A 56276-nucleotide genomic window follows, 5' to 3' on the forward strand; every position below is an offset into this window, starting at 1 on the left:
CCATTCCTTCGGCTGGTGCCGTGGTGTACATGTCGGCGGGCGTACTTCGGCCCGCGTCGACCGCTGCCGGCCCTGGGGATCAGGCGGCGGTCATTGTGCGAGCCGAATTACTCGGCACCGCCCTGCTCTGCCTCGGCCTTCTTGGCCCGAAGTGCCTCCGCGGTGCGGACGAACTTCGACGGGAGCGCCTGGAAGAGCGCGGCAGCCTGGGACTGCTTGGCCTTCATGGCACCCGCCAGCTTGGCGAGCAGAACCTCGCGGGACTCGAGGTCCGCAAGCTTCTTGATCTCGTCGGCGGACAGCGCCTTGCCGTCAAGGACACCGCCCTTGATGACGAGATCGGGGTTGTCCTTGGCGAAGTCGCGCAGACCCTTCGCCGCCTCGACCGGGTCACCGGTCACGAAGGCGACGGCCGACGGACCCGCGAACAGGTCGTCGAGCGTGCTGATCCCGGCCTCGTTGGCCGCGATCTTGGTCAGCGTGTTCTTCACCACGGCGTACGTGGCGTTCTCACCGAGCGAACGACGCAGCGTCTTGAGCTGCGCCACGGTGAGACCGCGGTACTCGGTCAGCACGGCGGCGTTCGAGGCGCGGAACTTGTCCGTCAACTCGGCAACCGCGGCAGCCTTGTCAGGCCTCGCCATGAGTCTCGGCCTCCTTCCGGGTGATTGCGGACCGCCCGGTTGACGAAGGGGACGTGACTTGGCGGAAAAACAAACGCCCCGGGCGCAGGCGCACGGGGCGGAACTCGACGGGAGGGCGTCAGCACCCCCGGAGATCTTGATCCGGTCACCTACGCGGGCCGTCCGCACCGAGCGGAATCCTTCGGCCGTCACACCCGCTTGCGGGCACGACGACAACCTGCGGTCTTTGGCTTCGGATTGAGAGTACGGGAGCCCCCCGCCACGGAGCAAATCGCCTCCGGCGGGGCCGGCACTCCCACGACGCCCTCAGCCGGCCGGTGGCGCCGAACTCGCCGCCGCCTTGTTGCTCGTGTCGATGACGTCCGACGCCGGCGGGGTCCGGATGGTCCGGGCGCCACCGAAGCTCTGGAAGTCGGTGATGTTCCGCTGCTTCCCGTCGTCCCAGACGTAACGCACCGGATAGCCGTCCGGTCCGACCCACACGTCCGCCTGCGCGGTGACGGGCACGTCTTCCAGCGCGACGATGTCGGAGTCGGCCGCGACGGTCGCGCGGTAGTGGGTCGTCGGCTTGCCGTCCATCGTCTCCCGCCCGACCAGGGCCACCTCGCCGTCCGCCGCGGGCGCCCTCAGTGCCTCGATCGGGCTCTGCCTGCCCGCCTTGTCCATCGCACCGGTGAGGCCGCTGCCGCCGACAGCCGCCATCGAATACCGCAGCCAGCGCTTTCCCTTGAACGCTCCGCTCTTCACCGGGTCGATCGACAGGTACTCGCTGCCGTCCATGGTGCGCATCTCCATGTGGGAGGAGTGGTTCAGGTTCTGCATGCCGAGGTCAGCCGGGGAGACCGTGAAATCGAGAGCCGCACCGCTGCTCCCCCAGACCTGCCAGCCCGACATGGTCACCGTCCCGCTGGTTCGGTGCTGGATCTCGACCAGGCGGCTGGAACTCTTGGCGGCCACCCGAGCCACCATCGCGGCGACCGCCCTCGACGCCGCGGGGTCGGCGCCCTTCGTCGTGGAGGGCGTCGGGGTGGCCTTGTTCGCCGCGGGGTTCGCCGTGCGGGCGTGGTGGGTCGGGCCGCCGCAGGCCGTGGTGGCGAGCAGGGCTGCCGCCGCGAGCGCGCAGCAGGCAGCCGTGGTTGTCCTCATCGTGTTCCCCCCTGGTCGCACGCCGTGGTGCGTGCGAGCGACTCACTGTAAACGGCGAGCGCCCCGCCTCGCCCGGGGATACCGGGGGAAGCGGGGCGCTGCGGCGAGGGGGTGGACCGGCTGCCGTCAGACGGAGGCCGGGTCCTCCTCCACCAGCAGGTTGCGGGTGCGGTTGGAGTCCAGCGGGACACCCGGACCCATGGTGGTGGAGATGGCCGCCTTCTTGATGTACCGGCCCTTGGCCGCGGACGGCTTGAGACGCAGGATCTCGTCCAGCGCCGCCGCGTAGTTCTCCACCAGCTTGGTCTCGTCGAACGAGGCCTTGCCGATGATGAAGTGCAGGTTCGAGTGCTTGTCGACGCGGAACTCGATCTTGCCGCCCTTGATGTCCGTGACAGCCTTCGCCACGTCCGGGGTGACCGTGCCGGTCTTCGGGTTCGGCATCAGACCGCGCGGGCCGAGCACCCGGCCCAGCCGGCCGACCTTGCCCATCAGGTCCGGGGTGGCGACGACGGCGTCGAAGTCGAGCCGTCCCTTCGACACCTCGTCGATCAGTTCGTCGGAGCCGACGATGTCGGCTCCCGCGGCTTCCGCGGCCGCGGCACGGTCACCGGTCGCGAAGACCAGGACCCGGGCGGTCTTGCCGGTGCCGTGCGGGAGGTTCACGGTGCCACGGACCATCTGGTCGGCCTTGCGCGGGTCGACACCCAGGCGGAAGGCGACCTCGACGGTCGAGTCGAACTTGGTGGTCGCGGTCTCCTTGGCGATGCGGACGGCCTCCAGGGGCGCGTACAGGCGCTCCTGGTCGATCTTGGCGTCCGCAGCGCGGAGAGACTTGCTGCGCTTGCTCACTTGCTGCTCCTACGGTGTCTTGGAGTCGTGGTCCGGGCCGAGCAGGCCCTTCCACTCACTGCCGGGGTGGTACTGGTCAGCCCTGGACGGTGATGCCCATGGAACGCGCCGTGCCCGCGATGATCTTCTCCGCGGCGTCCAGGTCGTTCGCGTTGAGGTCGGGGAGCTTCGTCGTGGCGATCTCCCGAACCTGCTCACGGCTGAGCGAGGCGACCTTCTTGACGTGCGGCTCGCCGGAGCCCTTCTCCACGCCCGCGGCCTTCAGGATGAGCTTCGCGGCCGGCGGGGTCTTGGTGATGAAGGTGAAGGTACGGTCCTCGTAGACCGTGATCTCCACCGGGATCACCATGCCGCGCTGCGACTCGGTGGCCGCGTTGTAGGCCTTGCAGAACTCCATGATGTTCACGCCGTGCTGGCCCAGCGCGGGGCCCACCGGCGGGGCCGGGTTGGCCGCGCCAGCGTTGATCTGGAGCTTGATCAGCCCCGTGACCTTCTTCTTCTTGGGAGGCATTGCTCTCTCCGGGTCCTGTTGAGAGTGTCCATACCTGCGAGCAGGCATACCGCACCACAATAACGGGTATCGGGGTGCGCCCTGAAATCATAAGGTCAGCGCCCTCCGGACGCGGCCCCCGGCCGTCCCTCCGGGCGAGGGTCCCGTCCGCCCGCGCTCCCTTCCGGTGGCGCCCGACCGACCTGTCCCCCGCGGCGCCCGACCGACCCCTCCCGTACGAGGGCCGGCGCGACGGCCCGGCGTCCCACAGGTCGCGCCGGAACACACCCGCTTCTCGCGTACCACTGGCCGACGTTCAGGTCTACGCGCAGAGAATTCTTGGCATGAACACTTCCCAAGAGAAGCTACCGCGCGGTACCAAGGTGCAGCAGCGATCCTGCCCTTGGAGGTTTCGTGAGACTGACCAGGCCCTTAACCGCCCTTGCCGCACTGGCCTTCGCCCTGGTGGCCGCGATGTTGCTCGCAGGTCCGGCGCAGGCCGCCGGGCCCGCGTACGTCGCCTTGGGAGACTCGTACTCGGCCGGCAACGGCGCCGGAAACTACATCAGTTCCAGTGGCGACTGCCACCGAAGCAACAGCGCCTACCCCGCGTTGTGGGCGAGCGCGCACAGCCCGTCCTCGTTCACGTTCGCCGCCTGTTCCGGCGCGGTGACCACGGATGTGATCAACAATCAGCTCGGTGGCCTGAACTCCTCGACCGGGCTGGTCAGCATCACCATCGGCGGCAACGACGCCGGCTTCGCCGACTCGATCACCACCTGCGTGACCGGCTCGGACGACACCTGCGTCAGCCGGATCAACACCGCCGAGACGTACATCCGCAACACGCTTCCCGGCAAGCTGGACGCGGTCTACAACGCGATCCGCGCGAAGGCGCCCTCGGCGAAGGTCGTCGTCATGGGCTACCCCGACCTCTACACCCTCAACGTCTTCTGCATCGGCCTCAGTGACACCAAGCACAAGAAGATCGACGAGGCCGCGGACCTGCTCGACACCACCATGTCCGCCCGCGCCGCCGCGCACGGCTTCACCTTCGGCGACGTGCGGAGCACCTTCAAGGGCCACGAACTGTGCTCCGGTGACGACTACCTGCACTCCCTGGTCATCGACCCGAGCTGGGAGTCCTACCACCCCACCGCCACCGGCCACGCCAGCGGCTACCTCCCGGTCCTGACCGCGGACGCCTCCTGACACCACGGGACGGCGTACCGCACAGCGCACGCAGGCCCCGGCCGACGCAACCTGTCGGCCGGGGCCCGCTGTTCGGTCAGAAGTTCCCCCGTCAGGCGCTCGGCTCCTCGGACGCCCGCTCCCCGGCGGCCGGCTCCTCGGTAGCGGCCTCCTCCGCCTCCTGCGACGGAAGCTCCCGCCGCGGGCGGTCGACCGGTTCCGGCCGTCGTTCACCTTCAGCCACGGGTACTCGAAGCCCATCCGGCCCGGCACCTTGAGCGGCAGCGCGGGTATCGTGCCGGCGCGTCGGCGCGGATCGGTGCCGCCGACTCCGCCTGCGGATCGCGGAGTTCGCCCCTCGCACGAGAAAGGCCCCTGCCCGGCGGCGAACCGCGGGGCAGGGGCCTTTCGAAGCCGGGTGGAACTAGTTCTTCTGGATCTGGTCGAAGCTCAGCTCGACCGGAGTCTCGCGGCCGAAGATCTCGACCAGGCCCTTGACCTTCTTCGAGTCCGGGTTGATCTCGTTGATCGTCGCCTGGAGGGTGGCGAAGGGGCCGTCGGTGACGGTGACCGAGTCGCCGACCTCGAAGTCCAGCACCTGGACCTCGACCTTGCGCGGCTGGGCCGTGCCCTCGGCGATGGCGGCGGCCTCGGCCGCGGCCTCCACCTCGGGGGCGAGCATCTTGACGATCTCGTCCAGCGTCAGCGGGTAGGGGTCGTAGGCGTTCCCCACGAAGCCGGTGACGCCCGGGGTGTTGCGGACCACGCCCCACGACTCGTTGGTGAGGTCCATACGGACCAGCACGTAGCCGGGGAGCTTGTTCTGCCGGATGGTCTTCCGGTCGCCGTTCTTGATCTGGACTACTTCTTCCTGGGGCACTTCGGCCTGGTAGATGTACTCCTCGACGTTGAGCGAGACGGCGCGCTGCTCAAGGTTGGACTTCACGCGGTTCTCGTAACCCGCGTAGGTGTGGATGACGTACCACTCGCCGGGCAGCGTGCGCAGTTCCTCGCGGAACGCGGCGACCGCGTCGACCGGCTCGGCGGCGGCGTCGCCCTCGGCCTCGCCGGCATCCTGGGCCGCGTCGTCGTCCGCCGCCTCGTCCTCAGCGTCGTCGGCGGCCTCGGCGTCCTCGGAGTCCTCGGCGGCCTCAGCGTCCTCGGAATCGTCCGCGGCCTCAGTGTCCTCGGCGGCGTCGGCGTCCTCAGCTTCGTCGGCGGCCTCGGCGTCCTCGGAACCCTCGGCGTGCACGGCGTCCTGCTCGGCAGGCTCCTCCGCGTCCTGGTCCGCAGCCTCGGCCTGGATGTCGAGCGCGGAGTCCTCTTCCTCCACGGACTCGTCGGCGACGTCGGCATCGTGCACGTTCGGGTCAGACACGGTGACTGCTTCTTCCTGACTTCTCAAAGGGTGGGACAGACGGCTCGACGCCATGGAGCCGGCGCGAGCCGCGGTATCGAGGGACAACTCATCCGAAGACGGACGAGACAAGCTTCTCGAAACCGTAGTCAACCACGCTGACGAAGGCGATGACGACGACAACGAACACAATCACCACAGTGGTGTACGTCGACAGGTCATTGCGGCTCGGCCAGACCACCTTGCGCAGTTCGGCGACGATCTGGCGGTAGAAGAGAGCGAGACGGCCGAGCGGGCCCTTCTTGCCGCGCTTGCCGCGGCGGGGCTTCTTGGCGGTCTCCTTGTCGTCCTCAGCCGGGACCTCAACGGAGTCCGTGATCTCAGTCACTCGTCCTCACCTGACTCCGGGTCGTGGCCATGCCGCGCCCGTCGCGCGGTACGGCGAGTGCTCCTGCTTACTACCTGCGCCCACGCCCACCGTCGGACGTGTGGAGCAGGGCCGGAGGGACTTGAACCCCCAACCGCTGGTTTTGGAGACCAGTGCTCTACCAATTGAGCTACGACCCTACGCTGACACCCCCAACGTACCGCAAGGGGGCGTTGGGAAGGCCACCGACCGCTGAGTGTACGTGGTCCGGGCCGCGCCGTCGAACGCCTTGCACCCGAAAGAGCCGAACCGGCCCTCGGAACACGGGTGCCGGGCCCACCCGGGGTCTGGGACGATGCAGTCATGAGCGCAGCTACTCCCTCCGCACAGTCTGCAACCGATCGGCGGGTGTCGGCCCGCGTCGGGTCGATCTCCGAGTCCGCGACGCTGGCCGTGGACGCCAAGGCCAAGGCCCTCAAGGCCGCCGGGCGTCCGGTGATCGGCTTCGGCGCCGGCGAGCCCGACTTTCCCACGCCCGACTACATCGTCGAGGCGGCCGTGGAAGCCTGCCGGAACCCGAAGTACCACCGCTACACCCCGGCCGGCGGCCTGCCGGAGCTGAAGACGGCCATCGCCGCCAAGACGCTCCGCGACTCCGGCTACGAGGTGGACGCCTCGCAGGTCCTGGTCACCAACGGCGGGAAGCAGGCGATCTACGAGGCGTTCGCCGCCATCCTCGACCCGGGCGACGAGGTCATCGTGCCCGCCCCGTACTGGACCACCTACCCCGAGTCGATCCGGCTGGCCGGCGGCGTGCCGGTCGAGGTCGTCGCGGACGAGACCACCGGCTACCGGGTGTCGGTGGAGCAGTTGGAGGCGGCCCGCACCGAGCGCACCAAGGTGGTGCTCTTCGTCTCGCCGTCCAACCCCACCGGCGCGGTCTACGGCGAGGCCGAGTCCGAGGCGATCGGCCGCTGGGCCGTGGAGCACGGCCTGTGGGTGCTCACCGACGAGATCTACGAGCACCTGGTCTACGGCGACGCGAAGTTCACCTCGCTGCCCGCGATCGTCCCCGAGCTCCGCGACAAGTGCGTCGTGGTCAACGGCGTCGCGAAGACGTACGCGATGACGGGCTGGCGGGTCGGGTGGATCGTCGGCCCCAAGGACGTGGTGAAGGCCGCGGCGAACCTCCAGTCGCACGCCACCTCCAACGTGAACAACGTGGCGCAGGTCGCGGCCCTCGCCGCGGTGACCGGCGACCTGTCCGCGGTCGCCGAGATGCGCGCCGCCTTCGACCGCCGCCGGCAGACCATCGTCCGGATGCTCAACGAGATCGACGGCGTGGTCTGCCCGGTCCCCGAGGGCGCCTTCTACGCCTACCCGTCGGTGAAGGCCCTGCTCGGCAAGGAGATCCGCGGCAAGCGCCCGCAGACCTCGGTGGAACTGGCCGCCCTCATCCTCGACGAGGCCGAGGTCGCGGTGGTCCCGGGTGAGGCGTTCGGCACACCCGGCTACCTGCGGTTGAGCTACGCGCTGGGCGACGAGGACCTGGTCGAGGGCGTCTCCAGGCTGCAGAAGCTGCTCGGCGAGGCGACGGACTGACCCTCGCGCGTCCCGCTCGCGTTTTCGGGCAAGCCCCCGTTCGGAGAAAATGGTTCCGGGCGGGGGCCGACGTATAGCAGGATCTTGGAATGGCACGCGAGGTAGGAACCGAGGTGGGTACGACGGCGCGCGAGGTCCGCGAGCTGCCCAAGGCGCATCTGCATCTGCACTTCACCGGGTCCATGCGGCCCGCGACCCTGCTGGAACTGGCCGACAAGCACGGCGTGCACCTGCCCGAGGCGCTGACCTCGGGCGAACCGCCGAAGCTGCGGGCCACCGACGAGCGCGGCTGGTTCCGCTTCCAGCGGCTCTACGACATCGCCCGGTCCTGCCTGCGCACCCCGGAGGACATCCAGCGGCTGGTGCGCGAGGCCGCGGAGGAGGACGCCGCCGACGGCTCCGGCTGGCTGGAGATCCAGGTCGACCCGACGTCGTACGCGCCGCGCCTCGGTGGCCTGATCCCCACCATGGAGATCATCCTCGACGCCGTGCGCACCGCCTCCCGCGACACCGGGGTCGGCATGGCCGTCATCGTGGCCGCCAACCGCATGAAGCACCCGCTGGACGCCCGTACGCTGGCCCGCCTCGCGGTCCGCTATGCCGACCAGGGCGTGATCGGGTTCGGCCTGTCCAACGACGAACGGCGCGGCCTGGCCCGCGACTTCGACCGGGCCTTCGCCATCGCGCACGAGGGCGGCCTGCTCGCCGCGCCGCACGGCGGGGAGCTGTCCGGCCCGTCCAGCGTGCGCGACTGCCTCGACGACCTGCACGCCCAGCGGGTCGGGCACGGCGTCCGGGCCGCCGAGGATCCCTTCCTGCTGCGCCGCCTGGCCGACTCCGGGATCACCTGCGAGGTCTGCCCGACCTCCAACGTCGCCCTCGGGGTCTACGACAAACCTGAGGACGTGCCGCTGCGCACCCTCTGGGACGCCGGCGTCCCGATGGCCCTCGGCGCGGACGACCCCCTGCTGTTCGGCTCCCGCCTCGCCGCGCAGTACGAGCTCGCCCGCGACGCCCACGGCTTCTCCGACCCCGAACTCGCGGAGCTGGCCCGCCAGTCCGTCCGCGCCTCCAGGGCCCCCCAGGACGTCCGCGACCGCCTCCTCACCGCCATCACCGCGTGGGCGGCACCCTGACCCCCCAGGCTGCCCCTGTCCGCCGGTTGAGGGACCACCTGCCGGTGGTGGGTTGGGGGTACCTCCCAGGCGGAGCTCTGGGGGGACCCCCACACCACCGCCGGACCGCAAGGTCCCGTAGCAACAGAACGGGGCACCCCGGAGGGTCAGGGCACCCTCTAGAGCCTCGCTCCGACGAACACCGGCTCGTTGACCAGGGTGACCCCGAACGCCTCGTGGACCCCCGCCCGCACCTCCCGGGCCAGCGCCAGCAGGTCCGCGGTGGTGGCCGCCCCCCGGTTCGTGAGCGCGAGCGCATGCTTCGTGGAGATCCGGGCCGGCCCGTCACCGTACCCCTTGGTGAACCCCGCCTTGTCGATCAGCCAGGCCGCGGACGTCTTCACGTGGTCCGCGGCGGCCGGGTACGCGGGCGGGATGACCTCCGCGCCGAGCCGCTCCTTCACCCGGACCAGGAACTCCGCGTGCTCGGCCGACGTCAGCACCGGGTTGGTGAAGAACGACCCGGCGGACCAGGTGTCGTGGTCGGCCGGATCGAGCACCATCCCCTTGCCCGCCCGGAGCCCCAGCACGGCCTCGCGGGCCCGTTCCAGCGGTACGCGGTCCCCCGGCCCGACACCGAGCGCCTTCGCCGTCTCCGCGTACTTCAGCGGCGCCGACAGCCCCTCCGCGTCCTCCAGTTCGAAGCGGACCCGCAGCACCACGAACCGTGCCGGGTCCTCCTTGAAGCGGCTGTGGCGGTAGGCGAAGGCGCACGCGGCGTTCGGCAGGGTGACGGTCTCGTCGCGCTGCCGGTCGTACGCCACCACCTCGCTGATCGCGGCCGAGACCTCCTGGCCGTACGCCCCGACGTTCTGGATCGGGGTCGCGCCGGCCGAGCCCGGGATACCAGCCAGGCACTCCACGCCGGCGAGGCCCGCCTCGACGGTGCGGGCCACGGCGTCCGTCCACACCTCACCCGCCGCCAGCTCCATCGCGGTGCCCCGGAGGGTCACCCCGCGGGTGGCGATCCGGACGGCGGTGCCCTCGAAGCCCTCGTCCGCGATCACCAGGTTGCTGCCGCCGCCGATCAGCAGCACCGGCTCGCGCCGCGCGTCCGCCTCGCGCACCGCCGCGACCACGTCCTCGTCGGTCCGCGCGGTGACCAGCCGCCGGGCCGGGCCCCCCAACCGGAAGGTGGTCAGCGGGGCGAGCTCGGCGTTCTCCGTTACGTCCACGCGGAAAGCCTACGTTCCCCGCGTGGAAGGCAGCTTCCACGCGGGGAACGCAGGCTCCGTGTCCCCGCGGCCCGTCCCGGCGGGCGCTAGTGTGCGCTCAGTTCCAGCCCGGCCGCGTCCTGCGGGTCCGCCAGGTCCTTCGGCGCCCCCTGGGCGGCCAGCGCGCGCCGGGTCGGGTTGAACAGCGCCGCGACCATGCCGAGCGCCAGCACCGACGCACCCACCCACAGGGCCGGGGTGAGCCCGTCCACGAAGGCCGACGGGGACTGGTAGCCGCCCTGCGCGGCGAAGATCGTGCTGAGCATCGCGATCCCGAGCGCGCCGCCGACCTCGCGCAGCGCGTTGTTCGTCCCGGAGGCGATCCCCTGCTCCGAGGCCCGGACCGAGCCCATCAGCAGGTTCGTCGCGGGGGCGAAGAACAGCGCCATCCCGACGCCGCTGATGATCAGCGCGGGCAGCTGCGCGGCGTACGTCGTGTCCGTCGCGACCACCGAGGCGAACCAGCCGAGGCCGACGGCCTGGAGCCCCAGCCCCGCGGCGACGACCACCCGGCCGCCGATCCGGTCCGAGAGGTAGCCGGCGAACGGCGAGACGATCATCGGCATCCCGGTCCACGGCAGCATCCGCAACCCCGCCTCGGTGGGGCCGTACCCGGCGACGGTCTGCAGGAACTGGCTGAGCAGGAAGATCGATCCGAACATCCCGACGTACATCAGCATGCTGGTCGCGTTGGTCGCCGCGAAGCCGCGGTTGGCGAACATCCGCATCGGCACCATCGGCCGCTTCGCGGTGAAGCCGTGCCGGATGAACGCCGCCACCAGCACGCCGCCGCCTATCAGGCCGGACAGCACCCGGGCGCTGGTCCAGCCGTGGTCGGTCGCGCTGACCAGGGCGTAGACGATGCCGAAGAGGCCGAGGCTGATCAGCGCGGTGCCGCGGAAGTCCAGCCGGGCGTCGGGGGCGAAGGACTCGCGCAGCTTCAGCCGGGCCAGCGGCAGCAGTGCCAGGCCGATCGGGACGTTCAGCCAGAAGATCCAGTGCCAGGAGATGTGCTGGGTGAGGCTGCCGCCGATCAGCGGGCCGCAGGCGACCGCGAGGCCGTTGGCCGCGCCCCAGATCCCGTAGGCCATACCGCGCTTGTCCTTCGGCACGGCCGCGGTCAGCAGGGTCAGGGTGAGCGGCATCATGATCGCGCCGCCCACGCCCTGCACCGCCCGCGCGGCGATCAGGGCGCCGATCCCGGAGGAGAGGGCGGCGGCGGCCGAGGCCCCGGTGAAGATGGTGATGCCGATCAGGAAGAGCCGGCGCCGCCCGAAGCGGTCGCCCAGCGCGGCGCCGAACATCAGCAGCACCGCGAAGGTCAGCGTGTAGGCGCTCACCGTCCACTCCAGGTCGGACAGCGCCCCGCCCAGGCTCTTGCGGATGGACGGCAGCGCGGTCGTGACGACCAGGTTGTCCAGCGCCGCCATGAAGCCCGCGACGCTCGTGATGACCAGGGCCCAGCCCATTCCGGGCCCCTTCTTCCCGTCCTCGTCGAGCGGCGCTCCCGGCTTGGCGAGCGAGGTGCCCGGTGCCTGCGCCCGTGCCCGCCCCTGCGGTTCCTGCTGTTCGCTACTCACGTTCCTGCCCCCTGCTGGATTCGGAATGACCGTGTCCACTTATTAGTTATTGATCACTAAGTTTCGACCCCAAAAAAGGGGCCCCACCCGCCCGGCCCGGGCCGGGCCGGTCACTCGGGTCGCGCCGACTGGTAGAAGCCCTCCCAGTTGCGGTGCCCGGGCGGAAAGCCCAGCGAGACCAGGGTGTTGACCAGCATCCCGTAGGCGAAGAACGTCGTCGTCTCCTCGACCTCGGCACCCAGGTCCAGGTGGACCGAGTCCCACATCTGCTGCCACCCGTCCCGCAGGGTCGCGCCGAACTCGTGGTCGCCGCCCGCCTCCGCCGCCGCGACCGCGGCGTACGTCTGCATCTGCATCAGCAGCTTGTCGGGGTCGTCCCTGATCAGCTGCTGGTAGGCGGCGGCCATCGCCTCGAGCTTCTCCTCGGCAGGCACCCCCTGGGCGGCCTTCGAGAAGACCTCCCGGGTCGCCGCGAGGCAGTACTCCGCCGCCGCGATGAACATGGCCTGCTTGTTCGGGAAGAGCCGGAACAGGTACGGCTGCGAGACGCCGACGCGGCGGGCGATCGCCTCGGTGGAGGTGCCCTTGTAGCCGCCTTGGGCGAACTCGCTCATCGCCGCGTGGACGACGCTGATGCGCCGCTCCTCTGCGCTCATCCTGACCATGGCCACAAAGTTAGTGGCCAATCACTTACCTGTCAACCCGGGGGGCGGAGTGCCCCGTACGGCGCGGGGCACTCCGGCGGGTCCGGCGAGAACGCGGGCGAGGCCACACAGTGGCGACTCGGGCGCGAACTCGGACGAGCTCGGGCGAGGACTCAGGCGAGGACCACCGTGGCCCGGGACATGCCCAGGACCTTCTGGTCGTCCGCGGTGGCGGTGAGGTCGACCCGGACGCGGTTGTCGTCGAGCTTGGCCGCGACCTTGGCGGTGACGTGGACGGTCGCGCCGCGCTCGTCGTTGGGCACGACGACCGGCCGGGTGAAGCGGACGCCGTACTCCTCGACCGCGCCGGGGTCGACGGTCCAGTCGGTGACGACCCGGATCGCGACGGCCATGGTGAACATGCCGTGCGCGATGACGTCGGGCAGACCCACCTCGCGGGCGAACTTCTCGTTCCAGTGAATGGGGTTGAAGTCGCCGGAGGCGCCGGCGTACTGGACGAGGGTGGCCCGGCTGATCGGGAAGTCCCGGGCCGGCAGTTCGGTGCCGACCTCGACGTCGTCGTAGGAGATTGCCGCTGCCATCACGCGTCCCCGTTCGTGTCGTTGCCGCTCTCGGCGGTGTCGGCCGCGCGGGACACCAGCTTCGTCCAGGCGGTCACCACGTGCTCGCCGGACGCGTCGTGGACCTCGCCGCGGATCTGGACGATGTCGTTTCCCGCGAGGGACTTGACCGACTCGATCGTGGAGGTGACCGCGAGCCGGTCGCCGGCCCGGACCGGGCGGCTGTAGGCGAACTTCTGGTCACCATGCACCACCCGGCTGTAGTCGAGGCCGAGTTCGGGATCGCTGATCACCAGGCTCGCCGCCTTGTAGCTGATCGCGAAGGCGAAGGTGGGCGGTGCGATCACGTCGGAGTGGCCCAGCGCCTTGGCCGCGTCCGGGTCGACGTACGCCGGGTTCGGGTCGCCGATCGCCTCGGCGAACTCGCGGATCTTCTCCCGGCCGACCTCGTAGACGGCGCCGGGCGGATAGCTCCGCCCCACGAAGGACGGGTCGAGGGCCATCATTACCTCCGGTACGGATGGGTCGAGACATGCCATGAGGCCGTCCCCGGATACGGGAACGGCCTCACGGTAGGACTTTGCCGGTCTGGACCGGCGGTCAGCCGATGCTGAGCCTGAAACGCGGACTGCTGGAGCGGACCGCACCTCGGCGACCCGCGACGGGCGGCTTCGGTTCGGCGGCGCCTGAACGGTCGCCGCCTCGCGTCGCCGCCTGCCTCAGCGGGTCTCGCGGTGAGCGGTGTGAGCGTTGCAGCGAGGGCAGTGCTTCTTCATCTCAAGACGGTCCGGGTCGTTGCGCCGGTTCTTCTTGGTGATGTAGTTCCGCTCCTTGCACTCCACGCAGGCCAGCGTGATCTTCGGGCGGACGTCGGTGGCGGCCACGTGAGTGCTCCTTGACGAACGAGTGTGATGAACACAGGAAGAGTAGCCGATCGAGGGACCGAACCCGCAATCGGCTACGGAGAGTAGCGGCGACCGGACTTGAACCGGTGACACAGCGATTATGAGCCGCTTGCTCTACCGACTGAGCTACGCCGCTTCGACGAACTGGCCCCCGCCGTGACGGCGGGGAACCGATCCATCAGAGCCCCAATACGGAATCGAACCGTAGACCTTCTCCTTACCATGGAGACGCTCTACCGACTGAGCTATTGGGGCGAGCGAGGAAGACATTACACGCTCCGCAGCGATACGTGAAATCCGTATCCGGCAGGGCACATCGGACCTGGCGGACACCTCAACCACGCCTCCCCCGGGCCTGGTCGGCGCCCTTTTGCGGCCCCGCCGGCCCGCCCGCACGCCCCGTTCCGCGCGACCCCGACCGGTACGACTAATGCGCTCCTGCCGGGACCGCGCCATCGGGCGCCCTACGCTCGGAGGGCGTGATCATGCCGTACTCCGTTTCGTGATCCCCTGAGATCGTCGGTGATCCCCGCCGATCCCCACCGATCTCCGGTGATCTCGGTATTCCTGTCCCGTGATCCTGCCTCCCACCGCCAGCCAGGCCCGCACCGGAGGAGCGCGATGACCGACAGCCCCCGCAGCACCACCGCGGAGACCGCCACCCTGCTGCTGTGCGGTGCCCGGCTGACCGACGGCCGGACCGTCGACGTCCGGCTGAGCGGACCGCGGATCGAGGCCGTGGGCACCGCGGGCAGCCTCGCCGTGTCCGCCGACCGCCCCGACCGCAGCGGTGAGCGGGCCGCGGACCGACCCGAGCGCGGCGACCGCACCGACCGCATCGACCGGCCGGACCGCACCGACCGCGGCGCCCGGATCGACCTGCGCGGCTACCTGCTGCTGCCCGCGCCCGCCGAACCGCACGCCCACCTCGACTTCGCGCTCACCGCGGGCGGCCCGCCGTCCGGCGACACCGAGGACGTCCAGCGCCGCGCCACCGAGGCCGCGCTGCTCCAGCTCGGCCACGGCGCCACGGCGGTGCGCAGCCATGTGGGCATCGGCGATGTCCGCGGCCTGCGCTCGCTGGAGGCGGTCCTCCAGGCACGGCAGTCGCTGCGCGGGCTGCTGGACGTGCAGGTGGTGGCCGTGCCGCGGCTGCTGACCGGCGCGGCGGGCGCGGACGGCCTGGCGATGCTGCGGGACGCGCTGAAGATGGGTGCGGCGGCGGTGGGCGGTTGCCCCGACCTCGACCCGGACCCCAGCGGCTACACGGAGGCGGTGCTCTCGCTGGCCGCGGAGTTCGGGCTGCCGGTCGATCTGCACACCTCCGCCGAGGACCCGGCCCGGATGGCCCGGCTGGCCGCGATGGCCGGCGGGCTGCGGCCCGGCGTCACCCTCGGCCCCTGCCACGGGCTGCCCGCGCTCGGCCCCGACGCGGTGGCGCGCACCGCCGACCGGCTCGCCGCCGCGGGCGTCTCGGTGGTCGCCCTTCCGCAGGGCGGCTGCGGCGCCCTGGACCACTGCGCGCCCGCGCCCGGCACCGCCGCCGCCCGCGCCGCCGCGTCCCTGCGCCCGCTCGTCCCGCTCACCGCGGTCCGCACGCTGCGCTCGGCGGGTGTGCGGGTCACCGCGGGCAGCGGCGCGCTGTGCGACCTCGCCAACCCGGTCGGCCGCGGCGACCCGCTGGAGGCGGCCTACCTGCTCGCTTCCCACGGCGAGTGCGCTCCCCCGCAGGCGTACGGCCTGATCAGCGCGGAGGCCCGGGCCGTCCTCGGTCTGCCGGAAGTACGCGTGGAGGCCGGTTTCCCGGCCGAGTTGCTCGCGGTGCGCGGGGAGAGCCTGGCCGGTGTCCTCTCGCTGGCCTACAGCCGGATCGTGATCCACCGCGGCCGGGTGGTCTCCCGGACCAGCGCGGTGCGCGAGTACTGCGACTCGGCCGGCGACGCAGCCCTGGATCTCCCACGGCAGGCGCACCGTCAGGCGTAGCGTCGGGGCATGCGTACGGTGATCGCTGGTGGACACGGACAGATCGCGCTGCGGCTCGAACGGCTGCTGGCCCAACGCGGCGACAGCGCGGCGGGGTTGATCCGCAATGCCGCCCAGGCCGACGACCTGCGGGCGGTGGGTGCCGAACCGGTCGTGCTCGACCTGGAGTCGGCGACGGTGGAGCAGGTGGCGGCGACGCTGGAGGGCGCCGACGCGGCGGTTTTCGCGGCCGGCGCGGGTGCCGGTTCGGGCGCCGAGCGCAAGCAGACCGTCGACCTGGGCGCGGCCGTGCTGCTCGCGGACGCTGCCGTCCGGGCCGGCGTGCGGCGCTTCCTGGTGGTCTCGTCGATGGGCGCGGATCCGGCGGCCAGGGGCATGGACCCCGTCTTCAGCGCCTACTTGCGGGCGAAGGGCGTGGCGGACGACGAGGTGCGGGCGCGAGCGGGCCTGGACTGGACGATCGTGCGCCCGGGTGCCCTGACGAACGACAGCGGGACCGGCCGGGTCCGGCTGGCGGAATCCACCGGCCGGGGCGAGATCGCGCGGGACGACGTGGCCGCGGTGCTGGCGGAGATGCTCGTGGTGCCGCAGACCGCCGGGAAGACGCTGGAGCTGATCGCGGGCTCCGACCCGGTGGCCGACGCGGTGCGCGCGGCGGGGTCGTTCGGGTCCTGAGGGACCGGTGCCGCGCGGCCGACGGGCGGCGGTCGGGCCGCGGCTGCCGGGCTGCGCGTCCGACGGACGCGGGACCTCGGCCGGCCGGTGCCGGCACCCTCAGAGGCCGCGCAACCCGACGAGCACCCGCTCCAGCAGCGTGACGTCCGGCCGTCCTCCGGCGTGACCCGGCTGCTGGACGTTGACGAACCCGCTCTCGGCCAGGTCACCGACCAGGACGCGGGTCACGCCGAGCGGGATGTTCAGCAGCGCGGAGATCTCGGCCACCGAGGTGAGGTTCATGCACAGCCGGCAGATCGCCTGTTGCTCGGGAAAGAGGCGTACGCCGCTCTCCCAGGCGCGCGCGCTGGTACTCACCAGTGCTTCGAGCGCGAAGTCGGTCCGCGCTGTGGTGCGCCCCCGCGTGACGGCGTAGGGGCGTACGAACGGCGACGAGTTGCGCCTGCGGTCTCCACTCACGAACGCACATCCTTCCGGGTGTGACTCGGACAGCCGATCGCACCGGGACTCAGCCCGCGGCCGCGTTCTGCAGCTCCCGGCGCACGGCGGGGGTGAGCACGTCGCCGGTCCGCTCGACCAGCAGGGTCATCTCGTAACCGACGACCTTCATGTCGCAGGTGGGTGCGGCCAGCACCACGAGGACGGAGCCGTCGCTGATCGACGTCAGGAAGAGGAAACCATTCAGCATGTCCACCACGGTCTGGGTGACCGCCCCGGCCTCGAACAGGGTGGCCGCCCCCTGCGTCAGGCTCACCAGGCCCGAGGCCATCGCGGCGAGTTGGTCGCCGCGGTCCTTGGGCAGGGACGCCGAGGCCAGCAGCTGGACGCCGTCCGAGGAGACGACCACCGCGTGTGCGACTCCGGGCACCTGCTTCACGAAGTTGGCGATGAGCCAGTTCAGGTTCTGCGCTTCGTTGCTCAAGTCGCTCATGGCTGTGGCTGCTTCCTATGCTGCTGAGGACGTCGTCCGACAGCGCTGCGGTCTGGGGCGCGGTGGACAAAGGGAACGACAACCCGCTCATCGCGGACCCGATCCGTCCGGGGACGGACCGCGCCCGTCACGCTCGGTCCCGTCCTTCCCCCGCCTGACGCCCTGGTGGAAGCTGGACAGCCGCTCCCTCATGAGGTTCGCCTGACGCGGTGTGGACGGCGCCGCGTTGGGCTGGGGCACGGCTCCGCTGCGCGGCGCCAGTCCGGCTGCGAGGTTGTCGAACGGCACCCGCCGGGGCAGGCCCTGCGCGGTGGAGCCGCCGGTGAGCGGGCCACCCGTCCCGCCGGCTGCCGGGCCGTTCGCCGGTCCGGCCCCGATGGCGCGTGGATCACCGTCCGGCCGGGCCCAGGAGGGCGACGGATGAGCGGCGTCCCTGCCGTCCCTCGTGTCCCGGGTGTCCCGGGCGTCCCTGGTGGGAAGTTGGGGCTGCTGCTGGGGCCGCGCGGGCAGTTGCGGGGACTGGCCGCCCGCCACGGGCCGTCCGGTGTCCGGGTGTCCCCGGTCCGGCTGGGCGCGCTCCGGCAGCCCTCGTCCGCCCTCGGGCTCCGGCCAACCCGACCTGGTCGACTCGAAGATCGGCAACCGGTCGGACCCGCGCCCGTCCGGCGCCTGGCCGGGGTACGAGTGCCGGCCGGACTGCGGGGGGTCGGGGACGTGGGAGCCGGCCGCCGGCAGGCCGGCCGCGTGGGACCCCTGCGGGGCCGCGCGATCCGGGCCGGCGCCGTTGAGCGGGTGCTCCTCGAGCGGTTGGGCGAACCACGAGAATCCGTGGCCGTCCGGGCCGCCCGCCTCGTCCTCCTCGTGGAACCAGGGGAAGCCGCCGTCGGGCGGGCCCGAGTGGCGCCCGGCCGGCGCCTCCTCGTACCGCCGCCCGCCGCCGGGCGGCTGGCCCGGCGCGCCGTAGGCACCGTCGAACCGCGGGTCGCCGACCGGCGGTCCCGACGGGACCCCGGAGCGCAGCACCCCGGCGAGTTCGGGGGTGTCGTACGGGCCGGGCCGCAGCGCGTTCTGGTCGAGGGGGTCGCCCGCGCCCGGGTCGACGTCGCCCACCGGGGTGAGCAGCGTCAGCGGGATCCGGATCAGCGCGTTCAGGCCGGTGCGGCCCGAACTGGTCAGCCGCACCTGGATGCCGTACTTGGCGGCCAGCCGGCCGACCACGAACAGCCCCATCCGGCGGGAGATCGCCACGTCGAGCACCGGCGGCTCGGCGAGCCGGCGGTTGATCCGCTCCAGCTCCTCCGGGCGGATGCCGATCCCCGCGTCCGCGATGTCCAGCACCACGTCGCCGGCGGTGAGCATCTTGGCGCCCACCAGTACCTGGGTCTCCGGGCCGGAGAACGCCGTGGCGTTCTCGATGAGTTCGGCCACGAGGTGGACGACGTCGGTCGCGGCGTGACCGGTGACGGCCACGTCGGGCAGCTCGTAGAGCACGACCCGCTCGTACTGCTCGACCTCGGCGGTGGCGGCGCGGACCAGGTCGAAGAGCGACACCGGCTGGTTCCAGCGGCGGCCCTGCTCCTCGCCCGCGAGCACCAGCAGGTTCTCGTTGTTGCGGCGCATGCGCGTCGCGAGGTGGTCGAGCTGGAACAGGCTGGACAGCTGGCTCGGGTTCTGCTCGCTGTTCTCCAGGTCGTCGATCAGCTGCAGCTGGCGCAGCACGAGGCTCTCACTGCGCCGCGAGAGGTTGGTGAAGATCGCGTTGACGTTGCTGCGCATCCGCGCCTGCTCGGTGGCGAGCCGGACCGCCTCGACGTGCACGCGGTCGAACGCGCGCGCCACCTGGCCGACCTCGTCCTGCGTGCTGAGCTCGATCGGCGCGACCCGCACCGGCTCGTCGGTCTCCGTCGGCTCCACGTCGCGCAACCGGCGGACCGCCTCCGGCAGCCGGTTGTCCGCGACATCGAGTGCGGAGACGCGCAGCGTGCGCAGCGGCCGCACCACGGACCGGGCCAGCACCAGGGCGCCGAGGAAGGACAGTGCGACGACCGCGATGATGATCGCGATGTTCTCGTACAGCTGGGTGCGGTCGGCCGACACCAGGTGCGAGGCGCGGTGGTTCATGTCCGACACGGCCTGCTGCCGGACGATCCGGACCGCGGCGAGCTTGTCGGTCAGCTGGTCGAACGCGGTGGTCTTGCTGATGCCGAGGCTGTCGAGCGGGATGTCCTCCTGCGCGGCGGTGGAGACCGCCTGCACGGTGCCGTCGGCCGCGCCGACCTTGTCGCCGCTGACCGTCGACTGGTACAGGTTGAGCAGCGAGGTCGGCGCGTTGTTGGCGAGCGCGTCGCTGGCCGTCTCGAACTGCGCCTGCTCGATGTTCTCCTTCAGCTCCAGCGTGAAGTCGCCCCGGTCCAGCACGTCGACGAGGTAGCCGCGCTCGCTGGAGGTCTGCTGCTCGATCTGCTCGATCGAGGACAGTGTGGCGACCAGGCTGCCGAGCGTGTGGTCGGAGTTGACACCGGCGAGCTGGTCGCTGAAGTCCAGCAGGTCGTCGATGATCGTGGTGTACGCGCTGAAGGTCGGCGTACCGGCGCCGGCGGCCAGGCCCTTCGCCGAGGCGCGCAGCGGATCGAGGTCGCCGAGCCGGGCCTCGCCGCGTGCCCCGAGCTGCCGTACGGCGGCGGGCAGGGCGTCGATGCTGTCCCGGTGCTGCTGCAGGCTCTCGTCGAACTGCTTGATGTCCGCGCTGGTGGTCGTCTCGGCCGCGGCGAGCTGCTTGTCCTTCGCGGTGCCCGAGCCGTTGAGCGCGACCTCGGTGAGGTCGCGCTCGTCGTCGAGCGCGCCGACCAGCATGGAGATCTGTCCCGCGATCTGTGCCTGGTCCTGGATGTGCCGGGCGTTCTGGAGGCTGCCGACCTCCGACACCACGCGCACGCCGACCAGCGGGATGATCGCGATCAGCGGGACCAGGACCAGGACCAGCATGCGACTGCGCAGCCGCCAGTCGCCCAGGCGGGGCTTGATGTGCAACCGGGTGAGCAGACTTCCGACCAGGGCATTCCGCTTCGGAGCGGATGCGTCACCGGATCTGCGCGCGCCCGTCACGGTATCGCCACATTGTGATGCGCCACGCGGTCCCCCCGCCTTAACGGATACCCGGCTCCGCGAGACCGCTGGTCTTCCATTCACTAACCCTTAACACTCATAACGTCGCAGCATGACGCGGCGACGCTTGGTCATTCGGTTCACCACAACGAGCGCTCGACTCCGGTGCGCACCAAGCCGCGAGCGCTTTGCCGCCGCGTGCTTCCGCGCCCTCGTCGGGGACCCTCATTGCAGCACACGCACGCCCACGGGGGCAAAGGATGCCGCTACTGACTTAGTGCGGCCGGGCGGCCCGGTGGTCACACCACCGGGCCGCGCTCTTCGTCCGAAAGCAGGTCTGCCGAATACATCGGCGATACCAGGTGCCCTACCGCGTGGTAAGTGCAAAGCATCGCATATATTTCCTGCTGGACGAGTTCAGGACTTTTCGACCGTAGTACCACACGCGGCCCCGCGATCTGCGCCGTGAACTGACCCACACCGGATCGGCACAACTCCGCCACACGCGCGTGACGTGCGGAGATCTCGTCCGCCGTCACGGAGTCGTCGAGGATCGACGTGACGAGCGCGAGGGGCCGCGCACCCGGGTCGGCGGGCCGGCCCGGGCCGGAGCCGGCGGTCCGCGGAACCACCCGGACCACCGTCCCGGCGCCGGAGCCGCGAGCCGGGCCGTCGGGCCCAAGTGTCGACAGATAGGACCCGTCCGGCAGTTCCCGCTCCACCGGCAGGTGCCGCCGCGCCGGACCGCGCTCGGCGGCGCACCAGATCTGGTGCGCGCCGGACTCGGTCACTGCCTGCCACAGTGCCGGGGTGACCAACTCCTGGTCGCCGACCACCAGCGCCCCCGCGCCGAGGAGGTCGTGCGGCCATTCGGAGAGGACACCCTCGACCCCCGACTCCCGGCTGGGAGTGATGGCCGCGACCGCGGAAGCACGCAGCCGGCAGTCGGTGAGCGAGGCCAGCCACACGTCCAGGGCACGCCCTTTCAGCTGGTCCTTTGTCTCGGCCACCCCGTACGCGACCCGGTTCGCGGGGGTGTCCGGCGCCTCCATGGCGACACTCTCGAAGACGAACACCCGCCCGTCGTCGGGCGGCGAGCGGCGCCCCGCGGACGCGGCCACATGACCGCACAGCGCCTTGAGCGGTTCGACGCCGAGCCGCATCCGGGCCCGGGCGATCGCGGCGGCCGTGGCCAGGTCCCCCACGCCCTGGAACATCTCGGGCAAACCGCCGGTCAGCTTGGCGAGTACCTCCTCGTAGGAGGACGCCCCGAAGAGCCACATCGCGAGCGCGAAATACATCATGAGCTGGGCAGGTAGCAGTCTTCGCCTGCGCTCTCTCCGCTCGGCTTTGTCGACGAGCCTGTCCATTAACTCCGGCCGGAAAGTCTGCACCAGCATGCGCAGTGCGAGCCGGTCCGGCAGGTGGGTTTCAGACGGTATGCCGAGATAACGGAACGTCATCGCAAGAAGTTACCGCGAAGAACACGCCCCGGTCTAACCATCGTCGACAATCCGCAGAAAACGCACTTTGTGAATCTTCTCGGGACAGCGGTGCGGGCGGGCAGTGCCAGATCAGGGCGCTGCGCGCGCTTAAGTCAGTGCACCCTTGTTCGACGAGGTTGTTGTCCCGCGCCAAGTTCTGGCAGCCTCACTCGCGTGGCAAGCGAATCCCAGCATGAACGCATCAATGGGTCGGTCACATCACGGCAACCGACAACACCGCCTATCGTGATGCGCAATGTGACCAAGTGCTTCAATACGCCGCAAGGCGGAAATCACGATGTCCTGCGCGACATCAATTTTACGGTCGAGGCCGGCGAGTTCACCGCGGTGGTCGGCCCCACCGGCTGCGGCAAGTCGACCACGTTGTCGCTGATCTCCGGCATGGAGCGGCCGGACACCGGTGAGGTGCTCATCGACGGGCGGCCGGTGGAGGGCATCGGGAAGGACGTCGGCTTCGTCTTCCAGACGGACGCGGTGTTCCCCTGGAAGACGGTGATCAACAACGTCGCGGCCGGCCCGCGGTTCCGTGGCGCGTCGCGCAAGGACGCCCACGCCGAAGCCGCCGACTGGATCCGCCGGGTGGGCCTGGCCGGGTTCGAGAAGTACCACCCGCACCAGCTCTCCGGCGGGATGCGCAAGCGGGTCGCGCTCGCCCAGACGATGATCAACCGCCCCCGGGTGCTCCTCATGGACGAGCCCTTCTCGGGCCTGGACGTGCAGACCCGCCAGATCATGTCCGACGAACTCCTCGCGCTGTGGGACCTCACCCGCCCCTCGGTCGTGTTCGTCACCCACGACCTGGAAGAGGCCATCTCGCTCGCCGACAAGGTCGTCGTCATGACGGCCGGACCGGCCACCGTGAAGGAGGAGTTCGCGATCGATCTCCCCCGGCCGAGGAATCCACGCGATATCCGGCACACCCCCGAATTCGTCAAACTCCACGAACGGATCTGGGAAGCCCTGCGTGACGAGGTGCAGGTCGCCTACAGCCGCACCGTGACCGCGCCGCCCGAGACCGCGGCCTGACCCATCCGCCCGGAAGAGGCATGAGCGCATGAACGTGCAAGGCTCCCGATCGACTGCCGGCACACCGGATACCGAGCCCGACGACGCGAAATCCGCTGACGCGGACGCCGTCGAGCCGGACGCCGCCGAGCCGGAAGCCGCCGAGGCGAAGGCCGCCGAAGGGCAGGGCGGTGAAGGGCAGGCCGCCGAAGGGCCGGGCGGTGACGAGAAGGCGGCCGTCGAGACGGCCGGCGACGAGGTGGCCGCCGACGTGACCGGCGGTGACGAGAAGAAGGCCGCCGGCGACCCGGGCAGGAGCGCCGCGCCTGTCGACCGGGTCGCGCTCGCCCGCCGGCAGCGCATCCGGCGCCGCGTGCTCGTCAACGCCGCCCGGGTCGCCGTTCTCGTGGTGGTCATCGGCCTGTGGCAGGTGCTGGCCTCGACGGGAACTGTCGACAAGTTCTACTCCGGCGAACCCTCGGGCGTCTGCTCGAAGTTGTGGGACTGGATACGCCACGGCACCTCGCAGGGCTCGCTGTGGGACCAGGTGTGGACGACGCTCCAGGAGACGCTGATCGGCTTCGGCGTCGGTGTGGCGCTCGGCGTCGTCTTCGGCGTCATGCTGGGCCGGATGCGGTTCCTCGCCGACGTCTTCGCCCCCTTCATCAAGACCCTCAACTCCATCCCGCGCATCCTGTTCGGCTCGGTGTTCGCGATCTGGTTCGGCCTCGGCATCAGTTCCAAGGCCACGCTGGCGGCGGTCCTCGTCTTCTTCGGCGTGTTCTTCAACGCGTTCCAGGGCGCCCGCGAGGTCGACCGCAACCTCATCGCCAATGCCCGCATCCTCGGCGCCGGCAGCACCAAGGTGACGTTGCAGGTGGTCGTCCCGTCCGCGCTGAGCTGGATCACCACCAGCCTGCACGTCGCGTTCGGCTTCGCCGTCACCGGCGCGATCGTGGGCGAACTGCTCGGCGCGCAGCAGGGCCTCGGTCTGCTCATCTTCCAGGCGCAGGCCAACTTCGACCCCAACGGCGTCTACGCGGGCCTGGTCCTCACGGCCGCCTTCGCGCTGGCCGCCGAGGGACTGATCACCCTCCTGGAGCGCCGCCTGCTCCGGTGGCAACCGCGCCCGCAGAGGTCTGGCGCGGAGGCGTGATCCCCGTGGCACCCAGCACTCCCGGAACTCCCCTGACGAACACTCACCCCGCAACGACATGCAGGGCGCAGCGGGGCCGAAGACGGCCGCCGAGATGCCCGCTCCCGAGGAGAAGACACAGCACATGTGGCACAAGAAGATCGTTCTCATAGCCGCGACGGCGTTCCTGGCCACGGGGCTCACCGCCTGCTCGGACGACAAGTCCGGCGGCAGCGACGCGGCGAGCGACGGTTCGCTGACGAAGGTGAAGATCGCGCTGTCGAACCAGGCGAACCAGAGCTACCTCCCGCTGATCCTGGCGTCGCGGATGGGGTACTTCAAGAAGCAGGGCCTGGACGTCCAGATCGTCAACCTCCAGGGCACCCCGCAGGTCTCCGACGCGCTGCTCAACGGCCAGGTCCAGGGCATGATCGGGTTCTTCGACCACAACCTCGACCTCCAGGCCAAGGGCAAGGACACCAAGGCGGTCGTCCAGCTCCTCCAGGCGCCCGGCATGGTCGAGATGACCCGCAGCAACGAGTCCTCGCTGAAGTCCCCGGGCGACCTGCGCGGGAAGAACGTCGGCGTGACCTCGCTCGGCTCCGCCAGCTCGACCATCGGCTCGTACCTGGCCGTGCACAACAACATCCCCCTGAACCAGACCCACCTGGTCGCCGTCGCCGCCGGCCCCACCTTCGTGGCGGCCTTCCAGCACAACCGGGTCGACGCGGGCGTCACCACCGAGCCGACCATCTCCACGCTGCTGAAGAAGCACCTCGGCACGATCGTCGCCGACATGCGGACCGCCGCGGGTACCAAGGCCGCGCTCGGCGGGCCGTACCCCGGCACCGCGCTGACCGTGCAGACCTCGTGGGAGCAGACGCACCAGGCCACCACGCAGAAGATGGTCAACGCGATCTACCAGACCCTGCAGTGGATGGAGTCGCACTCGGCGGCGCAGATCACCGCGCAGGTCCCGGCCGACTTCTACTCCGGCAGCGGCAAGGACCAGTACGTCCAGGCGCTGGCGAACGAGATGGGCATGTACAACCCCACCGGCCAGATGCCCGCCGACGCGCCCCAGACCGTGCTGCGCGTGCTGGACGCGGTCGACCCGGCCGTCAAGGGCCACAAGATCGACCTGGCGAAGACGTACACCGACGAGTACGTCCAGAAGGCGGCGCAGGAGAAGTCCGCTTCCTGATCGCTCCCGGCCGAGGTGATCGCTCGCGCCGGCACACGAGGGCGCCGTTCCGTTTCGCCCGCCTCTTCGACGGCGGGAACCGGGCGGCGCCCTTCGCGCTGCCCGGGCCCGGGGCGGGCGGACCCGGCAGGCGGAAGGCGCCGGGCAGGCGGGCGGGCGGCTCTGACAATGCGGCGCGGCGCGGGTCGGCGCAGACTGGCGAGGGGGCCGGCGCGGGGTGCCGGCAGCCGAATCCGAGGAATCCGAGGGATCCGAGGGAGACGCCATGCTGGGGACGCGTCGTCGACACGGAGTGACCAGGGCTCGCACAGTGTGCACGGCTGTGCTGCTCGCCGCGGCCGTCGGGCTCGGCGGGACCGCGACCGCCGGCGGCGCGGCCGCCGCTACCGGCACGGCACGGGCCGGCTCGGGCGAGCCGGTGCCGGGTCCGGCTGAGTTGAAGGCCGCCCTGCTGACCTCGGCGGACACCGGCCTGCGGGGCTCGACGTCGTCCGGTGGCGGGGGCGGGGGCGGCGGCGGGATCTCCGGGTGCGCCGCGCTGGAGAAGGTGCTGGTCGCGCCGGGCGGGCCGCGCTCGCAGGAGGCCGACTTCTCCGGCGGCCAGACCGGGCCGCTGCTCAGCGAGGAGCTGACCTCAGCCCCGTCCGCCCGGCAGACCGCGGTCTTCACGCAGACGAAGAAGGCCCTCGCCTCGTGCCACAAGCTCACGCTCACCGGGGGCAGCACCCGGCTCACCCTGACGCTCCAGCCGATCCGGTTCGGCGGCGCGGAGAGCACGGCGGCGCGGATGGACGGCAAGTTGAGCGGCGTCCAGGTCAACGGGTACCTGGCCTTCGGGCACGTCGGGCCGGTCCTGATCAACTACTCCTTCTTCCAGTTCGGGAACGGATCGTCCCAACTCGCCTCCGGGCTCTACCAGAAGGCGGTGGACAAGGTGCGCCATGTCGTCGCCGGAGGTGGCGGCACGCCCGTCTAGCGGGTACGCCCCGCGCTGCGACACGCGAGCGTTGAATTCGGGCGGCCGACGCCGTATCACGGAGAGGTCCGCCCACGGGTGCGGGCCCGTCGGGCGCCTGCCTGCGGCCGTCCAGGACAGGCAGGACCCCACATGGTGCACGTACTGAGCAGCAGGACCCTGCTGCGGCCCACCGATCCGGAGCGTTCACGGACCTTCTACGGCGGCAAGCTGGGCCTGGAGATCTACCGGGAGTTCGGCACCGGCCCGGAGCGGGGCACCGTCTACTTCCTCGGTGGCGGCTTCCTGGAGGTCTCCGGCCGCGCGGAGACCCCGCCTTCCCCCGGGCTGGAACTGTGGCTCCAGGTCGCCGACGCCCGGCAGGCGTACGAGCAGTTGGCAGGGCAGGGCGTCGAGATCCTCCGGCCGCCCAGGAAGGAGCCCTGGGGGCTGATCGAGATGTGGGCCGCCGATCCGGACGGCGTACGGATCTGCGTGGTCGAGGTGCCGGCGGAGCATCCGTTGCGGAACCGGCCGGGGATCTGAGGGGAGCCAGCGGGCGGGGGTCGGGCGGGGCGCGGGTGGGGGTGTCAGAAGCCCTTGCAGGTGGCGGTCGCGTGCGGGCCGGTCGCGGTGGCGGTGTGCGACGTGCCGTTGCCGACCACGACGGAGCAGGTGGCCGTGCCGCCTCCCGCCCCCAGCGTGATGGTGAGCGTGCCGCCCTTGACGAACTCGTTCGTGGTCAGCTCCTTGTGCCACGGCAGCGTGTTCGCCGTCACCTTGCGCGTGAAGATGGTCTGCTGGCGCCAGGTGGGGTAGGCGATGATCACGTCGCGGGCCGTGCCGGTGACGCTGTACCGCACCGTGACGGACTTGGTCGTGTCGTTGCGCACGGCGGTCGCGATGCCCGCGATGGCACCGAGGAAGACCAGGCCGGAGACGAGCACGATCCACGGCCACTTCCGCCGTTTCGGCGGGGGCGGCACGTGCAGGGGTCCGTGCGGGTGTGGTGGGCCGCCGCCCGCGGGGGCGTATCCGCCGCCCGGCGGGGCATACCGGCCGTCCGAGCCGGGCGGGAGCGAGCCGCCGGCCGGGTGCGGCTGCTGTCCGGCGTCCTCCCCCCGGTCCGGCTCGTTCCGCTCCGGACGGGGCTCCTGCCCTGGCGTCGGCTCGCTCATGGACCCAGGATGCGCCGGGCGGGCCGCCCCAGCGAGCCGAAACCGATCACCCCCGGGCCCCTCCCCCGCGCAAGCCTTGCCCAGAGGTTCCCTCCCGGACACGCCGTCCGTCGCCCGCGAACCCCCGAGCGGCCGGGCCGGCGGAATCGCCCCTTCCGCCGCCGGTCACGCGGACCGCGTCGACACTTGCGGCTCCGCGCCGGACCCGCGCACTGCCCGGTGGGTGCGTTCGGGTGAAATTCCGCACCGCGCGGACTTTCCCCGCGATCTCCGGGGCCTTTCACCCGTGCCTCAAATGTGGCTCAGCCCAGGAGTAAGAGAGGTTCTGCGACGGCACACTTTTCGTACGAAGAATCGCGAACGCACCGGGGGGATCGATGAAGCAGTGGTTCGGGAAGGCGTTCCGCGCCGTCCGGGAGACCGTGTCCGGACGGCGCCGGGTCGCGCGCTACAGCCATCCGGACGCGCACCGGGCCGGCGGGAGGGACATGGACGCGGGAATCACCCACCACTACCGCCCGGGCCCGCGTATTCCGGGCGGCCCGTCCCACTAGGGCGGTGACGGGCTGATCCTGGGGGCCGCGCGCGGACGGATCGCGCGGGCCCTCCGGTTCGTGCCCCCGTAATTCCCCGTGCTTCCCGTGGTGCCCGCACTTCCCGTCTCGGCGCCGCTCGCCGGCGCCGCTCGCCCCGGACTCCTGAGGCGACGCCTGCGGGGGAACCGTCCGGCCGGCGGGCTGCGGGCGGCGGCGGACCCGCAGGCTCCGGCTCCGCCGCGCTTCCGGGACCAAGTTCACCTTGACCAGCACTTCGATCCGCTCGGCCCCGCTTCCTCCGCATCCTCGACCCCGTCCGTGCGGGGCTTCGGGGGAAGCTCCTCGCGGGTCGGCGCCGGGGCGCACCCCCGAGGGGCGGGCGGGACGGTCGGCGCCGTTTCCGACGCGCGGCGCCCGCGCCGCCCTCCCGGCGTCAGCCGTTGCCGGCGACCGGCTCAAGGATGAAGACGGGGATGACCCGGTCCGTCTTCGTCTGGTACTCCGCGTAGTCCGGCCAGACCTCGACCGCGCGAGCCCACCACGACTCCCGCTCCTCGCCGGCGGCCTCACGGGCCGTCATGTCCTGGCGCACGGGGCCGTCCTGGAGCTCGACCAGCGGGTTCGCGACCAGGTTGTGGTACCAGGTGGGGTGCTTCGGCGCGCCGCCCTGGGAGGCCACCACGGCGTAGGTTCCCTCGTGTTCCACCCGCATGAGACCGTTCTTGCGGAGCTTGCCGCTCTTGGCCCCAAGACTCGTGAGGATCACCACGGGCACCCCCCGCAGGGTCGTACCCTCCTTGCCCCCGGAGCTCTCGTACAACGCGACCTGGTCGCGCACCCACTGCTCCGAACTCGGCTCGTACTCACCACTCAGAGGCATGCTGCCTACCTTCCACTCGCGCGAAGCCGCACCGGCCGCACCGGTGCACGCCACCGACGGCCCCTCGGACGGATCTGCCTCCTCCATGATCCACCCGCGGGAGACGGAAACGGCAGTACCGCCCCGGCAGGCCGATCATCTCCCTGAACGCATGGACCACGGCAGGGTCCGCTCCCCCACTCCCCCCGGGCGGGACGAGCGCACGCCTCCTGATCGAACGGACCGTCCTGCGCCTGGAGTTGGGCGGTGTGATCAGCCGGACCTTCGTGCCCCGGTAGCCTCGTGGGGTTCTCCCAGGACGGCCGCCAGAAAGGCCGTCCCGCCGGGCCGCCGCGGGCCGTTTCGCCGTGGACGGCCCGGACTTCGGCCATGCCCTCGACCGACCGGAAGGCAGCACCATGACGCTCTACCCCTTCGGCGGCAGCCCGGTGACCGTCGACACGCTGCCCGCCACCGTCATCGACGCGCACCGGGGCGGTGCCGGCGAGAGCCCGGAGAACACCCTCGCCGCGCTGCTCGGCTCGTTCCCCGTCGCCGATGTCCTCGACCTCGACTCGCAGGTCGCCGGCGACGGCGCTCCGGTCCTCATGCACGACGCGACGGTCGACCGCACCACCAGGTCGTCCGGCAGCGTCGGCCTGTTCAACACCGCTCAGTGGGGTCTGCTGAGGTCCGACCCGTCGAACTGGTTCGCCGCCGCAGCGCCGGACCTGCCCCTGCACACCGTCGAGCAGGTCCTCGACGAGCTCGGCGGCCGGCGCGTGATGACCGTGGAGGCCAAGACCAGCGACGGGGTCGCGCCGCTGGCCGCGATGATCCTGGCCCGCGGCCTCGACCGGTCGGTGCTGATCAACACGAACGATCCTGCGGTGATCCCGGCCATCAAGGATGCGGGCTGCCTCGCGCACCTGTGGCGCAGCGCGGCGCAGATGGCCACCGACGACCCGGCCGCCATCAAGGCGACCGGCGCCGATCTGCTCGACCTCGACATCGCGGGCACGGACGGGCAGATAGCCGCCGCGGTCGCCGAGAGCTACCCGCTCGGCGTCTGGGCCCACACCCTGACCCGGCGCAAGCAGCGCGACCGCGCGCTGTCCCTGGGATGCCGGGGGATCATCACCGACTACCCCGGCTACGTCTCCGGCCGGGTCGCGCGCCGTACGACCAGTTCGTTCTCCACCGGGCTGTGGGGGTACGGCTACGTCCCGAGCGCCGCCGCCCGGCCCGTCCTCGACTCCTCCGGCCGCATCCCGCTGCCGCCCCCGGCCGGCGCGGCCGCCTCGCAGGCTGTCGTGCTGCTCGCCGGCGAGGTGTCACCCGCGTGGCCCACCACCACCGTCGAGGTCGCGTTCAGCGTCCCCACGGCCGGCAGCACCGGCTGGTCGCTCCTCGACGTCCACCTCGGTGCCGACGACGACGCGACCGTGCTCAGCAGCAGCTCGATCCTGCACAACGGCTACACCTGCCAGGTCAGCAACAACAGCAGCCTGCGGATCTACCGCGACGACAAAGCCGCGGACACGTCCACCCAACTCGCGGACACCGCGACCGGGGCGACCCTTGCCGCGAACACGGTCTACACGCTCCGCGTGGTCGTCACGGCCACCCAGATCACCGTGTCGATCCCCGAGGTCTCCGGCCTCACGACGACCGTCACGGACGCGACGTACAGGGTGCCTTGGTCCGTGTTCGTGGGCCGCAACTACTCGTCCGGAGCGCACGGCCTGATCAACATCGTGAGCATCAACGCCACTTGATCCCGGGCGGCCCGCGTCGGGCGGCGCTCCCGGGCCACTGGCCCGGGGCCTTCGTCATGCCGCTCGACGCGACGGGGTCGGGAACGGGCGTGAGTCGTGACGCGGTGGCCGCGGCCCTTCGCCCACCGCGCGCGACCCGGCGGCCTACTCGGATGCCCGCCGGGCCCTGCGCTCGACAACGCCCATGTCCAGGGATGCCGAGATCACCACTACGGGGAAGAACAGGAGGGAACTCACCAGGCTGGCGGCCACCAGTGCCACCGGAACGCGTGCCGGGCCCTCCGGGGGGAGGTCGAAGGCCAGCCAGGACACGAGCATCGCCGTGAAGATCGCGGACAGTCCGACCGTCACGAAGAGTCCGAACCCCACGACGTGACCTTGACGCGGGGCGGATCCCCCGTCAATCGGCCGACCTGTCCCCGGCACGAGGCGCAGCAGATCCCTGACCCCGACCACGATGAACACCGGTCCCCAGACAGGGGCGGTGACGAACATCCGTCGGCGGGCGGCCGATCGCGCCGCCTCGAACCGTCGCTCGGACTCGGTCGCGTCCACATGGGCGAGTGTGGCACCGGCATCGGCACCCCACCAGCTTGCCCAACCTGCCGGCAACCGCCCGGGAGTTGCCCGGGCGGCGGTACCTGCAGCCCACGGCGCGGCCGCAATGCGCGCGGGACTCCCTGACGTGTCTCATACCTCGCCGAGGAAGCCCGGATCAACGGGCCCCGCCTGCCGTGCGAAATCGGCGGCCACACCGAGGACTTCACGCATCGGTACCGCCCGTCGGCTCGTCGCGGCGAGATCGGCGTGTGCTTCCTCCGACCAGAGGAACGGATGGACGGATATCCCCTGCGAGGGGTCCAAGGCAGCGGTCTCCCGGCGCCAGTCGGGCCACCGCAGCCCGTCGTAGAACGTCTCCAGACGTCCGGACAGAAGCCAGGCCACCCAGGCCGAGTGGCCCATGTCCATCGCTTCCCACGCAAGAGTGTCGGGCGCGAAGTAGATCATCCGGCCCGGAGCACCGGGCCGGCCCGCGGCAGCGCAGTCCTGACCGTTCAGCACGAAGACCCCGCCCAGAACGTCGTGACCGACGACCAGGCCGGCGGCCGGGTACCAGGCAGGATCGAACACCGCGGGGAACCCGTTGACCTGGCCGATGCTCGGCAGCCCCTGGCCTTCTTGCGACCCCCCGCCGAAGACCCGCAGCCACCCGTCGTCCAGCACCAGCCCGCCGCAGTTCCACGCCAGCGCGCCGAGAGTCGACCGGGCGGTGACCTGCATCTGGAGCAGGCACCGGCGCCCTTCGTCCGGGTCGGGAGCCAACACCCGCACGGGCACAGCACCCGCGGCGAACACGTCCTGAAGCTCCGGCCAGGCCGGATCGTCGACCTGGACCAACTCATCGAGTTCCCGCACCCGAAGATGATCGCAGCCGGCCGGCACCACCTCGACACCGAGACCACACCAGTAGGGCAGTTGTGGATCGCGATCTGTCGGTGGGTGGATCGGGGGCTCGCCGGTTCGATGCAGAAGTCGCGCCGGTCGCTCTACGGTCCCGCTGGACGCTGCGTCCGGACCCGGCCGCCTCCGCTGACCGGACGGGTCCGCGATCGGATGGCGACCGCCACGGCGAATGTCCGCCGCCACCCCCGCCCGATGTTCACCGAACTCGGCGAGGCGAACATATCTCGCGACGACGGCCGTTCGGCAGGACGTCCACCCACCGAGCTCGGCACATCCGAGGCGTTGGCGGCCATCGAACGCGGCCGGGCCGATGGCCTCACCGTCCGCGGGACCGCCCGCCGCCCAGTGGCGAACCCAACCAGCGAAGCCCGACTCGGCCGTGGTGTGCCCGAACTCCGCACCGAACGGGGTAGCTCCCTCGCCGGTGACGAGCCATAGGTGACCGCGGTGCGGCCCCGTGACGACCAGATGCCAGTTCATCCCGCAGCCATCAGTACCCAGCACGACCGAACCGTGGTCGATGACCTCGCCGATGAGCGGACAATCTCCTCCGACGGCCGGGCGTCGTCCCCTCACAACCACGCTGAGGTCAGCGAAAAGGGCCTGGATTCGGCATCTCGGTCCTCGCCTACGGCACCATCGTCAGCGCGGTGATCATGCGCGGATCGAGGCCGCTCCGGAGCGGTGGGGGCACCCGGCCGATCACGCCGGCTACCGCTTCAGTGCCCGGTAGCGCTTCATGAGGGCGGTGATCCTGGCAGGGTCGGCCCCGCCGTTGAGCTCTGCCAGCAGGTCGTCCGGGCACAGCTCGTAGAGGTCACCCCACCAACGGCCCACCTTGGTGTCCCAGATGCGATAGCCACCGGGCACTCCACGCGCGACGTACCGCCTCCTGCTCACACGGCGCCCCCGTCCCTCAGACATGCCCCACGCTTCGGCCCCCGCGCACCCCGGAAACCACTGAGGGGCCCGCGGCCAGCGTATTAGCTGGTCACAGGCCCCTCAAGAGGTGTGGCGGCACGTGGATTCGAACCACGGTAGGCTAAGCCGACGGATTTACAGTGGGCTCCTTTAACCGCCTATGAGCTGCGAAGTTCTGTGTGCCTCATTCCCCGGGGAACACCTGGGGGAGGACGCCGCGCTCTCACCGGGCGCGCCATAGCCCGGCTCAGCGCACCCGGGCGAAGTCGGTCACAATCCATCGATCTCTCGGTCATCAGGCAAGTCGGGCGCCGGGTGGGGTTCACCATCCAGCTCACTCTCACGAACGCGCGCCCAGAACTGGCCGTCCACCGAGAACTTCGGTCGCGCATCGTCGGATGAGACGGGAACAAGGCGGGTGGAGATCCACTCGCCCTTGATCGGTACCGGCAGTTCGAGAGCGCGGGCGACGTGTGGGTGTGATCCTTGGTGACCCAGCACGACGATGCCCTCCGGACGCAGCTTCTTCCTTGCGTCGCGGGCTCGCTTCGGCGAGTCGTCCTGCTGGCCGACGGTCAGCACGGTCTGTCTGCCAATGAGCCGGTCCGGAACCTCGCGAAACAGCTGATTCACCCGCTGCTGTCCCGATGCTCGGCCCCGCGTTGATGCAGTGAGAATCCGCTCGCGTGTTTCGGGTTCCAGGTGGCGCAGCAGGTTCGTCGGCAAATCTGTCTGGAGCCCGCCCCAGAGCCAGTGCACCTCAGACTTGGCGCCGTAGTCGAGCTTGCGTTTGTTGTCTCGGTTGTAGGCACGTACGCGGTTGCCGTCTGCATCCCGCTCCTGCCTCCATCGCAGGCGCTCATCGGTGATACGCACTATGCCCACGGCCCACTGGCACGTGTCATCGTTCATCCAGGTCAGGACTGCCACATGGTTGGCCCGGCCACTACGCTCGCCGTGGTCAGCGCACAGATACATCTCCATCGGGATCTCCCAGCCTCCGAGATCTTTGGAAAACTTGCAGTCGATGTCGAGGCCAGCTATGGACCAGTCGAGGTCAGCGCCGTTGTCGATGTCGAACTCTTTGGTGAGGTTCACCTCGACGGTTGTGCCGAGATGCGTCTTCTCCGTCTTTGTCAGTTGCTGGTACGCCCAGCGCCCCGTCCGTGGACCATCGAGCAATTCGTCGAGGGAGTCACGGAGCGCCCACCGGAAGCGCTCTCGCGCCTCCGGCCGGTCGTAGAACCACTCCACGAATGGGGCAAGGTCATCGGGTACACGCTGCTGAAGACCAGGCTGGATCCGCCACTCGCGCGGCACCCTGCCCATGGGCTCGCCCGGCGGATCCCAGGTGCGGAACGTGTTGCGGCGCGAGTACTTCGCCGCCAACGCTCGCGACTCCTGCAAGCCAGCCTGAGCGGCGTCCTCCGGGAACGGCAGACCCTCTTGTATCGTCACGCACTGAAGTCTGGCAGCAGGCATCGAGCCCGGTTCTACGAACCCCGCCACGGGGGACCGCGGTCAGCAATCAGCACTCAACGGGAGAGGCATCCTCGACCGGCTGGCGAACCGTCCACGTATTAAGACCTTGCAGCTTGTCATCACTCGGGCTGTCCCAGCCGAATGCAGTGCTCAGGACATGCATAGCCAGTCTAGGAGGCACGGCGTTGCCGATCTGCTGACCGACGTCACGTCCGGACCAAGGGTAGTTGGTCGGGAAGGTCTGAAGGCGGCCTGCTTCCGAGAAGGAGAAGCGGTCGAGTTCGGAGCCGTCCGGGCCGACTACCCGGTTACGGGAGATCTTCCCCGTGACTGTGGCGGACGGCTCATCGGACCGCCTGCGACCGCGAGCTTTCGGGTCGCCACCGGTGCCGTAGTTGGAGATGACCTCGAAGGCGGTCGGTCGGCTGATCACGTCTGCCATTGTCCGCCACGGCAACAGGTTCGTGTCCCCGGAGTCTTGCCCGACGCCCTTGCGGTAGATGCGGTGTGTCGCTGATGGGAGGGTCACCGGGTCCTTGCCGTATCGGGCGATCAGGACAGCCCGCCGACGGGTTTGGGGGACCCCAAATGCTTCAGTGTGCAAGATGCCGCAGTCGACCTGGTAGCCCTCCTCGACCAGTGCCTTCGCATATGCCTTCCAGACCGGAAGTACAGCGGGCACCTGCTCAAGGACGATCGCCCGGTAAGGGCGGTCGAGTTTGTCGATGGCGTCGAGCGCCCACATGAGGGGTTGCAGGACGAGCCCCGTCCGCTCGTCGTCCAGCTTGGCAAGGTCCTTCTCGATCTCCTCGCGATCGTCCCGGGCCACGAGCCGTTCAACAAACGTCAGAACTTCGTCGAGGGCCCTGCGGCCGACGCCTGTTCCCGCGACGGTGAAAGTCTGGCACGGCGGCCCGCCAGCCAAGACGTCCGCCTCGGGGAAGTCGGAGGGTCCATATAGACGGACGTCACCCTCGGCTGTCTCAAGCCCCGCGGCACGGCGGGTAGTACATGCGGCCGCGTCCCATTCGACGCCCACCGTGGAGACACCAAGCTTCTCCGCTGCCACGTCGAGCCCGCCGGGGCCGGCGAAGAGGTCCACGATTTTGGTGGGCTGCACTCAAGTCTCCAGATGTGTCTTAACGGGGCGACAATGCTCCGAACTCCGCGAGCCTGGTTGCCCGCTCTGACTGCCGCTCGCCGGAGACGATGCAGCGTACCGCGAGGCACGGACAACGAAGCTTCATCCTCTTGCGATGTCGTCCTCTCCCTGACGAGGAGGGCCCGGAGCTCCCTGCGGACGCTCCCGCGAGAGGCGCCCCATCGCGTTGCCCGCTCCTCCGTTGAGGTCGCGTATGGCAGCCCGCCGTGCTGGTCTTCTCATATGGGGCTGATCGGGGGCGGCGGCGCTCGCCCACCTGCGACGCGCAAGGAGCACCACAGCGGTTTTCACGAGGACCGCCCCCGAGAAACATGCATACGTTGACCTGCCTGGCCCGGACCGTTGCTCATGATCGCGCGATGTGGCCCGTGCATAGCCCGTGGGGTCCCACCCCACGCGCTTTCCAACGGCGCCTATGAGCGTTCGAGCGTTCCGCCTGGGTGGCGCCAGCCTCTCCCCGCACACACCCTCTCCTGTGGGCTCAAGTCCATCCGATGCGGCCCGCGCGACCCCTGGTGCCGCGTCCCGAAGCGTCCGCTCCCCGGCTGCGCCATACGTCAGTTCGATTACGTATTACGTGCTCGATATCGCGTAGAATCCAACTGTACGTTGCATTCTGTTTTGCCTACGTGACAATTATCGCGTAGCTTCCTCTCGGTCGGACGTACTGAACGTCCGCGAGCGAAGGAAGCCAACGTGGAAGAGACCACGGAGCCCAGCGGCCCCGCTGTCGTGCCATCCCGACCGAAAATCCCGTACGGGCGCGTCGCGTACCCGGCTATCGGCTACAAGATGGGTAGCCGGCAGATGGTGACCACCGTGATGAGCCCGGTCACCTACGTCGGGACCGTCGGCGACCGCGAGAACTGGGACCCGCTGCAGGGAACTGGGACCAACCGCAAGGAGGACAAGAACCACCGCCAGGCCATTGCCAAGTACATCGAAGAGACCGACGACTACGTCCTCAACTCGGTCCTTGTGTACTACAGCCTCGACGACGCCGAGTTCATGGCGGACGACCCCGAGGCTCCGATCAGCATGGGCACGCTCTACGTGCGGCCGGGTGCGAAGGCCAAGGTGGGCGACGGCGGTCACCGCACCTCCGCCTACGGCGACGTCATCGAGGCCCACCGGCATGGCGACGACGTGCTCCACCGGCTGCAAGCCAACGGCCAGCCCGTGATCGTAGTGCTAGACGACGACCAGGCACGTCGGGCGCAGGACTTCACTGACCTGCAGCAGAACGCCAAGCCGCTCAACGCGTCTATCGCACAGTCCATGGACCGCCGACAGGCGATCAACATGATGCTGCTGGAGGAGGTGCTCAAGGGCGGACGGGTGTCGCTGTTCGAGGGGGGTAAACGGATCGAGTTCCTCACCGACTCGCCCGGCAAGCTTTCGCCAAAGCTCACGGGCTTCAAGACGCTCCGGTACGCCACGGGCACGCTCCTGGTCGGGACCGGCCCCCGTTCGTCCCGGGCCTGGGACGAGGCCGTCGCGGTCGAGATCGCTACCGCCGGACATGACGACGCGCTTCAGAGGATGGTCGATTTTTGGGCCGGGTTCGGCGCTCTGCCCGAGGTGGCAACCGCTCTGGCGATCCCCAGCGGGATGGTCAAGCTGCGCGAAGCCACGTGGCTGACCAGTGCCAACGTCTTGTACGCGCTGGCCGCAGCGGTGCGCGAGGTCACACATGGCACCAACGTGAGCATCGCGCAGGCGATGAAGGCGGCCGCGGCCATCGACTTCACCCGCGCGGGGAACACCTTCCACGGCACCCTCGTCGAGCCAGCCAAGTACGACGACGAGGGCAACCTGGAGGCCAAGGAGAAGGCCATGACCGGCCGAGACGCCTGGGAAGGAGCCGCAGAAAAGCTGGCCGCCAGAATGCGGCAGAACTGACGGCAACAGCTCGACCCGCTGACCTCAGCCGCTGAAGCGGGACCCCCGGAATTGAGGTCCGGGGGTCCCGCTCCAGTCTGTACCACGCCACGGCCGTCACGCGCGTGGAAGCTGGCCCACCTGCCGTTGTGGAGGGACGACAACTGGCGATGGTGCCTCTTCGGTTTGACTGGCTGACCCTCCGCCGACCTGGGTTCGATAGGCGTAAGAGATCACCGTGAGGTCTTCGTCCTCGACGGCCCAAGGAGAGGTGCAGTGCAAGACGCCCCCGGACGCCATTGGCTCCGCCCCTGTTCGGTCCAACTCGATCGAGTGCACGACAACCAACGCGTTGTCGGGGTAGTACTTACGCTGCTTCTCCACCTCGTTGCGGGTAAGGATCACCTCCAGCCCAGCCGAGGTGGTCCCTTTGACCTCAACGTGCAGCCGTCCCCCTTCTCTCCTGAGCAGGAGGTCGAAGGACTCCTTGTCGCCAACGTCCTTGACCGTCCAACCCTCGGCCTTGAAGTACTCGGTGGCCAGGCGGACGCTCTGACGCTCGATGGCCTTGCGCTCGCTCGACGTCAACAGGAAGCCCTGGCCCGCCCTGGGCGACCGCGCGCCGCCGCGGGTACGACGGCCGGCGGTCTTCGCCGCGCTCTGCTCCGCCTCCAAGACCTCCGGAGTCGGATCCCCCGGGATGTACGGGGCCAGACGCTCAGCGGCATACAAGATGCCGAGAAGCCCAGCCATGAAGCGCAGATCCTCCAACAGGATTTCCTGCCCCGGCAGTCGATCCCGCTCGTAGGAGATGGCCAACACGTTGCCAGGACCGTAGCCGCGCCCCAGGGGTGTCCGAGCGTCTAGCTCTATGGTCTCGTGCAGGTCCGAGCGCCTGGCCGTAGCCCCCATCAGCAGAGGCCGGGCCCAGTCGACACGAGCCCGGAGATCCTCGACTCTGCGCGGTTTGAACACCCCTCCTGTCCAGATGGTCGTCCCCTGGTTCAACGACAGGTAGACCCGGCGACCGGAGGCACTGAACAGATAGACCACGTACCACCCAGTGGTCGAACTGGGCGACTGCTCCCGTCCGAAGACTCGGACCCACGGAATCTCCGACTTGAGACCCGTACCGTCTCGCCCCTCGACGCCCAAGTCGTCCACCAAAACGCCCAGCGCTACCGACAACCCATCCCCGTACGCACGCAAGAGCTCGGGCAACTGCTGCCGGATGACGACGCCGCGTTCCCGCATCTCTTCCGTGTTACTCGCCGCCCAAGACGACTGCCGCGCAAGGACCTTGCTCAGGAGATCATCCACGCGGGGCAGCGTAGACCTGAACACTGACATCCCAGGGCGGTAGGTACATGGGACAACTCAGCGGCCTGCGACGGGTTTGGGCTACCACTTTCCACCCTGAACCTCGGGTCTGGGATCTCGCCGATGCACGACGCCTTTACAGTGAATCGGCTTCGCCCCTCCCGACCAGCCACTTTGTGCCTATTTGGCCCGTTTGGGGAACGCCGGGAGAATGATCAAGCTCTTAGGTGAGTCAGCAGGCAACGCTCACTTGGGGAACGTCGGGCACGGACCTCTCCCACCTGACCGGCACAGAGCACCAACGGTCATCCTCGTCAGGTGAAGTGCGCCGACGTTGCTGTCGGGGATTGCCGTCAGGCCGCCGCTGAGAACGTGAAGACGGACCAGCAACCGCGCACCCCCGTCCCATCCCTCCCAGTGAACGTTACGGCAAGCCCATCGAATGATCCGGACGACCTCACAAAGGACTGGCTGGGCACCGCTGCTCCGGACAGGATGCCGTCATGCGCTTCGCCAACGAGGATCCCGAACTGCTCACACTGGTCCACCGCTACGTCAGACCCGACCGGCGCTACCTCAAGCTCGGCGGAAACGCCCTGCGGCTGGCCGAACCCGAGCGCGCGCAGTTCACACGAGACCTGGGCGAGGCTGCCGGCGAAATTACCCCGCACGACCTGGGCACCCTGCCCGAAGGTGGATGGCGTGAGTGCAATACCGCCGACTGGCTCATAGCCGTCGCCCGCAGAATCGAGTTCCGCGAACCCTCGGCGAACTCCTCTTCGCCAGGCAATGGCCCGGCGCCGGGGCGGCCTACTGCGTCGCCCTCGCCACCTTCCGCACATCCGCCGACGCCACCTTCCTGGCCGCCTACCTCGACCGCTACCTGCGCCTCCCCGACCTTTACTACGACCAGCCAGCCGCCCTCGGCAGGCTCTGGTTGCTCGACGCCAAGCTCGGCACGCATCAGGCAGAGCAGTTCCTCGCTCCGGACGGCCTTTGGCAGCAGTGGATCGACGGCCCGCCCAGCAAGGACTACAACACGCTGGACCACTACCGCAAGTTCATCGGCCAACTCTGTCTTTTCGCTGATCAGAGGGCCAGACACTGCACTCGGCAGGGTGACACCTGAATGGGGACGCGTGCCTCTACGGCGGTCTCGTCGTCGGGATCTACGCATTATGAGTTGTCCGATCTTGGTCCGCGACGGTCCATGAACATCCTTCGTCACAGGTCAAACGGCGATCTAGACGCGGAGGAACGACTCCGGACCACGGCAGACCATCGGACAATCGAGACCGGAACTGAGACCGGTCGGCCTCTGATCTGCGGACGCTGTGAGCCGTCGGCCAACCTCCGTGCAAGTGCCGCACACGGCTCCCGAGAAGCCTGACACTCCTGCGTATGGGAGCAGGGGTGCACCCGCTTTGATGTCGCCGAAACCCGGGGCGAATTGCTCTGAACCTGGGCTACCTCTCTACAGCTAGGCCCAGTACGCGTACCTCACACTTGATAAATCGATCATATTTTCGAATATGAAGCTGAAGGCACCTTTTTCTCGTCGAACTGTGCCTGAGCGACCCACAAGCGACAGAACGGGTGCATCATGTATGCCGGGCGGGAGGCGAGGAGGGGGAATCTTGCACTCATCTGTTGATCGCTGGCGTGTGGCGTCGGTGCTGGTGGTAGCCGTCTGCGACGCTCTCAGTGGCGGGATCTCATGACCGGCCGGCGCGCCATCCTCGAAGTCCTCGTTGACGATGCTGGCATTAGCCCGGCATTGACGGGACTCTGCGCTGGATACGAGTTGGGCGAATGGCGACGCAGCGCACTGGCCAAGACAATGTTCTACAGTCTCCCCGAATTTGCGCTGTCACCCAGTGAAGCTGCGGATTTTACCAGCGGCACAGGCGTGGAAATGCTTAGTCGAGCAGTCAAAAATATCTACCTCACCGATAGGTACCATCGACGCGGCGAGTTTGGCGAACTACTCCTTCACGTGGTCCTCAGAGAAGTATTTCACACTGAAATCGCCATCAGTAAGATATTCTTCAAGGATTCCCACAACGACACAGTCAAAGGATTCGACGCCGTCCATGTTATAGCCGACCCGAGCGGAAAGCTCGAATTGTGGCTTGGGGAAGTCAAATTCTACGATAATCTGGCCCGCGCCATCCGAGACGTTGTGGCCGAGTTACATGCACACGTGGACTCCGACTATCTGCGCTCGGAATTTGCAGCCATCGGAGGAAAAATCGATAGTTCCTGGGCTCACGCCGAGGAAATGAGGCAACTGATCGCAAACGAGGTCAGCCTGGATGAGATATTCGATAACCTGACCATCCCCGTCCTTCTCACATATGACAGTAGAGTAGTCGCCGACCGCGTACTTGAGTTGAGCAAGGATCTGAACGTTCCTCCGAGCGCTACAGCAGAGGCTTACCGAACTGCATTTGAGGACGAAATCAGGGCTGGATGGAGTAGATTTACTGGAGCAGGCCTGCCGCAGCGGGTTAGAATTCGGTTGATTCTCGTTCCACTGCATGAGAAGAGGACTCTTCTGTCAGACCTCCATGAGAGGCTTAAGGCATGGCAGCAAGCAACAGCTTGACTTTAGGTACTGCGCGCGAACTCATCCGCAGCGCCCCTTCTGGACGTGAGTTCGACGTTCTCCAATACGTCGCGAGTCTGCTTCCGGCAGGTAGGGACACTTCCGGAGCTAGGGATCTACTGCTTCGAGTCCTAGACAACGCCGAGCCATTCGCCCAATTCAGCGGCTTGCTGAACAGTCTCCTGCGCTCAGTTGGACTCTTTCCGTACCTATCGACGGAAGAATTATCGCTTCCCGATCTAATCGCTTACGAAGCACACAGGCCTGTCGACTACGATCAGGACATCGTGTTCCATGAAGTCCAAGCTCGGGTTTACAGAAAGCTCCTAGCCGGAGAAAATGTGATCCTGAGCGCTCCCACGAGTTTCGGGAAGAGCCTGGTCCTAGACGCGTTGATTTCCTCCGAGCGATTTGAAAATATCGCGGTCGTGCTTCCCACTATCGCCCTCATCGATGAAACGCGCCGGCGCCTATCTCGATTCCGCGGACGCTATAAAATAATTACTCATCCCGGGCAGCCAACCGGGACTCGGAATGTACTGGTGATGACGCAAGAACGCCTACTCGACATGCCCGAGCTTCCGAATATCGAACTCTTTATGATTGACGAATTCTACAAGCTGGATATCAGGAGAGGTGATCGAGACCGGGGCATTCTTCTAAATCAGGCACTCCGACGCTTGATGCAAACGGATGCAACATTCTACCTTGCAGGTCCCAATATCCAGGCGCTCGCAGAGAATCTTCCGGCAGTGTTCTCGGCGAGTTTTATTGCTACGGACTTTGCGACGGTAGCCAGCGACGTCAAGATCCTTCCTGCTCTGCATCGCGATACCGCAATTGAGACCCTCTCGGCCCTCTGCTCGGAGCTCAAAGGACCAACCCTAATTTACTGCAGCTCGCCCAACCGCACCCGCCAGGTTACGGAAGGGCTTATGAACGCCGGGCTAGGGCATGACGCCGTGTCTCTGCGCCCCGCCGCAGATTGGCTCGCGGATAACTACCATGAAGAGTGGCTCGTAAGCAAGGCTCTTCGACGCGGCATCGGAATCCATCACGGCAAGATTCCTAGATCATTGGCCCAATATCAAGTTTCAGCGTTTAATGAGGGAAAGATTGACTTCCTCGTTTGTACCTCGACTCTAATCGAGGGCGTCAACACGTCGGCGAAGAATGTCGTAATCTTCGACCACAAACTGAACAGGAAAAATCTCGACTATTTCACTTTCTCGAATATAAAAGGGCGCTCGGGCAGGATGATGCGTCATTTCGTCGGAAACGTATTCGTATTCCGCGATCCCCCGCGCGATGAACTTCCTACTGTCGATGTTCCACTCTACAGCCAGGGCCCTGAAGTACCAGACAGCTTGCTAATTCAATTGAGCACTGAAGAGCTAACCACTGATGCGAGACGAAGGATGGAGAAATTTAACACTCAGACCGAGGTTCCACTTGATACTCTGAGAGGAAATACTGGGCTAGATCCTAACGATCAGATCTCGCTGGCAAAGTATGTCCGCCAGCAAATTGGCACTCTTGGGCCACTTCTATCTTGGCGGGGATTCCCACGCTATGAGGAACTAGAAGCAACCTGTGATGTGATTGCGAAGCATCTCCACAAAATACAAGGTCGCGACGGAGGTGTCTCGTCGCCCCGACAACTTGCATACAGGATGAACGTTCTCGCCAACTCACAGGGAGACATCAAAGAGCTAATCGACACTGAGATTGCAAACCCGTATGGAAGCTCTGATGCAACCGACGCTGTCGAACAAGTTCTAGATTTCGTGCGCCAGTGGGCAGGTTTCGAATTTCCACGCCTGCTGACGGCGACTCAGAACATCGTATCCCCCATCCTCCGGGAGCACGGCTATCGCGCGTGCGATTATCGACCGTATGCGGTGTCCGCCCAGAATCTATTCTTGCCTCCCTACGTTGGCGATCTCGAAGAATACGGCCTTCCAGCTCAGCTTGTGATGAAAATTCTCGGACGCCGTGCCCAGCCGACATCCTTGGACAACTTGCTGGCGGCGCTAGCATCCACGCGGCCAACATCAGAAATGAATTCGTTCGAAGGATCGTTGCTAAGCAATTTTCAGCGCTATATTTAGACAGCCCAGCTCTTCGGTCCAGCTTCACGCCCACTCAGACGACCAGTGCGGCAAGCTCCATGGCTTCGAATCCGACGGGATGCATATCTGCGCTGGAGGCGAGGATCCCGTGAGAAGGTGCTCACCGTCGTGAATCCGTACGGCCGTAGGGCCAGCATCCAACGCGTCGACAGCTCGAATTGAATACGCCTCGGTCATTTGGGCGTACACGCGGGAACCACCTGACTTCGGTAGTCTCGCTGGAGGTGTGCTTATTGCCGCCAATGGGTCGGCACAAGAACACCAAAGCAACGCCCCCTGGTCCTGTTCTTGTACACGCCTGTGAGCCGTAGGGCATCCACTTTGATAGCAGTCTCTTCCAGTCTTGCACCAGTGGCAGTGCGAGCAGAGCAGGCGCGGAGCGACCACCAAGCTTCTGCTGGCGGGCTACTGTCCTGGCTCTGTAGCCAGAACGAAGGTGCCCTTGTTGGGCAGTGTGGCGACCAGGCCGCGCTCGCGTAGCTCTGCGACAGCCCGACGGGCGGTCCCGGGCGCGACTCCGTACTGCGCGCCCATGTCCCGCTCGTTCGGGAGGCGGGCCCCAACCGGCAGCGCGCCGGACCTGATCTCAGCTTCGACCTGGTCAGCAACCTGTACGTAGACGTACTGCGGGAACTCTCCGCTCATGACCTGAACGTAAGGCGGCACCCTGCCCCGGGCATCCTCAGATAGCCGCATGGGGCGCCATGGAGCGCTATATAGCGGTACCGTCTGAGCAGGGAGAACCCCCGCGACCGTAGAGCCGGTCCGGGGGTCAGCCGACTACGAGGAGTCGACGTGGCCGAGCGGGACGCGCGTGACGAACCGAAACCACTCGCCGTGGTGTCTGGCATTGCGGCCGAGGGCAGGGCCCAGACCGCCTATCGGGTCTACCTCAACCACATGAGGGACTGCGAGGAGTGCTCGCAGTCCCTCTTCCAGTGCCAGGAAGCGGCTGACCGGTGGAAGCTCTACCTGGAGGCGCGAAGGTGATCGCGCCGCGCGCCGTCATTCGTCAACACGGGACAACGGGTGACCGTGGCCGTTGGCCCAGTGACAGGGCGATCATTGGGCCACGAGACGGCTCGTGAAGCCATCCGCCACGAGCCGTTCATAGGCTTGCCGGACGTCGGCCGGTACGTGCTGCGGGACGGTGAAACCCTGCTCCGGGTACATGATTAGGCGCTGCTGAGCGCCGACCATCATGTCGATGACGAGACGTGTGTCGCCGATTGTCTGGGCGTAGGTGGCGAACGTCGCATCGGCCGATGCACTGAGCCACTCGACCTCTGGCCAGATCTTCCGAGCGGTTGCGTAGGCGCGCCGTTCCTCGTAGGGCTTGCTGACCAGCAAGGCCGATCGAACGACCACCCGTTGGTCTTCAAGTAGGGCCCGAGCGAAGCGGATGTTCTCGCCTGTGTTGCAGGCCCTAGGCTCGACCAAGATGGCCTCGGCCGGCACTCCCAACTCCACTGCCCGGGAACGGTAGTGCTCGGCTTCTCCGCGGGGCATTCGCTCGCGCGTCGTGGGGCTATTGCCACCGGTGAACACGATGAGCGGGACCATGCCGCGGTGATAGAGGTCCGCTGTCGCGTCCGCTACGCCCAGGTCATGGCTGCCGAGACCGATGGCCACGGAGCATGGTCGGACCTCGTGGCCCATCTTCTGGAAGTCCCAGAGCCGTTGAGCGTCCGACCATGCCTGTGCTGAGATCACTTCGGCTTGTCCCCCGACTTTGACGAGTCGGGCACGTCGAAGTCGTACGTCCAGGCGAAGCGCGTGGCCGCATGGACACCGATCGCGTGCTCCACTACCGTCCCGTCGGCCGTGAAGGTGGTGCGATGCAGTTCGACCACCCACTCACCTGCTGAGAGCTGGAGCAGCTGAATCTCCGCGCTTGTGGGGACGCGCGCGAAAAGCGTCTCCTGCATGTGGTCGATCTCGTATCCCGCATCGTAGAGGACGCGGAAGCCGCCGCCCCGTCCAGCCGGGCCCGGAGCCGGGTCTACGATGCGCGTTCCTTCCACGTGCTCAGGGCGGTAGTAGCTAGTCAGGGTGTGCGTGGGCTGCGTGCCCTCCTTGACCAGCCTGGCTCGCGCGTACACACTCGCGCCCTCCGGCAAACCGTGAGCTTCCGCCACGGCAGCAGGGGCCGGCACCAGACTGACGGTCTGGGTCTGCTCGTCCCTCTTGTACGCCCGTCCCGAAGCCACTCGGTCTGCGATGAACGCGACTTCGTCACTGTCGCGCCACTTCGCCTTGTCGTACCGAGCGATACCGAGACGCTTCAGCGGTGCCTGGTGGCGGACAACCGTGCCGTGCCCGCGTGAGGACGTGACCAGTCCCTCCGCCTCCAGCGCCTTGTATGCCGCGTGGACCGTGGACTTTGAGCCTTCACCTTGTTCCACCAGGTCTCTGATCTGCGGCAACTGAGCCCCCGGCCCGTAGTCACCACGTCTGATCTGTTCGGCCAGCCGGTCCGCAAGTTCCCGCCACTTGGGCGCCATGCCGCACTCCTCTCGACGCGATCTAGTCAACCACAGTCCCAGGACTGTTGACAGTCCCGGGACTGTGGTGCACAGTCATGACTGCGCGCCGCAGTCCTAGGACAGCGGGAAGCGACGGCCCTTCTTTGGGCTGCATGAGTACGCCCAGAGGGCCCCGTGAAACGGGCTCGAAGGAAGCGCTCGTTGCTTGAGAACTCAATACATGGGCCCCGCCTCCCGGAGTTGAAACGGCGGTTCGCGTGGCTGTTGAGCTGCGCGTTTGCAGTCCTGTGCTGCACGTCGTTCACCGCGCTCGTCCGGCGGTGGTCGGCGTGGGGTTGCAGGAGCACCCCACGAAACGAGTGCGGCCCCGGTGGGCAAACACCGGAGCCGCGTACAGGCAACTGACTAGGAGAAACCTGTGTTCACCAGTCTGACAGACGCCGAACGCGAGGAGCTGTCGCGTAAGAACGCCGAGGTCAACAAGCGTTCGGAGAACGGAAGTGGCCGCCGGTGAGTGCTGGCGATCCGCTCGCTCAGCATCTTCAGTCGCAGGCCGATGAGTGGGCCGCCGCGATCGGGTCGCAGGACCCTCCGGCGTCCGGCAGTGACCTGGCTTGGCAGCAGGACATGGTCCGTGACGCCTACGCGGATGCCGCCCACCTCGCCGATCAGCAGCAGTGATTCCCGATCCCCCGGGCCGGCCGCGCTTGCGGCCGGCCCGGGCCTTCTTCCGTTCGGAGACGATCCCCATGCAGCACGACTTCATCGGCCCCCACCGTGCCGATTCCACCGTCGACTTCCTCGAACTGGCCCTTGGCACCCCGCTTGACCTGTGGCTGGGTGAGGAGGGCGAGACCGGCGAGGAACGCGCCGCCCGGCTCGCCGCGGCGCGCGACATCCTCGCCGACGACCCCACCTTGTTCGACCGCACCACCGCGCTCGCCGCGGAGACGATCGGCCGCACCCGCCCGGAGCTCCTGGCGCTGGCGCCCGTGCCCCGCCCGATCGCCCGGCCCCGCCGCCGCACCACGTCGAAGCGGAGGGCGGCATGAGCGCCGACCGCGCCCTGATCTCCCACCGGGACTACCACTGGTCCCTGATCGTGGTGCTGCTGGGCATTCCTGCCTCGCAGTACCCGGAGTTCGAGTGGGCGGACAGGGCCGCGATCCCCACTCCCGCGCAGCGCCGTGACGCGCTTACCGCCATCGGGTACCAGGCCGCTCCCGGCAAGGAGTGGGAGTGGACCGAGATGTACCCCGACCCCGACGCCCCGCCGGCCCCGGTCGAACTGATCGCCGCCATCGACGTGCACCCCGCCGGGGGTGAAGGACCGTGAGTCTTCCGGATTCCCCGGCCGCGGTGCGGTCGGCTGAACGGGTCCTGACCGCCGGAACCTGGTCCATCACGGCCGGCGCGGTGCTGTTCTCGGTGCTGACGGTCACGCCGTTGATGCGCGAGCACAGCGCTCCCGGATGGGGCTGGACGGCGCCGATTCTCCCGCTAGTGGTCGATTCCGCTGTCGTCATCGTGGTGCGACTGGATGCCACCCTGGCCCGGCTGGACGGGCACGGCGGCCCGTGGCCCGTAGTGCTGCGGTGGCTGACCGGACTGTTCACCCTCGCCCTGAACATCGGTGACAGCGCGTTGCACCGCGACGGAGTCGGGGTGAGTGTTCACCTGGTCGCGCCCGCGCTGCTGATCGTCACGTCGGAGGCGTCGCTGTCCTACCGGCGCGCGCTCGCCGCGGCCCTGGCGCGCATCGACCGTGAACGCCGTGAACAGGCTGTTCACGAGCAGGCACAGCGGCAAGCCGAGGTCGAGCGGGCCCGCCAGGAGCGCCAGGCCGAACGCGAGGCTGCCGAACGTACTCAGCGGGAGGCCGAAGAGCGTGCCGAGCGGCGTGCGCGGGAGGAGCGGGATGCGCGAGCGGCGGAACTTGCCGCAGGTCGCGAGCATGAAGCCCGCATGGCGCGTGAGCAGGCCGACCGGGAAGCCGCCCGCGAGCAGGCCGCGCGCGAGGAGCGCACGCAGGCCCGTGAACGCGAGCAGGCCGACCGTGAACGCCGTGAACAGCAGGAGCGTGCGCGGGCCGAACAGCAGGCTGCGGAGCAGCAGGCCGCTGCGGTCGCTGCTGCTGAGCAGGCGGCGCGTGAACGGGCCCGTGAACACGATCGGGCTGAGCATGAACGCCATGAACGGGCTGCTGCTCGGGCCGCGGTGCTCGCCGCGACCGGCAAGCTCCCCGAGGACGAAGCGCTACAGGCCGTGTCCGAGTACGTGGCCGCGGGCAAGACGGTCCGGGAGATCGCGGACCTGACCGGCTGGTCGATCGGCTGGGTGTCCACCCGTGCTGCGACCCTGCGCGAGACCCCCGCATTCGGCACCGCGCTCGACGCCGACGCGGTGGTGTCCGCGTGAGCCGGTTCTACGATCCGGCCGGCACCCGATACGGGCTGCCGACCTTCCCGTATCGCCTGGCGCCGGACGGACACGCCACCCGCCGCCAACTCCGCGCCCGCGGACTGCGACCGGGCGGGCAGCCGATCGCCGCACAAGTGCTGTGGCGCTCGCGGAAGACCTGCGGCGCGGTCCGCTGCGCCTACCTCTACCGCATCGAGCAGGCCAAGCCGGTCCGGCCGATGACGCCCGCGAAGTGGGCGGCCCTGGCCAAGGCGAACGCCGCACGCCGCGTGTGCCCGGCATGCCGCACGGATGCGGGATACGTCATCCCGCGCTCTCTCGGCATGTGCGCCACCTGCGCCTTCCCCGAAGAACAGCGCGCCGCATAACCCCTGTTCGCGGGCCCGACCAGTCACCTTCCACAGCTCTGGCCGGGCCCCACTCCCCTAAAGGAGCGCACTCAGCATGACGGAACTGAGCACCGAGCCGGTAGCCGCGCAGGCTGCCCAGAGCGCACCGCCCCCGCAACCGCCCAACCCGCCCCGGACCACCGAGGTGGAGCACACGCCCGGCGGTTGGCCGGTCGTCCCCCTCGCGCTGACCGGCGCGAACAGCACCGTCGGCATGGTCGCCGCCGCTTCGCTTGCGGGCGGCCCGATCGCCGCAGTGGTCGCCGCGACCGGCGCGGTCGTCCTCGGCACGGTCGCCGCCACCCGCTCACGCAAGCCCAGCGCGCGCCGCACGTCCCGACGCGCCGCCGCCCGCACCGCCCGCCGCAACTCCGCCCGGGCCGCGGGCCTGCGGAGCAGCAGGTCAGGAGCGGGCATCCTCGCCGGTCGCAGCGGCAGCCTCTCCGGCCAGCATCGCCGCGGCACCACGGTGACCGGCGGCAAGGCCGGTCGGGAACCGTCCCGGAACGCGACCGGCAGCACCAGTCGCCCCGCCGCAGGTCGCCTCGGGCAGATAAAGGCACTGCGGTCGGCGCAGCACGAAGCGGCCGGCACCCGTGCCGGGCAGCGCATGCAAACCGTGGAGGCCCGCCGCGCGGTGGCCGATGCCCGCCGCAGCCCCAAGGCTGCCGCTGGCCAGCACCGTTTGAGCAAGGGCCATGCGGGGCGCGGCCTGGTCGGTGGTGCGGCCCGCAAGGCGCGGGCCGCGCAGACTGCGGCGATCGCGAAGAGCCGTGCCCGGCGGGACGCCAAGACCGCCGGGCAGGTCGCAGCCAAGCGGTCCGAGGTGCGTAAGGCACCCGCCCGCAAGGCGGCCCGGCAGGCACTTCGCCGGTCCGCGGCCCGCGCTCACGGCCGGCGCCTGCTGGCCGCGCTGCTCGCCCTGCCCGTCGGGGTGTTGGGGCTGCTCACCAGCCCGCTCGGCCGGAAACTCGGCTTGCCCTGGCTGGTCCACCCCGGCCGCCGCCTGTTCAAGCGGCTGACCGCCACGGCGCGCGAGCAGCGCGCCGTCCGCGACAAGGCCATCCGCGACGAGCTGAGCGAGAAGGAAGCTGCCGCCGACGCCCAGGCCGAGGCCGAGGCCGCCGACGCCATCGCCGACAGCGTCCAGCGGCCCAAGTCCCCCACCAGCACCGCATCCGAGGTCAGTGAAGGAGAGCATGTGTCCGGTTTCCGGTTCGAAGAGGCAGCCGCGGAGATGGAGCAGGCCGCCAACGCCTACGACCCCGACGACGCCATGGAGATCCTCGCCATGGTCGAGGGACTGCCCGCCGCGCTGACCAGCGTGGCGAACGTGATGAAGATCCTCGCCGAGCGGTCCGACAGTGAGTTCCCGCTGGAGAAGGAAGTCGCGGACGGCTTCAACGACATGTTCGGCGCGCTGATGAGCGCGGTCGCGGTCGCCGAGGACATGGGCCCGCTGTTCCGCGACGTGCACGCGCAGGACATCGCCCGCCATGAGGACCCCCGCAACGGCACCGAGGCCGAGAAGGGCTGGAACGTCTGAGATGAGCACTGCCACCGCCCACAAGAGCGATGGCCCGGTGCTGGACTGGGCCGCCGGTCACGGACCTGTGACCGGCGCCCTGTCCGCCACCACCGGAGCCTTCGCCATCGCCACCACCGGCGCTGCCACTGCCATGCCGCCCGGCTGGGCCCTGGCCGTCGGCGCCGCCGGCGCCCTGGGACACACCATCGTCGGCCTGCGCCTGCGCAACGCCGGACGCACCCTGACCACCCGCGCCGCATCCTGGCTGATCGGCGCCGGGTGGACGACATGGGCCATGACCCACGGGCCCCTGACCTGGGCCGCGCTCGGGTCGTTGGCCACGATCGGCGTCGGGATCGGCGCCGCCGCCCGCTCGGCCGCACTGTACGAGGAGGCGCGGGAGGAGGAGGCCCACGCCACCGAGCAACGGCAGATCGCCACCGACCTGTCAGCCGAGCGGCGCACGATCGCCGCGGAGTGGGCGGACCGTATCCAGCGGGTGTGCGGGATCACCGTGCGCGTGCTGGGTGTGGAGATGTGGCCGACCGGCGCCGGGTTCTCCCTCGACGCCGAGCTTCCGCCGGGCGGCGCCACCTGGTCCAAGGTCGCAGCCGAGTCCGCGCGGCTGTCCGCGGATGCCCGGCTGCCGCACGGCTGCACCGCTACCGCGGTCCCCGGCATCGACCAGGGCCGGGTCATCATCGACGTGACCACGGTCAACGTCCTGGAAGAGACCCGTACCTACCCGAGCGAGTACGGGCCGCTGTCGGTGCTGACCGGTATCCCGTGGGGCTACCGCACCAACGCCGAACCCGTGCTCGCCTACCTGCGCGAGCAGTGCGCGCTGGTCGTGGGCCCCACCGGATCGGGCAAGACCAACATGGTCCACTCCATCCTCGCCGGGTTCGCCCGCGCGCAGGACGTGCTGACCTGGGTGATCGACCTCAACGCCGGTTCGGCCGGCCTGCCCTGGGTCCTGCCCGCCCTGAGCGGCGAGATCCAGAGCGAGGAGGGGAAGCCGGTACGGCCCGGGGTCGACTGGCTCGCCGGGACCTTCGAGGAAGCCGCCGCCATGCTGGACGCCGCGGTCCGGATCGCGAAGCACCGGAAGATGGCCTACCAGGACGTACTGGCCAAGGCCAACACCGATCTGCTGCCGATCGACCGGCGCACCCCGCAGATCATGCTGGTCATCGACGAGGGTGCCGAGATCCTGGTCAGCACCGACCGGCAGATGCGCAAGCTCGCCGAGAAGATCCTCGAAGTCATCCGGATCGCCCGCGCGATGGGCCTGCGCACGGTGCTCACCGCGCTCGGAGCCACCGGGAGCGTGCTGGGCAACCTGATGATCCGCCGGGAAGCCAAAGTCCGGGTCGCGCTGACCGGCGGCGAGACCGAGGGCATGGACCTGAGCAAGATGTTCCCCGGCACCCGCGGCCTGCGCGTGGACCAAGCCCCCTTCAAGGGAGCCGGGTTCATGAGCACCCCCGAATCCCCTGTCGCCCTGTTCAAGGCGTGGCGGATCAAGCCCAACCAGATCCGGGAGATCACCGCCGCCACCTCCGAGCGGCATCCCGTGCTCGACGTCGTGTCGGCCAAGGCGGCCGGGCCTGCCTACGCCCGCCGATGGGACACCGACCGCACCGCATGGATGCGCGAGCACACCCCCGACGCCGGCAGCAGTGGGGACGGGCTGAAGCTGACCGCCCTGTCCCGCCAGGACACGGCCGAGCCAGTCTCTCCGGAAGAGGCGATGCTGCGCGCGTTCCGCGAGCAGATTGACGAGCAGTTCGACACCGCACCCGACCCCAACACCCCCGAGGCCGACAGCGCCGACCCGGCGGCCGGCGGGGGCGGGCTGAACCTGTCCGCGCTGCGGGGCGAGCAGGACAGCCCCGCCCAGCGTGAAGCACTCGCGCTGCTGCTCGCCGCGGGCCCGGAAGGAACCGGTGCATCCGCGATCGCCCGCGCTCTGGCCGACGCGCACGGCACGACCCGGCAGACCGTCGTCGGCTGGCTCAAGACCTGGGTCAACGACCGCACCGCGGTCCGCGTCGGGGAGGGCACCAAGGCCCGCTACGTGCACGCCCGGCACGCCCCGCAGACGCCCGAGGACTGACCACTTGTCGCCTGTCGCCACCGCATCCGGCACAAGGCCACCCACACCCAATGGAGGGTCTGGAAACGGCTTGTGACCTGCGAGGCGACAAGCGACAAGACAAGACAAGCGACAAGCCGCACGACAAGCGGGACGACAAGTCACGCGACAAGCCAGGCACGGGCAGCACCCCACCCCCGGGGTGCTGCCCGCCTCGTTGAAGGGACCCCGTTGTGCACCCGGACACCACCACCCCGAGCACCCCCGAACCGCCCCGCCGGCACCTGCGCCTGACCGACTCCGAGGCCGCAGCGCAGGCCCGGCAGATCATCGCCGACGCCTACCGGCCCGTGCCGCAAGTGCCGACTTCCTACCGCGACACCGCGCCGCTTCCCACCTACGGCACCACCCCGCCCGTCGCCCAACCCGACACCCGAGTCGTGCCCGGATGGGCCGCCGGGACCGCCGTCGCCGGCATCGGTGTCGGGAGTGCCTGCGTCGGCGTCGGCTGCGGCATCTGGCTCGCCTGCCAAGGATTCTCCGCCGTGACCCTGACCAGCGTCCTGTTCGTCACCCTCCCCATCGCCGCCCTGGCGTCCGTGGTCGCCGCCATCGCCGCGGCCGCGCGCTCCTTCAAGGCGACCCACAACGAGACCCACCACCACTACGCCGGGCCGGTCACCCAGCAGACCACCAGCCAGACCAGCCACACCCGCGGGCTGATCGCCCACACCCGCAACGACCTGCGCCACTAAACCCCTCGGGGGACTACCACCGGAGCCTGACGGCGGACCCACACAACCGTGAGCAGGCGCGGCCTGGCAGTGCTCATTGCCTACCGAGCGGCCTTCTTGCCGTTACGCCACGCGAGCGCCGTGAGGGACACCGTCATCAGCACGAAGGCGGCCCCGATCAGGAACAACAGGGTTGGCCATGACGAATGCCGCGGCTGTAACAGCGCCGTGCACAAGCCGCCGCACACCCCGACCGCACTCACCGAGGCGATCTGCAGGAGCAGCCACCCGAGCCCCTTGCGATTCAACCAAGTCGGCACGCATTCCCCCACATCACGGACGCCTAGGGCGACCGCCCCTCTCGCCAAAGAACAGCGGTCGCCCCAGCTCACCAGCAATCCCGTCAAGGAACTGGAGATCCTCAGCATGACCTATCCCCTGCCCGCCCGGCGCCCCCATCTGTGGCGGGTGCTGGACGCCTACTGCTGCATCGGCGGCGCGACCCGCGGCTACCAGTGGTTCGGTGCGCACGTGACCGGTGTGGACGTCCGGCCGCAACCGGACTACTGCGGTGACGACTTCCACCAGGGCGACGCGATCGCGTTCATCCGCGACCACGGCCACGAGTTCGACTTCATCCACGCCTCCCCGCCCTGCCAGGGAGAAGGCGCCCCCGCCAAGGGCACCAACGCCGCCCGCGGCAATGCCCACCCCCGCCTGATCGGCCCTACCCGCGCCGCGCTGGAGTCCACCGGCCGCGCGTGGGTGATGGAGAACGTGGCCGGCTCCCAGGTCCGCAAAGACCTGCGCCTGTGCGGGGAACAGTTCGGCCTCGGAGTGCTGATGCACCGGTACTTCGAGCTGGGCGGCTGGACGATCACTCAGCCGCCTCACCCCGTCCACCGCGGCTACGTCCGCGGGTGGCGGCACGGCGAGTACCGCGACGGCCCGTACGTGGCCGCCTACGGCAAAGGCGGGGGCAAGGCCACCGTTGCGGAAATGCGCCAGGCCAAGGGCATCGACTGGTCCCACGACCACTTCAACCTCCGCGAAGCCCTCCCCCCCGCCTACACCCGCTGGATCGCCACTGCCTATGTCGACTACCTCGCCACCCGCCCCGAAGCCCCCTGGGAGGTAGCCGTATGACCACCACGGCCAACACCCTGCTCACCGCAGCCCTGGACGTGGCCGCCGGTGGCCTGCCCGTCCTGCCACTGCGCAAGGGCAAGGTGCCCTTCGGGAACTGCCCGACCTGCGCCAGGAACGCGTGCGGCGGCCGGCCGAACATGAAGACCCCCGGCCCCTGCGCCTGCCCGCGGCCGTGCCACGGGTGGGCCGCCGCCACGACCGACCCGGCCGTCCTCACGTCGGCCGCCTGGGCGAGAGCCTGGCGGGGCGCGGCGGCCGTGGCCTACCACCCCGGCGGCGCCAGCCTGACCGTCGTCGACCTCGACACCACCGCGGCGGTGACGTGGGCGCGCGAGATGCTGCCCGCTACCCGGACCGTGCCCACCACCCGCGGCCAGCACTGGATCTACCGAGGCACCATGCGGTCGGTCAACGCGGTCCGGGACGGCGTGGACCTGAAGTCCTCCATGTCCTACGCCCGGTGGCTCGGACCCGGGACCGGCACCCTCACCGCCCTGCCCGCGGCCGTACACGCGCTGGCCGTGAAGGAAACCCCCGCGGTGCGGCCGGCGGCCGTCTCCGTTCCCACGGGGGCCCGAGGCGGGCCGTGCAGGCACCGCACCCCGGCCTACCTGGAGCGCGGCATCACCATGGCCGAGCAGACCATCACCGCCGCCCCGAGCGCCGTGCACGCCACCGTCTACCGCACGTTCCTCGCGGTGCTGTCCGCGCACGGCCGGTGCGGCTGCCTCACCGACACCCATATCGCGCGGCTGTTCACCGCCGCGCAGGCCAAGGGCGAATCCGTCCGGCACTGCACCGACGCGTGGACCAACGCCCGCACCCGGCTGGGGGTGTAGCCGTGTCCGACGACGACAAGACTCCGGGCCGGGAGATCATCGCCGACTACGCCCAGGAGCACTTCCGGTACTTCCGCACCGCCGACGGCACCGTCTACGCCCAACGCAACGGCCACCCCGTGGCCCGCCCGATCCGCTCCCAGGGCACCACCGGCAGCCACCGCCAGGAACTCATGGTCGGCCTGTTCAAGGACGGTTACGGCGTCTTCAACGGCACCGCGCTGAAAGAGGCACTGGACCTGATCGAAGCACTCGCCCTGTCCGAGGACGTCCAGCCGGTCCACATCCGCGTCGCGCCCGGGTTCGACGGCGCGACGTGGCTGGACCTCGGACGCAACGACGGGCAGTCGGTCCGTATCCACCCCACCGGATGGGACATCGCCATCCCCGACCCCCGCGAAGTGTGCTGGCGCCGCACCCAGCTCACCGGGGAACTCCCCCTGCCCGCCAAGGACACCAACAGCAAAGGCATCGACCTGCTGCTGAGACTGTGCAACTTCGCCACCGCCGAAACCGAATGCCTCGCCATCGCCTGGCTGATCGGCTGCCTCGGACCCTCCGTCCCGGTGCCGGCGCCGTTCCTCACCGGCCCGCAGGGCGCGGGCAAGTCCACTGGCGGGCGGATGCTCATCCGGATCATCGAGGGCATGAGCGGTGACCTGCGCCGCGCCCCGAAGGACGAGGAAAACCTGATCGCCGCGGTGGCGGCCGGGTGGGTCACCGCGCTGGACAACCTGAGCCACATGACCCCGGACCTGTCCGACGCCATGTGCTGCATCGTCACCGGCGCGGAGAACGTCAAGCGCGCACTGTTCACCGACGGGGACGTCTTCCGCGCCCGCTACCGCCGCCCCCTGCTGCTGACCGGCATCGACGTCGGCGTCATCCGCCCGGACCTGGCCGAGCGGCTGTTGCCGCTGCGGTTGGAGCGGCCCCGCGTGCGCCGTACCGAGGCGGAGTTGTGGGCGGAGTACGCGGAAGTCCTGCCCGTCGTCCTCGGGTCCCTGCTGGATCTGACGGTCAAGGTCCGGGCGGTGGACGTGGAGACGCCGACCGACCTGAGGA

Annotated in this window: 55 protein-coding genes, 3 tRNA genes and 1 pseudogene (1 of these 59 running past the window's edge); 28 read left to right on the top strand and 31 right to left on the bottom strand. The window is 69.1% G+C overall.

The features are described 5' to 3' along the window. Positions 1-107: 107 nt before the first annotated feature. From rplJ to rplK, 4 genes are all read right to left on the bottom strand, one after another. A complete protein-coding gene (gene rplJ / locus C4U44_RS18460) occupies positions 108-644 on the bottom strand; it encodes a 50S ribosomal protein L10 (RefSeq protein ID WP_103886931.1) in 537 nt (178 codons plus the stop codon). A gap of 306 nt (positions 645-950) precedes the next feature. Then, positions 951-1790, bottom strand: a complete 840-nt coding sequence (locus C4U44_RS18465; RefSeq protein ID WP_103886932.1) for a hypothetical protein — start codon at positions 1788-1790, stop codon at positions 951-953. Positions 1791-1916: 126 nt separating this feature from the next. Further along, positions 1917-2642 carry a 50S ribosomal protein L1 gene (gene rplA / locus C4U44_RS18470; protein WP_103886933.1) on the bottom strand — a complete coding sequence of 242 codons (726 nt, stop codon included), beginning with the start codon at positions 2640-2642 and terminating at the stop codon, positions 1917-1919. Positions 2643-2718: 76 nt separating this feature from the next. Next, the gene (rplK, locus tag C4U44_RS18475; protein WP_103886934.1) at positions 2719-3153 is read right to left on the bottom strand and encodes a 50S ribosomal protein L11; all 435 of its coding nucleotides are present in this window, start codon (positions 3151-3153) and stop codon (positions 2719-2721) included. Between the two features lie 393 nt (positions 3154-3546). Between rplK and C4U44_RS18480 the strand changes: the two genes are divergently transcribed. Then, entirely contained in the window at positions 3547-4344 is a 798-nt protein-coding gene (locus C4U44_RS18480; protein ID WP_407642861.1) for an SGNH/GDSL hydrolase family protein, read from the top strand. Positions 4345-4747: 403 nt separating this feature from the next. On the opposite strand, the gene nusG is transcribed toward C4U44_RS18480, so the two are convergent. The 3 genes from nusG to C4U44_RS18495 all read right to left on the bottom strand — a co-directional run bounded on the left by nusG (position 4748) and on the right by C4U44_RS18495 (position 6247). Beyond that, entirely contained in the window at positions 4748-5701 is a 954-nt protein-coding gene (nusG, locus tag C4U44_RS18485; RefSeq protein WP_103886936.1) for a transcription termination/antitermination protein NusG, read from the bottom strand. An 88-nt stretch (positions 5702-5789) separates the two neighbouring features. Continuing rightward, positions 5790-6068: a preprotein translocase subunit SecE gene (secE, locus tag C4U44_RS18490; protein WP_103886937.1), complete on the bottom strand. Its 279-nt coding sequence runs from the start codon at positions 6066-6068 to the stop codon at positions 5790-5792. Positions 6069-6174: 106 nt separating this feature from the next. Continuing rightward, positions 6175-6247, bottom strand: a tRNA-Trp gene (locus tag C4U44_RS18495). Between the two features lie 163 nt (positions 6248-6410). Between C4U44_RS18495 and C4U44_RS18500 the strand changes: the two genes are divergently transcribed. Together C4U44_RS18500 and C4U44_RS18505 are read left to right on the top strand one after the other, a co-directional pair. After that, the gene (locus tag C4U44_RS18500) at positions 6411-7649 is read left to right on the top strand and encodes a pyridoxal phosphate-dependent aminotransferase (RefSeq protein WP_103886938.1); all 1239 of its coding nucleotides are present in this window, start codon (positions 6411-6413) and stop codon (positions 7647-7649) included. Between the two features lie 89 nt (positions 7650-7738). Further along, a complete protein-coding gene (locus C4U44_RS18505; RefSeq protein WP_103886939.1) occupies positions 7739-8785 on the top strand; it encodes an adenosine deaminase in 1047 nt (348 codons plus the stop codon). Positions 8786-8943: 158 nt separating this feature from the next. Here the strand turns inward: C4U44_RS18505 and C4U44_RS18510 are convergent, their stop codons facing one another. The 8 genes from C4U44_RS18510 to C4U44_RS18545 all read right to left on the bottom strand — a co-directional run bounded on the left by C4U44_RS18510 (position 8944) and on the right by C4U44_RS18545 (position 14003). Beyond that, positions 8944-9999 carry a UDP-N-acetylmuramate dehydrogenase gene (locus tag C4U44_RS18510; RefSeq protein WP_103886940.1) on the bottom strand — a complete coding sequence of 352 codons (1056 nt, stop codon included), beginning with the start codon at positions 9997-9999 and terminating at the stop codon, positions 8944-8946. Positions 10000-10085: 86 nt separating this feature from the next. Beyond that, on the bottom strand, positions 10086-11507 hold the full coding sequence (locus tag C4U44_RS18515) for a DHA2 family efflux MFS transporter permease subunit (protein WP_103887105.1): 1422 nt from the start codon (positions 11505-11507) through the stop codon (positions 10086-10088). A 221-nt stretch (positions 11508-11728) separates the two neighbouring features. Next, a complete protein-coding gene (locus C4U44_RS18520; protein WP_103887106.1) occupies positions 11729-12274 on the bottom strand; it encodes a TetR/AcrR family transcriptional regulator in 546 nt (181 codons plus the stop codon). A 161-nt stretch (positions 12275-12435) separates the two neighbouring features. Continuing rightward, the gene (locus C4U44_RS18525; protein ID WP_103886941.1) at positions 12436-12864 is read right to left on the bottom strand and encodes a MaoC family dehydratase; all 429 of its coding nucleotides are present in this window, start codon (positions 12862-12864) and stop codon (positions 12436-12438) included. Next, positions 12864-13346, bottom strand: a complete 483-nt coding sequence (locus C4U44_RS18530; protein ID WP_103886942.1) for a MaoC family dehydratase N-terminal domain-containing protein — start codon at positions 13344-13346, stop codon at positions 12864-12866. Before C4U44_RS18530 ends, C4U44_RS18525 begins: the two co-directional genes overlap by 1 nt. A 216-nt stretch (positions 13347-13562) precedes the next feature. Continuing rightward, positions 13563-13727 (bottom strand): 50S ribosomal protein L33, encoded by a 165-nt coding sequence (gene rpmG, locus C4U44_RS18535; RefSeq protein ID WP_004571794.1) that lies wholly within the window; start codon positions 13725-13727, stop codon positions 13563-13565. 84 nt (positions 13728-13811) lie between these two features. Further along, positions 13812-13884: transfer RNA gene (locus C4U44_RS18540), tRNA-Met, on the bottom strand. 46 nt (positions 13885-13930) lie between these two features. Beyond that, positions 13931-14003: transfer RNA gene (locus C4U44_RS18545), tRNA-Thr, on the bottom strand. Between the two features lie 366 nt (positions 14004-14369). Here C4U44_RS18545 and C4U44_RS18550 point away from each other — a divergent pair. Both C4U44_RS18550 and C4U44_RS18555 read left to right on the top strand, forming a co-directional pair. After that, the gene (locus tag C4U44_RS18550) at positions 14370-15731 is read left to right on the top strand and encodes an amidohydrolase family protein (protein ID WP_103886943.1); all 1362 of its coding nucleotides are present in this window, start codon (positions 14370-14372) and stop codon (positions 15729-15731) included. 9 nt (positions 15732-15740) lie between these two features. Then, the gene (locus C4U44_RS18555; RefSeq protein WP_103886944.1) at positions 15741-16406 is read left to right on the top strand and encodes an NAD(P)H-binding protein; all 666 of its coding nucleotides are present in this window, start codon (positions 15741-15743) and stop codon (positions 16404-16406) included. A 99-nt stretch (positions 16407-16505) separates the two neighbouring features. Here the strand turns inward: C4U44_RS18555 and C4U44_RS18560 are convergent, their stop codons facing one another. From C4U44_RS18560 to C4U44_RS18575, 4 genes are all read right to left on the bottom strand, one after another. After that, positions 16506-16865, bottom strand: a complete 360-nt coding sequence (locus C4U44_RS18560) for a DUF742 domain-containing protein (protein WP_322973641.1) — start codon at positions 16863-16865, stop codon at positions 16506-16508. A gap of 49 nt (positions 16866-16914) precedes the next feature. Then, a complete protein-coding gene (locus C4U44_RS18565; protein WP_103886946.1) occupies positions 16915-17337 on the bottom strand; it encodes a roadblock/LC7 domain-containing protein in 423 nt (140 codons plus the stop codon). Between the two features lie 87 nt (positions 17338-17424). After that, the gene (locus tag C4U44_RS18570; protein WP_103886947.1) at positions 17425-20367 is read right to left on the bottom strand and encodes a sensor histidine kinase; all 2943 of its coding nucleotides are present in this window, start codon (positions 20365-20367) and stop codon (positions 17425-17427) included. Between the two features lie 374 nt (positions 20368-20741). Beyond that, positions 20742-21905 (bottom strand): transposase domain-containing protein, encoded by a 1164-nt coding sequence (locus C4U44_RS18575; protein WP_103886948.1) that lies wholly within the window; start codon positions 21903-21905, stop codon positions 20742-20744. Positions 21906-22175: 270 nt separating this feature from the next. On the opposite strand from C4U44_RS18575, the gene C4U44_RS18580 reads away from it, so the two are divergent. The 5 genes from C4U44_RS18580 (at position 22176) to C4U44_RS18600 (ending at position 26792) form a co-directional block, all read left to right on the top strand. Next, positions 22176-22973 (top strand): ABC transporter ATP-binding protein, encoded by a 798-nt coding sequence (locus tag C4U44_RS18580; protein ID WP_103886949.1) that lies wholly within the window; start codon positions 22176-22178, stop codon positions 22971-22973. Between the two features lie 250 nt (positions 22974-23223). Further along, positions 23224-24108 carry an ABC transporter permease gene (locus C4U44_RS18585; protein WP_200823313.1) on the top strand — a complete coding sequence of 295 codons (885 nt, stop codon included), beginning with the start codon at positions 23224-23226 and terminating at the stop codon, positions 24106-24108. A gap of 58 nt (positions 24109-24166) precedes the next feature. Continuing rightward, positions 24167-25291 (top strand): ABC transporter substrate-binding protein, encoded by a 1125-nt coding sequence (locus C4U44_RS18590; RefSeq protein WP_103886951.1) that lies wholly within the window; start codon positions 24167-24169, stop codon positions 25289-25291. 322 nt (positions 25292-25613) lie between these two features. Beyond that, on the top strand, positions 25614-26267 hold the full coding sequence (locus C4U44_RS18595) for a hypothetical protein (RefSeq protein WP_103886952.1): 654 nt from the start codon (positions 25614-25616) through the stop codon (positions 26265-26267). A gap of 132 nt (positions 26268-26399) precedes the next feature. After that, a complete protein-coding gene (locus C4U44_RS18600) occupies positions 26400-26792 on the top strand; it encodes a VOC family protein (RefSeq protein WP_103886953.1) in 393 nt (130 codons plus the stop codon). Positions 26793-26836: 44 nt separating this feature from the next. Here C4U44_RS18600 and C4U44_RS18605 read toward each other — a convergent pair whose 3' ends face one another. After that, on the bottom strand, positions 26837-27424 hold the full coding sequence (locus tag C4U44_RS18605; RefSeq protein ID WP_146088290.1) for a hypothetical protein: 588 nt from the start codon (positions 27422-27424) through the stop codon (positions 26837-26839). 377 nt (positions 27425-27801) lie between these two features. Here C4U44_RS18605 and C4U44_RS41550 point away from each other — a divergent pair, with 377 nt between their 5' ends. After that, positions 27802-27978, top strand: coding sequence for a hypothetical protein (locus C4U44_RS41550; protein ID WP_160145057.1), 177 nt, complete (start codon positions 27802-27804; stop codon positions 27976-27978). A gap of 415 nt (positions 27979-28393) precedes the next feature. On the opposite strand, the gene C4U44_RS18610 is transcribed toward C4U44_RS41550, so the two are convergent. After that, the gene (locus tag C4U44_RS18610) at positions 28394-28840 is read right to left on the bottom strand and encodes a nitroreductase family deazaflavin-dependent oxidoreductase (RefSeq protein ID WP_103886955.1); all 447 of its coding nucleotides are present in this window, start codon (positions 28838-28840) and stop codon (positions 28394-28396) included. Positions 28841-29238: 398 nt separating this feature from the next. Between C4U44_RS18610 and C4U44_RS41950 the strand changes: the two genes are divergently transcribed. After that, entirely contained in the window at positions 29239-30597 is a 1359-nt protein-coding gene (locus C4U44_RS41950) for a glycerophosphodiester phosphodiesterase (protein ID WP_200823305.1), read from the top strand. A gap of 144 nt (positions 30598-30741) precedes the next feature. Here the strand turns inward: C4U44_RS41950 and C4U44_RS18620 are convergent, their stop codons facing one another. The 5 genes from C4U44_RS18620 to C4U44_RS18640 form a co-directional block, all read right to left on the bottom strand. After that, positions 30742-31152 carry a hypothetical protein gene (locus tag C4U44_RS18620; protein ID WP_103886956.1) on the bottom strand — a complete coding sequence of 137 codons (411 nt, stop codon included), beginning with the start codon at positions 31150-31152 and terminating at the stop codon, positions 30742-30744. Between the two features lie 135 nt (positions 31153-31287). Further along, positions 31288-32565: a DUF2625 domain-containing protein gene (locus tag C4U44_RS18625; protein ID WP_407642862.1), complete on the bottom strand. Its 1278-nt coding sequence runs from the start codon at positions 32563-32565 to the stop codon at positions 31288-31290. A 207-nt stretch (positions 32566-32772) separates the two neighbouring features. Continuing rightward, positions 32773-32961, bottom strand: a complete 189-nt coding sequence (locus C4U44_RS18630; protein ID WP_200823306.1) for a hypothetical protein — start codon at positions 32959-32961, stop codon at positions 32773-32775. A 291-nt stretch (positions 32962-33252) separates the two neighbouring features. After that, complete coding sequence (locus C4U44_RS18635) at positions 33253-34440, bottom strand: NaeI family type II restriction endonuclease (RefSeq protein WP_235032170.1); 1188 nt, start codon at positions 34438-34440, stop codon at positions 33253-33255. A 70-nt stretch (positions 34441-34510) separates the two neighbouring features. Beyond that, complete coding sequence (locus C4U44_RS18640) at positions 34511-35584, bottom strand: DNA cytosine methyltransferase (RefSeq protein ID WP_103886959.1); 1074 nt, start codon at positions 35582-35584, stop codon at positions 34511-34513. Positions 35585-36322: 738 nt separating this feature from the next. Between C4U44_RS18640 and C4U44_RS18645 the strand changes: the two genes are divergently transcribed. Further along, positions 36323-37528: a DNA sulfur modification protein DndB gene (locus tag C4U44_RS18645; protein ID WP_103886960.1), complete on the top strand. Its 1206-nt coding sequence runs from the start codon at positions 36323-36325 to the stop codon at positions 37526-37528. A gap of 96 nt (positions 37529-37624) precedes the next feature. Here C4U44_RS18645 and C4U44_RS18650 read toward each other — a convergent pair whose 3' ends face one another. Beyond that, positions 37625-38827, bottom strand: a complete 1203-nt coding sequence (locus C4U44_RS18650; RefSeq protein ID WP_235032171.1) for an MrcB family domain-containing protein — start codon at positions 38825-38827, stop codon at positions 37625-37627. Positions 38828-39330: 503 nt separating this feature from the next. On the opposite strand from C4U44_RS18650, the pseudogene C4U44_RS18655 reads away from it, so the two are divergent. The 3 genes and pseudogenes from C4U44_RS18655 (at position 39331) to C4U44_RS18665 (ending at position 43546) form a co-directional block, all read left to right on the top strand. Beyond that, a pseudogene (locus C4U44_RS18655) lies at positions 39331-39956 on the top strand (DUF6000 family protein). A gap of 588 nt (positions 39957-40544) precedes the next feature. After that, positions 40545-41435 (top strand): HamA C-terminal domain-containing protein, encoded by an 891-nt coding sequence (locus C4U44_RS18660; RefSeq protein ID WP_103886962.1) that lies wholly within the window; start codon positions 40545-40547, stop codon positions 41433-41435. Further along, positions 41414-43546, top strand: a complete 2133-nt coding sequence (locus C4U44_RS18665) for a DEAD/DEAH box helicase (protein ID WP_103886963.1) — start codon at positions 41414-41416, stop codon at positions 43544-43546. Before C4U44_RS18660 ends, C4U44_RS18665 begins: the two co-directional genes overlap by 22 nt. A gap of 426 nt (positions 43547-43972) precedes the next feature. Here the strand turns inward: C4U44_RS18665 and C4U44_RS18670 are convergent, their stop codons facing one another. After that, positions 43973-44212 (bottom strand): GntR family transcriptional regulator, encoded by a 240-nt coding sequence (locus tag C4U44_RS18670; protein ID WP_103887108.1) that lies wholly within the window; start codon positions 44210-44212, stop codon positions 43973-43975. 195 nt (positions 44213-44407) lie between these two features. On the opposite strand from C4U44_RS18670, the gene C4U44_RS41555 reads away from it, so the two are divergent. Continuing rightward, the gene (locus C4U44_RS41555; protein WP_160145058.1) at positions 44408-44557 is read left to right on the top strand and encodes a hypothetical protein; all 150 of its coding nucleotides are present in this window, start codon (positions 44408-44410) and stop codon (positions 44555-44557) included. 72 nt (positions 44558-44629) lie between these two features. Here the strand turns inward: C4U44_RS41555 and C4U44_RS18680 are convergent, their stop codons facing one another. Further along, on the bottom strand, positions 44630-45280 hold the full coding sequence (locus C4U44_RS18680; protein WP_103886965.1) for a YdcF family protein: 651 nt from the start codon (positions 45278-45280) through the stop codon (positions 44630-44632). Beyond that, complete coding sequence (locus tag C4U44_RS18685; RefSeq protein WP_103886966.1) at positions 45277-46071, bottom strand: GntR family transcriptional regulator; 795 nt, start codon at positions 46069-46071, stop codon at positions 45277-45279. Before C4U44_RS18685 ends, C4U44_RS18680 begins: the two co-directional genes overlap by 4 nt. Before the next feature lie 492 nt (positions 46072-46563). Between C4U44_RS18685 and C4U44_RS41560 the strand changes: the two genes are divergently transcribed. From C4U44_RS41560 to C4U44_RS18720, 8 genes are all read left to right on the top strand, one after another. Continuing rightward, the gene (locus C4U44_RS41560) at positions 46564-46734 is read left to right on the top strand and encodes a hypothetical protein (RefSeq protein ID WP_160145059.1); all 171 of its coding nucleotides are present in this window, start codon (positions 46564-46566) and stop codon (positions 46732-46734) included. Between the two features lie 68 nt (positions 46735-46802). Next, on the top strand, positions 46803-47105 hold the full coding sequence (locus C4U44_RS18690) for a hypothetical protein (protein ID WP_103886967.1): 303 nt from the start codon (positions 46803-46805) through the stop codon (positions 47103-47105). Next, the gene (locus C4U44_RS18695; RefSeq protein WP_103886968.1) at positions 47102-47389 is read left to right on the top strand and encodes a DUF6303 family protein; all 288 of its coding nucleotides are present in this window, start codon (positions 47102-47104) and stop codon (positions 47387-47389) included. The genes C4U44_RS18690 and C4U44_RS18695 overlap by 4 nt, the downstream gene beginning before the upstream one ends. Further along, on the top strand, positions 47386-48471 hold the full coding sequence (locus C4U44_RS18700) for a DUF2637 domain-containing protein (RefSeq protein ID WP_235032172.1): 1086 nt from the start codon (positions 47386-47388) through the stop codon (positions 48469-48471). Before C4U44_RS18695 ends, C4U44_RS18700 begins: the two co-directional genes overlap by 4 nt. After that, complete coding sequence (locus C4U44_RS18705) at positions 48468-48842, top strand: RRQRL motif-containing zinc-binding protein (protein WP_103886970.1); 375 nt, start codon at positions 48468-48470, stop codon at positions 48840-48842. The genes C4U44_RS18700 and C4U44_RS18705 overlap by 4 nt, the downstream gene beginning before the upstream one ends. 76 nt (positions 48843-48918) lie before the next feature. Next, complete coding sequence (locus tag C4U44_RS18710; RefSeq protein WP_103886971.1) at positions 48919-50409, top strand: hypothetical protein; 1491 nt, start codon at positions 48919-48921, stop codon at positions 50407-50409. Position 50410: 1 nt separating this feature from the next. Beyond that, complete coding sequence (locus C4U44_RS18715; protein WP_103886972.1) at positions 50411-52510, top strand: hypothetical protein; 2100 nt, start codon at positions 50411-50413, stop codon at positions 52508-52510. Positions 52511-52722: 212 nt separating this feature from the next. Next, positions 52723-53244: a hypothetical protein gene (locus tag C4U44_RS18720; RefSeq protein ID WP_235032173.1), complete on the top strand. Its 522-nt coding sequence runs from the start codon at positions 52723-52725 to the stop codon at positions 53242-53244. An 80-nt stretch (positions 53245-53324) separates the two neighbouring features. On the opposite strand, the gene C4U44_RS18725 is transcribed toward C4U44_RS18720, so the two are convergent. Beyond that, entirely contained in the window at positions 53325-53651 is a 327-nt protein-coding gene (locus C4U44_RS18725) for a hypothetical protein (protein WP_103886973.1), read from the bottom strand. Here C4U44_RS18725 and C4U44_RS18730 point away from each other — a divergent pair. The 3 genes in view from C4U44_RS18730 to C4U44_RS18740 are tightly spaced (at most 2 nt apart) and all read left to right on the top strand, a layout consistent with a single transcriptional unit that may run on beyond the window. Next, positions 53650-54369, top strand: coding sequence for a class I SAM-dependent methyltransferase (locus C4U44_RS18730; RefSeq protein ID WP_103886974.1), 720 nt, complete (start codon positions 53650-53652; stop codon positions 54367-54369). The two genes, C4U44_RS18725 and C4U44_RS18730, sit on opposite strands and share 2 nt — an antisense overlap. Beyond that, positions 54366-55211 (top strand): bifunctional DNA primase/polymerase, encoded by an 846-nt coding sequence (locus tag C4U44_RS18735; protein ID WP_103886975.1) that lies wholly within the window; start codon positions 54366-54368, stop codon positions 55209-55211. Before C4U44_RS18730 ends, C4U44_RS18735 begins: the two co-directional genes overlap by 4 nt. A 2-nt stretch (positions 55212-55213) precedes the next feature. Then, a protein-coding gene (locus tag C4U44_RS18740; protein WP_103886976.1) for an ATP-binding protein crosses the window boundary here: on the top strand, positions 55214-56276 show its 5' portion. The gene runs 413 nt beyond the window's last position; 1063 of the gene's 1476 nt are visible here — the first part of the coding sequence; the start codon lies at positions 55214-55216; its stop codon lies off the right edge, out of view.

The sequence above is a fragment of the Actinacidiphila yanglinensis genome (assembly GCF_900107965.1).
GTDB classification, from domain to species: Bacteria; Actinomycetota; Actinomycetes; order Streptomycetales; family Streptomycetaceae; genus Actinacidiphila; species Actinacidiphila yanglinensis.

What these genes read in the sequence shown, in the direction of transcription:
- C4U44_RS18685 (WP_103886966.1), bottom strand. Translation starts at nt 46,071, where the DNA reads ATGGCGCCCAAGTGGCGGGAACTTGCGGACCGGCTGGCCGAACAGATC.
- C4U44_RS18665 (WP_103886963.1), top strand. Translation starts at nt 41,414, where the DNA reads ATGGCAGCAAGCAACAGCTTGACTTTAGGTACTGCGCGCGAACTCATC.
- C4U44_RS18730 (WP_103886974.1), top strand. Translation starts at nt 53,650, where the DNA reads ATGACCTATCCCCTGCCCGCCCGGCGCCCCCATCTGTGGCGGGTGCTG.
- C4U44_RS18605 (WP_146088290.1), bottom strand. Translation starts at nt 27,424, where the DNA reads ATGAGCGAGCCGACGCCAGGGCAGGAGCCCCGTCCGGAGCGGAACGAG.
- C4U44_RS18500 (WP_103886938.1), top strand. Translation starts at nt 6,411, where the DNA reads ATGAGCGCAGCTACTCCCTCCGCACAGTCTGCAACCGATCGGCGGGTG.
- C4U44_RS18610 (WP_103886955.1), bottom strand. Translation starts at nt 28,840, where the DNA reads ATGCCTCTGAGTGGTGAGTACGAGCCGAGTTCGGAGCAGTGGGTGCGC.
- C4U44_RS18555 (WP_103886944.1), top strand. Translation starts at nt 15,741, where the DNA reads ATGCGTACGGTGATCGCTGGTGGACACGGACAGATCGCGCTGCGGCTC.
- C4U44_RS18695 (WP_103886968.1), top strand. Translation starts at nt 47,102, where the DNA reads ATGAGCGCCGACCGCGCCCTGATCTCCCACCGGGACTACCACTGGTCC.
- C4U44_RS18710 (WP_103886971.1), top strand. Translation starts at nt 48,919, where the DNA reads ATGACGGAACTGAGCACCGAGCCGGTAGCCGCGCAGGCTGCCCAGAGC.
- C4U44_RS18505 (WP_103886939.1), top strand. Translation starts at nt 7,739, where the DNA reads ATGGCACGCGAGGTAGGAACCGAGGTGGGTACGACGGCGCGCGAGGTC.
- C4U44_RS18590 (WP_103886951.1), top strand. Translation starts at nt 24,167, where the DNA reads ATGCAGGGCGCAGCGGGGCCGAAGACGGCCGCCGAGATGCCCGCTCCC.
- rplK (WP_103886934.1), bottom strand. Translation starts at nt 3,153, where the DNA reads ATGCCTCCCAAGAAGAAGAAGGTCACGGGGCTGATCAAGCTCCAGATC.
- C4U44_RS18660 (WP_103886962.1), top strand. Translation starts at nt 40,545, where the DNA reads ATGACCGGCCGGCGCGCCATCCTCGAAGTCCTCGTTGACGATGCTGGC.
- C4U44_RS18565 (WP_103886946.1), bottom strand. Translation starts at nt 17,337, where the DNA reads ATGAGCGACTTGAGCAACGAAGCGCAGAACCTGAACTGGCTCATCGCC.
- C4U44_RS18725 (WP_103886973.1), bottom strand. Translation starts at nt 53,651, where the DNA reads ATGCTGAGGATCTCCAGTTCCTTGACGGGATTGCTGGTGAGCTGGGGC.
- C4U44_RS18670 (WP_103887108.1), bottom strand. Translation starts at nt 44,212, where the DNA reads ATGAGCGGAGAGTTCCCGCAGTACGTCTACGTACAGGTTGCTGACCAG.
- C4U44_RS18525 (WP_103886941.1), bottom strand. Translation starts at nt 12,864, where the DNA reads ATGGCAGCGGCAATCTCCTACGACGACGTCGAGGTCGGCACCGAACTG.
- C4U44_RS18530 (WP_103886942.1), bottom strand. Translation starts at nt 13,346, where the DNA reads ATGGCCCTCGACCCGTCCTTCGTGGGGCGGAGCTATCCGCCCGGCGCC.
- C4U44_RS18520 (WP_103887106.1), bottom strand. Translation starts at nt 12,274, where the DNA reads ATGAGCGCAGAGGAGCGGCGCATCAGCGTCGTCCACGCGGCGATGAGC.
- C4U44_RS41550 (WP_160145057.1), top strand. Translation starts at nt 27,802, where the DNA reads ATGAAGCAGTGGTTCGGGAAGGCGTTCCGCGCCGTCCGGGAGACCGTG.
- C4U44_RS18515 (WP_103887105.1), bottom strand. Translation starts at nt 11,507, where the DNA reads ATGGGCTGGGCCCTGGTCATCACGAGCGTCGCGGGCTTCATGGCGGCG.
- C4U44_RS18465 (WP_103886932.1), bottom strand. Translation starts at nt 1,790, where the DNA reads ATGAGGACAACCACGGCTGCCTGCTGCGCGCTCGCGGCGGCAGCCCTG.
- C4U44_RS18550 (WP_103886943.1), top strand. Translation starts at nt 14,370, where the DNA reads ATGACCGACAGCCCCCGCAGCACCACCGCGGAGACCGCCACCCTGCTG.
- C4U44_RS18735 (WP_103886975.1), top strand. Translation starts at nt 54,366, where the DNA reads ATGACCACCACGGCCAACACCCTGCTCACCGCAGCCCTGGACGTGGCC.
- C4U44_RS18600 (WP_103886953.1), top strand. Translation starts at nt 26,400, where the DNA reads ATGGTGCACGTACTGAGCAGCAGGACCCTGCTGCGGCCCACCGATCCG.
- rplJ (WP_103886931.1), bottom strand. Translation starts at nt 644, where the DNA reads ATGGCGAGGCCTGACAAGGCTGCCGCGGTTGCCGAGTTGACGGACAAG.
- C4U44_RS18575 (WP_103886948.1), bottom strand. Translation starts at nt 21,905, where the DNA reads ATGACGTTCCGTTATCTCGGCATACCGTCTGAAACCCACCTGCCGGAC.
- C4U44_RS18690 (WP_103886967.1), top strand. Translation starts at nt 46,803, where the DNA reads ATGCAGCACGACTTCATCGGCCCCCACCGTGCCGATTCCACCGTCGAC.
- C4U44_RS41950 (WP_200823305.1), top strand. Translation starts at nt 29,239, where the DNA reads ATGACGCTCTACCCCTTCGGCGGCAGCCCGGTGACCGTCGACACGCTG.
- C4U44_RS18580 (WP_103886949.1), top strand. Translation starts at nt 22,176, where the DNA reads ATGCGCAATGTGACCAAGTGCTTCAATACGCCGCAAGGCGGAAATCAC.
- C4U44_RS18715 (WP_103886972.1), top strand. Translation starts at nt 50,411, where the DNA reads ATGAGCACTGCCACCGCCCACAAGAGCGATGGCCCGGTGCTGGACTGG.